The sequence below is a fragment of the Brenneria rubrifaciens genome (assembly GCF_005484945.1).
GTDB lineage: Bacteria > Pseudomonadota > Gammaproteobacteria > Enterobacterales > Enterobacteriaceae > Brenneria > Brenneria rubrifaciens.
The window spans coordinates 3,920,228-3,977,898 of sequence record NZ_CP034035.1 but is presented as its reverse complement, the minus strand read 5'-3'; the positions used below and the strand labels follow the sequence as shown (position 1 = coordinate 3,977,898).

The following is a 57,671-nucleotide window of genomic DNA, read 5'->3' as shown; positions in this document are numbered from 1 at the left end:
GATAATGACGGCGAGAATAATCAGCCCCAGCGTCATGCTGTGATGTCCCAGAATCGTCTTCAACCAGCGCCGCAGAGAGGTCGGTTCAGGCACCAGTCCCGATTCAATCACCGGCGCTTTCGCCGTCAGCGCTGAAGAAAGTGATGATGACGTTTTCATGGAAGCTCCTTATTGGGTACGTAAGCGCGGATCTAACGCCGCATTAAGGACATCCGCCAAAAATGTCAGCCCGATATAAAACACTGAAATAATCAAAACGATAGCCTGCACCACTGGGAAATCGTTACGCGAGATGGAATCCCATGCCAACTGTCCCAATCCCTGTAACGCGAAGATGGATTCAATCACCACCGAGCCGCCCAACATAAAGCCCAATTCAACTGTGGCAAGCGCCACGACGGGAATGATGGCATTACGCAGACCGTGCTTCACAATCACCTTGAAGGTGCTCAGCCCTTTTGCCCGGGCGGTACGGATATAATCCGAACCTAGCACGTCCAGCATGCCGGAGCGGGTCAGACGCATCAGCGACGGCATCGCGTAGTAACCCAGCGCCACCGCCGGTAATACAAAATTCTGCCAACTGCTGTTCCCTGCCACCGGCACCCATTTAAGCCCAACGGCAAAAATGAGAATCAGGATCAGGGCAAACCAGAAGTTGGGCATGGCCTGACCGATAACCGAGATGAAAATGGAGCATCTATCGATCCAGGTATCGCGGAACACCGCCGCCAGTACGCCAAGCGGAATCGCCACCACCAGCGCAAGCAGCAGGGAAACCACGCCGAGCTTGAGCGTGACCGGCATTCTCTGACCAATCAGCTCCATAACCGTATTTTCAAAATAAAAAGAGCGACCGAAATCGAGATGTAACGCTGCCCACATCCAGTGCATAAACTGCGTAGTCAACGGCTGATCCAGCCCGTATTGCACCCGGATACTTTCAACCACGTCGGCGGACGCATCCGGTCCTGCTATGGCCGCCGCCAGATCGCCAGAAAGGTTCAGGAGAGAGAAACTGACCACCGCGACGGTAAACAGCACCGCTATCGCAACCAGAAGCCGATGTAAAATGTAGATAATCATGAACGGTTCCTCGTTCTCACCAGATGCCTGTGGGAACCGGGAACCAATACGATGATTGATTCCCCGGCAACGTTTTACTTCCAGCTCGCCAATGCAAAGCGCGGCAATTCATCCGGCCAGCTATCAAAGTTCAGATCGGAGGTAAACGCATAATTGGTAGAATAGGAAAACATCGGCGCCAGATAAGCCTGAGATGAAATGCGGCCCAGCAAGTCAGCATATTGCGCGCTGCGCTGTTTCGGCTCGATGATTTGATCAGCTTTTTCCAACATGCCGGTTACTTCGGCATCTTTCCAGATATCGTCGCCCTTGCCGCCAAAGTAAGGCGTGACAAACGCGGAGGCATCGTTAATGGAATATGATCCCCAGGTACGAATGCCCATCGGCGCTTTACCGGAAATCAGATCGGCAGACATCACCGAGTATTGCACGTAATGCAGGCGCGCACGGATACCGACTTTACGTAAATCGCCGATGATCGCTTCAGCATAATCACGCTCACGGTAAGCCCAGATATCGGTATCAAAACCATCGGGATAGCCAGCCTCGGCCAACAGCCGTTTGGCTTTTTCCGGATTGTAATCGTACTTAATCACTTTGCTGGTGTTACAGGCGGTCTGAGCGTGAAAACAGGCGGAATATATCGGCTGGCTGCCGCCGCGCACCAGATTATCGACGATTCCCTTGCGGTTAATGGCGTAGTTAATCGCCTGACGGACTCGCAAATCTTTCAACGGCGCCCCTTCAGGGCCGCTGGCATTGGTGTTCAGCGCAAGAAAGCCCACCCGCATGGTTTCGCCGCTCTTCACCGTGACGTTTGGCATCACTTCCAGTGAAGACATTTGATCCGCCGACACCCGCCAGATCCAGTCAACTTGTCCGGTCATTAACTGCGCCAGCCGGGTTTCCGGATCGCGGATAACCACAAACTTCAGTTTGCCGATTTTAGGTTGTGCGATCGGACTGTCTTTAAAGTAGTCGGGGTTCTTTTCCATCGACACGCCCTGTGCCGGCGTCACGCTGGTGATTTTGTACGGCCCGGTGCCAATGGGCGCCTTACTGAAGCCCGCCAGTTTGACCTGTTGAAAATATTTGGCAGGAAGAATCGGTGTCGGGCCGGACAAATATTCCAGCGCCGCCGGGAACGGTTTTTTCAGATGCAGTTTTACCGTGTAATCATCCACCTTCTCAGTTTCTTTTATCCAGTTAACGCTTTGCGGCATCACTGAACCGGTATTATCACCGGCAATATGCGTAAACGTATAAACCACATCATCAGCAGTAAAATCATCACCATTATGAAATTTGATGCCTTTACGCAAGCGCAGCACTAATGTTTCCGGCGAATCCCATTCCCAGCCAGCCGCTAATTGCGGTTCATATTCCCCCGTTTTGGGATCGCGATATATCAGGCGATCCCATACCAGATTGGAAAGAATGACGCCTTCGCGCAAGGTATTGTGATAAGGGCTAACGTTCTCTACCTCGTTATCCGAGGCATAAACTAACGTGTCGTTCTGTTTTCCCGCATAGCTGTGTGATGCGAAACCCATCAGTAATGCAGATAAAGCATATTTCTTTATCATTCTTGCCAAGGCGCGAGTCATGCTATTCTCCATATCATCAATGAAAAAATTAAATAGCGATACCCCATAGATTTCAGGATGCAATAAAGCGACATACCTGCAATGTGAAAGATGAGGGGGACATACTGAATCTTCACGCTATATGCATTGCAAGAGTGAAGCCAATCGACGGTTTATATCCTTACTGATTTTCGGTGAGAGCTTTCTAAAAATAAGAAATCGCAGTCGTGGCGTGCTTTATTTGTGAATCCTGCGCGTCAATAAATTCAAACCCCGCTTTTTACTATAAGAAATTCTTTCAAATTACGGTACATTGATAGTGCATTCCATGCCGCTATTGCACTACGGAAAAGCAGAAAGGGCTACCACACTAAGAAATTACCGGATGAGCTAAATATAAAAATAAATTATATTCAGGTAAATAAAGCAGGTTTAATGCAGGCGGGAATATTGATGGGTAATATACTTGTCTTACAGTGAAAACATACTCTTAAAAATAGCCTTTATTGATCTTACATCAAATTATTTATCTAAACTAAAGCCATAAAGAAAGAAAAAACGCCCTGCAAGCAGCGCGTTTTCCAGAATAAACAACCAGTGAGTAGTGAGTATTACTACTCGGCGTCCTTCGCCTCTTTAGCGTCTCTTGCATCTTTTTCATCCTTCGCAATCAACAGCTTCTCCAGTGCGTCTCCGCCCAGATGACGGAAATCCTGACCTTTGACGAAATAGAAAATAAATTCGCAGATATTCTGGCAGCGGTCGCCAATACGTTCGATAGATCGGGCGCAAAATAACGCCGTCAGCACGCTGGGAATAGTACGGGAGTCTTCCATCATGTAAGTCATCAGTTGACGTACAATGCCTTCGTACTCCTTATCGACTTTTTTATCCTCATGATAGATACGCACCGCTTCGTCCAGATCCATACGGGCAAACGCATCCAGCACATCATGCAGCATCTGTACGGTGTGCCGTCCCAGCGACTCCAGACTGACCAGCAGCGGCTGGTGCTGATGGGAAAATTTCTCCAACGCGGTACGGCATATTTTATCCGCTACATCGCCCATGCGTTCCAACTCGGAAATCGTCTTGATGATCGCCATTACCAGACGCAGGTCGCTGGCGGTGGGTTGACGTTTGGCGATAATCCGCACGCAGGCTTCATCAATGGCCACTTCCATCATGTTGACCTTGGCGTCAGCTTCCACAACCCGCTGCGCCAGTTCCTCATCCTGATTATGCATCGCAGTGATGGCATCAGTCAGTTGCTGTTCAACCAACCCCCCCATGGTTAATACCTGGGTTCGGATATGTTCCAGTTCCGCATTAAACTGACCGGAAATATGTTTGTTCAGATTCAGGTTATCCATAATGCTTCCTAGTCAACCGTAACGGCCGGTGATGTAATCTTCAGTCTGTTTCTGCCGTGGTGCAGTAAACAGGGTATCAGTGTCGCTGAATTCAATCAGTTCACCCAGATACATAAACGCAGTATGGTCCGAGCAACGCGCTGCCTGCTGCATGTTGTGGGTAACAATAACCACGGTGTAATCCGCTTTCAGCTCAGAAATCAGCTCTTCGATCCTACCGGTGGAGATCGGATCAAGAGCGGAGCAGGGTTCATCCAGCAACAGGACGTCCGGGCGTATCGCTATGCCGCGCGCAATACACAAGCGCTGCTGCTGGCCACCAGACAAGCTATAACCGCTCTGGTGCAGTTTATCTTTAGTTTCATGCCACAATGCCGCTTTAGTCAACGCCCACTGGACACGCTCATCCATATCCGCACGGGAAAGCTTTTCAAACAGCCGTACGCCAAACGCAATATTGTCGTAAATCGACATCGGGAAAGGTGTTGGCTTCTGGAACACCATACCGACTTTTGCACGCAACAGCGCGATATCCTGCTTATCCGTCAGGATGTTATTGCCATCCAGCAGAATATCGCCTTCGGCGCGCTGCTCCGGGTAGAGCTGATACATTTTATTCAAGGTTCGCAACAGCGTGGACTTTCCACAGCCGGAAGGACCGATAAACGCCGTGACCTGATTTGTTGCAATGTCCAGCGTGATTTCTTTCAACGCGTGGAATTTCCCATAATAGAAATTCAGATTACGGACCTGGATTTTGCTGGTGGATGTCTTTGTCGTCATACTCATCAAGACTTCTCTCTTTTTATATACCGGCGCTGCTAGGCAACGCCTTGAATTTATTTAATCTTTCCTGGTAGAAAAAATAACGCGCGCCAAAATATTCAGCAGCAGAACACACAGCGTGATCAACAGCACGCCTGCCCAGGCCAGCTGTTGCCATTCCACAAACGGGCTCATGGCGAATTTAAAGATAGTAACCGGGAGATTGGCAATCGGGCGCATCAGATCCGTACTCCAGAACTGATTCGACAGCGAGGTGAACAACAGCGGCGCGGTTTCCCCCGCGATACGCGCTATCGCCAGCAAAATCCCCGTCATGATGCCCGATACCGAGGCTTTCAGCGTGATGGCTGAAATCATCTTCCACTTTGGCGTACCCAGTGCGTAAGCCGCTTCACGCAGGCTATCCGGTATCAGCTTAAGCATATTCTCGGTTGTACGGATCACAATCGGAACCTGCAACAGCGCCAGCGCAATCACCCCGGCCCAGCCGGAAAAGTGCTGCATTTTCGCCACCACCAGTGTATAGACGAAAAGCCCGACCACAATGGACGGCGCCGAGAGCAAAATGTCGTTAATAAATCGGATTACTTCCGCAATCCATGATTTACGACCATACTCCGCCAGATAGATGCCGGCCATAATGCCCAGCGGCGTTCCCAGCAGGGTAGACCACAGAATCAGCAGTCCGCTTCCGACGATGGCGTTTGCCAGCCCGCCGCCGGCGGTATTGGGCGGCGGCGTCATTTCGGTAAATAGCGCCAGCGACATCCCATCAACCCCTTTGGTGATGGTTGAAAACAGTATCCAGACCAGCCAAAACAGGCCAAAAACCATAGTGATCATTGATAAACACAGTGCGATACGGTTCTTGTTACGCCGCCAAGCCTGCATCTTGCGCCGCGAACGCACCAGCGCCGCTTCTTGTTCCATACCTAACGAAGCCATCAAGGTGCCCCCTCATTTCTTGTCAGACGCATAATCATCAGTTTTGAACACGCCAGAACAATAAAGGTAATCACAAATAGAATCAGCCCCAGCTCCATCAGCGCTGCGGTATGCAGGCCGGACTCGGCCTCGGCAAACTCATTGGCTAACGCCGACGTAATACTGTTGCCCGGCATATACAGCGACGCGCTATCCAACTGGTAGGTATTGCCGATAATGAAGGTCACAGCCATGGTTTCGCCCAGCGCACGCCCCAACCCCAGCATAATGCCGCCAATCACGCCATTTTTGGTATAAGGCAGGACAATGTGCCAAATCACTTCCCAGGTGGTGCAACCAATACCGTATGCGGACTCTTTCATCATCACCGGGGTTTGTTCAAACACGTCGCGCATAACGGCGGCGATGTAGGGAATAATCATGATGGCCAGAATCACGCCAGCCGCCAGAATACCGATTCCAAAGGCGGGTCCTGAGAAAAGCGCGCCCACAAACGGAATGCCCGATAGCACATTACCCACCGGCTGTTGGAAATATTCGGCAAACAGCGGGGCGAAAATGAACAAGCCCCACATGCCGTAAACAATACTCGGGATCGCAGCCAGCAATTCAATGGCAACGCCCAATGGACGCTTCAGCCAGTTGGGTGCCAGCTCGGTCAGAAACAGTGCGATCCCGAAACTGATAGGTATCGCGATAATCAGCGCAATCAATGAGGTAACAACCGTGCCGTAGATCGGTACCAAAGCCCCGAATTGCTCGGCAGGCGCATCCCATTCTTTCGTCCATAGAAAAGCAAAACCAAACTTTTCAATGCTGGGCCAGGACGCCACAATCAGGGAAACAATAATGCCCCCTAACAACATCAGCGTGATCAACGCAGCCAGTTTCACCAGCGCACCAAAAATGATATCGCCGTGTTTCCCCGGAGCCTTAATCGCCGGCTTGTACTCAGCCATGCATCTCTCTTCTCAATTCAACTGCATTTGACAACACACAAGTTGTTTAAGGCGGAAAGGTGATTGCCACCTTTCCGCCCCGATACAACCTTCAACCCTTTAGCGAATGTTCATGCCATCTGATTCTATGAACATTGCAGACAGATGTTTTAATATAACGCTTTACCGCTACTGTCTTTTATCTGAGTTTTCCATGCGGCACGAATTTGCTCAACCACTTCTTTAGGCAGCGTGGCGTAATCCAGCGCTGTAGCTTGCTCGCCGCCTTTGTTGTAAGCCCAGTCGAAGAACTTCAATACTTCAGTACCCTGCTCTGCTTTGGCCTGCTCTTTCTGTATAAGAATGAAGGTGGTAGAGCTAATAGGCCAGGCATCCGCGCCTTTCTGATTCGTCAGATCCTGAGCAAAAGTTCTGCTCCAGTCAGCGCCCTTCGCGGCATTACTAAAATTGGCGCCGGTCGGGCTGACAACGCCGCCATCCGCAGAAACCAGTTTGGTGTAAGCCAGATTGTTCTGCTTGGCGTAAGCATATTCGACATAGCCGATTGAACCAGGCAGACGCTGTACGAACGCCGCAATACCATCGTTTCCTTTACCGCCCAGACCGGTCGGCCAGTTAACGGTAGAGCCAGAACCGATTTTTTCTTTCCATTCCGCATTCACTTTAGCCAGATAGCTGGTGAAAACGAAAGACGTACCGGAACCATCCGCACGACGCACCACCGCAATATCCTGATCCGGCAGTTTAGCATTCGGATTCAGTTTGGTAATGGCGGGATCGTTCCATTTTTTGATTTTTCCCAGGTAGATATCACCCAGCGTTTTGCCATCCAGCGTCAAATCACCTGATTTAATACCCGGAATGTTTACCGCCAGCACCACGCCACCGATAACGGTCGGGAACTGGAATAAACCATCTTTTGCCAGTTTATCATCAGACAGCGGTGCGTCAGAAGCGCCGAAGTCGACGGTTTTAGCAATAATTTGTTTTACACCGCCTGAAGATCCAATCCCTTGATAGTTGACTTTATTGCCAGTTTCTTTTTGATAGGAGTCAGCCCATTTGGAATAAACTGGCGCGGGAAATGTCGCACCGGCGCCGGTGAGGTTGGCGGCAGCAAAAGCGGAAACCGCCGTCAGTGAAAAACTTGCTGCAACGATACTGGCAATAGTGGTACGCATCAGTTTCATAATCCCTCCTGTGGGATACTGGAAGTGTAGACCCAGAGTCGTTATTAATCAGAGTGTAGTTTGCAGGAGGAAAAATAGGACAATTCCGTGACAGTAAAATGTACTTAATGTGACAGTTTTATGACAAAAACAAATCTTATCCTGACCACCATCCCGCTTATGATTTTCAATTAGTTAACTCGGGACGCCGTTTCACGCTAAGAACCTTATTGATGAACTTGCGTACCGGGAGGATATCAGGGGGCCGACGGGCATCTCCCTCGATGACGGCGGCTAACGGTACACCACACTCTGCTGCGTATCCTCCTTTTGCAGCCCATTCCAGCCCTCCATGCGCAAGCATTCAAGAAACTCTGCCCAGCGCTGGGCAGCAGTGGTCCGGCGGTAAAACGGTTGACCTGCCGCCGCGCCGCAAACCGGTGATTCTTATTTCCATTTTGCTTATCTGGCCGATATATTCAGCGTCATTTTTCACAATGCGCCTATGTCACTCGCTCATCGCGCAGGATTTAATTTGCGTTAACCCCCAGTGTATTTCGCTTTTCCTACAGTTGATTGAACCCTTTCCCGGCTCCGTACGCGCTTCAGGTATGATCATTATTTTTGTCGCCGGCGTCAGTTTAGAGGATAACGGTTATTCGGCGCATCACCCGAATTAGATTTTAATGATGCAGGTAAGTCAGTAGGCGCTACATTATGGGTACGGCTGACCGAAGCCCACCTGAAATAAAAAAACAAAACCACCCGACATTGAATGCCGATGATGGCAGGGAGGTAAAATGAAATAATCTTACGCATCTGTAAATCGAAATATCACAAGCTTAAACCTAACGCCACATAGTTCCGTCGCATTAAATCGGTATTGGGCAAAAACAGGCGTGACGATGAGGTCATTTTCCCCAACAGTCGAGAGCATTCATACGGTTACTTCATGTTTGTCGGGTGGTTTTTATTTTGATTGTCATTTAGCGCTCTTATTTAACAAGTCACTCTCATGAAAAAGGCATCGTCAGCCTATTGATGAGCTGAATTGTAATCAGTGGCTCAGTAAACATAGCCCATGCGGAAATTACGTTGATTGAAAAAAACAGCATCAGTAATAACGTATCGTCGCCGTTCAGTCTGCAAGCAGGCGGAAGTACAGGGCACGCTGAAATATTTTAACAGCCCGGAACCACGTTATTTCAAAATGGTCATGATGGTGGTTCCTGCGTGCATTAAAAGCGAATTACGCCTTATCGGATGACATCCCCGAACATCGGTTATACGGAACGGGGTCTCAATCTCACCCATATTTGGGTTCCGGACGGACATTAACGTCAGCAAATTTCCGGTATGTCGCAATCGTGAAATAAAGTCGGCTGGTATGCGACCGGAAACGTCGACATAAAGGAAATGACCGCCGGCAACGTCGACTTCGGTGACTTCAGTTGCCGGTAGCCTTCTTTCCGACCTGCGGCGTCTAATCAGGAAACTTACCGCAAGTTGAATCAATGCCTTCGTTATTCCACCGTGACCGACTTCGCCAGATTACGCGGTTGATCGACGTCCGTACCTTTGATCAGCGCAACATGGTAAGACAGTAACTGTAGCGGAACGGTATAGAAAATCGGTGCGATCACCTCTTCAATATGCGGCAGAGGGATAATTTTCATATTCTCGCTACTGATGAAACCAGCATCTTCATCAGCGAACACATACAGCTCGCCGCCGCGTGCCCGGACTTCTTCAATATTGGATTTCAGTTTTTCCAGCAGCTCATTATTAGGCGCCACCACCACCACCGGCATATCCGCATCGATCAACGCCAGCGGCCCGTGCTTTAGTTCACCCGCCGCATAAGCTTCGGCATGGATATAGGAGATCTCTTTCAGTTTCAGCGCCCCTTCCATGGCAATCGGATACTGATCGCCGCGCCCCAGAAACAGTGCATGATGCTTATCAGAGAAACCTTCCGCCAGAGACTCAATGAGCTTATCCTGCGACAGCATCTGTTCGATTCGGGCCGGTAATGCCTGCAAACCGTGTACGATATCCTGTTCAACCTGCGCATCCATACCACGCAGATGACCAATACGGGCCACCAGCATCAGCAGAACCGTAAGCTGAGTGGTGAATGCCTTGGTAGAAGCCACGCCAATTTCCACACCGGCTTTGGTCATCAGCGACAAATCGGACTCACGCACCAGCGACGACCCCGCAACGTTACAAATGGCCAGTGAGCCCAGATATCCCAGTTCTTTGGACAAACGCAGCGCCGCCAGCGTATCCGCCGTTTCACCGGACTGAGACAAGGTAATCATCAGGCTATTCTGTCGTATCGCCGGTTTGCGATAGCGGAACTCGGAAGCGATTTCCACATCACAAGGAACTCCCGCCAACGCTTCAAACCAGTAGCGGGAAACCATACCGGAATTGTAGGAGGTGCCGCAGGCGATGATCTGAACATGCTGCACTTTCGCCAGCAGTTCATCCGCTTTCGGGCCTAATTCAGAAAGATTGATCTCACCGTGGCTAAAACGCCCTTCAAGGGTGTTCTTAATCGCCATCGGCTGTTCGTAAATCTCTTTCTGCATGTAATGACGGTAAGCGCCTTTGTCACCGGCATCATAATTCACCTTCGATTCAATTTCTTCGCGCACAGCAATCTGACCGGATTTATCAAATACGCGAATGTCGCGACGGGTGATTTCAGCCACGTCCCCTTCTTCCAGGAACATAAAGCGGCGAGTAACCGGCAACAGCGCCAGTTGGTCGGAAGCAATGAAGTTTTCCCCCATACCGCGCCCGATAACCAGCGGACTCCCTGAACGCGCGGCAACCAGCACGCCCGGATCACGGCTATCCAGCACCACCATACCGTAAGCCCCGCGCAGTTGAGGGATCACGCGCTTAACCACCTCCACCAGCGAACCGCCCTGCTTTTGTTCAAAATGAACCAGATGAGCAACCACTTCGGTATCCGTTTCCGACACAAAGCGGTAGCCGCGTTCAATCATCAGCTCACGTAGCGGTTCGTGGTTTTCAATAATCCCGTTGTGGACAATGATAATGTGTTCAGAAACATGCGGGTGTGCATTCTCCTCAGAGGGTTCACCGTGCGTTGCCCAGCGAGTATGAGCGATACCGGTGCCGCCAGCCAGCTCATGTTTCTCGGCGGCCTGAGCCAGCATCTGCACTTTACCCAAACGACGCAGGCGGGAAACCTGCCCTTCACTGTTAACCACAGCAAGACCCGCCGAGTCATAGCCTCGGTATTCAAGACGGCGTAAACCTTCTAACAGGATTTCTGCGATATCACGTTGCGCGACCGCGCCTACAATTCCACACATCGATTGTATTCCTATAAAAGTGACATATTGTGTCACCGGAGATGTCTTTGACCTGATTGTTCCGGTTTTTCCGGGGTTCCCCGAGCCTTGTAGAGTTGGGGATTATTATGTCTTGCTCTGCGCTTGAGGTTGAACGCAGAGCAAGACAGCCTCCACAGCTTGCGAAGGCCAGCCACAGTCAATAATTATTTTTTCTTCACAGGCCGCTGCCAGCCAGTAATGTGCTGCTGTCTCACCCGGCTGATAACCAACTCGTTTTCCGCCACGTCCTGCGTGACGGTTGTACCTGCACCAATCGTCACGCCATTGGCGATCTTAACCGGCGCCACCAGTTGAGTATCGGAACCGACAAACACATCATCACCAATGATTGTTTTATGTTTATTGGCGCCATCATAGTTACAGGTAATGGTTCCGGCACCAATATTAACACCAGCCCCGACCTCCGCATCACCCAGATAGCTAAGATGGCCAGCTTTTGATCCTTCGCCCAGCCGCGCTTTTTTCAGTTCTACAAAATTCCCGACGTGAGCGCCTTCAGCCAGCTCCGCGCCCGGACGCAAACGGGCAAAGGGTCCAACGGTACATTGCGCCGCCAACACCGCATCTTCCAGCACTGAGTATGGGCTGATTTCGCAATCATCACCAATAACACAATTTTTAATTACGCAACCTGCCCCGATTTTAACCCGGCTACCCAGCTTGACGTTACCTTCCAACACCACATTGACATCAATCATAACATCACGACCGTGAGTCAACGTTCCACGCAGATCAAAACGAAAAGGATCAAGCAACGTAACGCCAGCCAGCAACAGTTTATCCGCTTGCTCACGTTGATAAACACGTTCCAACGTCGAAAGTTGCAGGTGATTATTCACGCCTTCCACTTCACTCAGGCGATCGGGGTGAACGGTTTCGACGCGGTGACCTTCTGCCGCCGCCATTGCAATGATATCGGTAACGTAATATTCACCCTGAGCATTGTGATTTTTTAGCTGACTTAACCAGCGTTTCAAATCCTTGCCGTTCGCCACCAGAATGCCGGTATTGATTTCATTAATCTGGCGCTGTTCTTCGCTGGCATCTTTATGCTCGACGATCCCCACAACCACATCATTCTCACGCACGATACGGCCATAACCTGAGGGGTTGTCCAGCCTCACGGTCAGCAAGCCAATTCCCCCTTGCGGTTTCGCCTGTAACAACCGGTTCAGCGTTTGCGGGGAAATCAGCGGCACATCTCCGTACAACATCAGAATATCTTCATCATCGGCAAAAAATGGCGCGGCCTGCTGCATGGCATGACCCGTGCCCAGTTGTTCCGCCTGCAACACCCAGTTCAATGCCGGATCGGACAGTTCGCGCTTCAACAAATCGCCACCGTGCCCGTAAACCAAATGAACATGCTGTGCGCCTGTAGTTAGTGCGGTGTCAATGACATGCTGCACCATAGGTTTACCCGCTAATGGGTGCAAAACTTTGGGAAGTTCGGAATACATGCGGGTTCCTTTACCGGCAGCAAGGATAACCACACTCATAGCGCTGTTCGACATAAGCATCCTGACAAAAACAGATTGCAATTAAAATGGATGGATAAAAGTAAATCTGTTATGGAACAGAATTACTACTTATTTTATGGCTGGCCCCCCTGCGGGGCCGACCATATCAGGGTGGTTCATTATCAACATAACGATACTAAGAGTTTATCGAAACTTGCGCTGAACACAGACAGTTTTTTCTGAAAAGTTTATGCTGGAAGGAAGGGCAAACCTGATTCATCAAAATAAAAAAGCCAGACAACTTTCGCTGGCTGGCCTTTATTTATCAATCAATTATCTGTTACATCGCTTTTTTGGTTAGATCGATAACGCGCAGTTTGGCAATCGCCTTGCTCAGTTCTGCGGAAGCCTGGGCATAATCCACATCGCCATGGGAATTACGGATATGCTCTTCAGCTTTGCGTTTCGCTTCCAGCGCACGCGCTTCATCCAGATCTTGCCCGCGGATGGCGGTATCTGACAGTACGGTAACCGTGTTCGGCTGCACCTCAAGGATGCCGCCAGACAGGTAGATATACTCTTCTTCACCGTGCTGTTTAACAATACGAACCATGCCGGGTTTAATGGCAGTGAGCAGAGGGGCATGTCCCGGATAAATACCCAGTTCGCCTTCGCTCCCCGTCACCTGGATCTTCTGCACCAGACCGGAGAACATTTCCTGTTCCGCACTAACGACATCCAGATGGTAAGTCATAGCAGCCATATCACCCTCCTACAAGGCGTTACAGTTTCTTGGCTTTTTCCACTGCTTCTTCAATGGAACCAACCATAAAGAACGCCTGCTCTGGCAAGTGGTCGTATTCGCCTTCCATAATACCTTTAAAGCCACGAATGGTATCTTTCAGGGATACGTACTTACCCGGAGAACCGGTGAATACTTCCGCCACGAAGAACGGCTGCGACAAGAAGCGCTGGATCTTACGCGCACGGGATACGACCAGCTTGTCTTCTTCCGACAGTTCGTCCATACCCAGGATCGCGATGATGTCTTTCAGTTCCTGGTAACGTTGCAGAACGGACTGCACGCCACGGGCGACATCATAGTGTTCCTGACCGACAACCAGCGGATCCAACTGACGGCTGGTGGAATCCAGAGGGTCAACCGCCGGGTAGATGCCCAGAGAGGCGATCTGACGGCTCAGTACCACGGTTGCATCCAGGTGGGCAAAGGTGGTGGCGGGTGATGGGTCAGTCAAATCGTCCGCAGGTACATAAACCGCCTGAACAGAGGTAATAGACCCTGTTTTAGTGGAAGTGATACGTTCTTGCAGCACACCCATTTCTTCCGCCAGCGTCGGCTGGTAGCCTACCGCCGAAGGCATACGCCCCAATAGGGCGGATACTTCCGTACCGGCCAGAGTGTAACGATAAATATTATCGATAAACAGCAGTACGTCACGGCCTTCATCACGGAATTTTTCCGCCATGGTCAAACCGGTCAATGCCACGCGCAGACGGTTACCCGGCGGCTCGTTCATCTGACCATACACCAACGATACTTTATCGATAACGTTGGAATCGGTCATTTCGTGGTAGAAGTCGTTACCTTCACGGGTACGTTCGCCCACCCCTGCGAATACGGAGTAACCGGAGTGCTCGATCGCGATATTACGGATCAGCTCCATCATGTTTACCGTTTTACCTACGCCCGCACCACCGAACAGCCCCACTTTACCGCCCTTGGCAAACGGACACATCAGGTCGATAACCTTAATGCCGGTTTCCAACAGTTCCTGCGAGTTGGATAGCTCTTCGTAGCTTGGCGCCGAACGGTGAATCGGCCAACATTCTTCTTCGCCGATATCGCCTTTCATGTCGACCGGTTCACCCAGTACGTTCATGATACGACCCAGCGTCGCTTTACCAACCGGTACTTCGATCGCATGTCCCAGGTTCGATACGTTCAACCCGCGACGCAGGCCGTCGGAAGAACCCATTGAGATACAGCGAACAACGCCGCCGCCTAACTGCTGCTGCACTTCCAGCACCAGCCTTTCAGCACCGTTTTCTACCTCAAGCGCATCGTACACTTTTGGTACGGCATCTTGCGGGAACTCGACGTCCACCACGGCGCCGATTACCTGGATAATCTTTCCAGTAGCCATCTTGAATCCTCTACGTAATTCGACAATACGTAATTCATAAACCTGGTTTAAATCGCGGAGGCTCCCCCGACGATTTCGGTGAGTTCCTGGGTAATACTGGCCTGACGAGCCTTGTTGTAGACCAACTGAAGATCTTTTATCAGGCTGCCGCCGTTATCGGTCGCGGCTTTCATCGCTACCATTCGCGCGGCCTGTTCACTGGCTAGGTTCTCTACGACGCTCTGATAAACCTGAGACTCCACATAACGGCGCAACAGGGTATCCAGCAGCGACTTGGGATCGGGTTCATACAGGTAATCCCAGGATTTCTTTTTCAACTCACCATCGTCATCCGCTGGCGGCAACGGCAGCAGTTGAACAACAAGCGGATCCTGAGACATGGTATTGATGAACTTGTTACTCACAATATACAGCTTGTCCAGACGACCTTCGTCATAGGCTTGCAGCATAACCTTCACCGGACCGATCAACTCTGACACGGAAGGGTTATCCCCCATGCCGGTGACCTGAGCAACAATGTTGCTGCCTACTGAACCGAAAAAAGAAACCGCTTTGGAGCCAATCAGCGATAAATCGATTTCAACGCCTTTCTCACCCCAGGCTTTCATATCAGCCAGCAGCTTTTTAAACAGGTTGATATTCAAACCACCGCACAGGCCACGGTCGGTAGACACCACCAAATACCCAACGCGTTTAACGTCCCGCTCTTCCAGGTACGGGTGTTTATATTCCAGATTCCCCAACGCAAGGTGACCAATCACCTTGCGCATGGTTTTCGCATAAGGACGGCTGGCCGCCATACGATCCTGCGATTTACGCATTTTGGAAGCGGCGACCATTTCCATCGCTTTGGTGATCTTCTGCGTGTTTTGGACGCTTGCGATCTTACTACGTATCTCTTTTGCGCCGGCCATCTTTGCTTCTCCTCAAAGCCTTGCGGCCTGCTTTACAGCAGGCCACCGGGCGTTACCAGGACTGGGTTGCCTTAAAAGTATCGAGGATGTTCTTGAACTTGCCCTCGATCTCATCGTTATAAGCGCCAGTCTGGTCGATTTGTTGCAGAAGTTCGCCATGCTCGCGGTCGGCATAAGCCAGCAACGCCGCTTCAAAGCCACCGACTTTCGCCAGATCAACGTCTTCCAAATAACCACGTTCCGCCGCAAACAGAACCAGAGACTGTTGCGCAACCGACATCGGCGCATACTGTTTCTGCTTCAGCAACTCGGTCACTTTCTGACCGTGGCTTAACTGCTTACGGGTTGCATCGTCAAGATCGGATGCAAACTGAGAAAACGCCGCCAGTTCACGATACTGCGCCAGAGCGGTACGGATACCACCGGACAGTTTTTTCATGATCTTGGTCTGTGCCGCGCCACCCACACGGGATACGGAGATCCCTGGGTTAACCGCGGGACGAATACCGGCGTTGAACAGATTGGATTCCAGGAAGATCTGACCATCGGTAATCGAGATTACGTTGGTCGGAACGAACGCGGAAACGTCACCAGCCTGTGTTTCAATGATCGGCAGTGCCGTCAAAGAGCCGGTTTGACCTTTCACTTCACCCTTGGTGAATGCTTCTACGTAATCGACGTTTACACGCGCAGCACGTTCCAGCAAACGGGAATGAAGATAGAAAACGTCACCCGGATACGCTTCACGACCTGGCGGACGACGGAGCAACAGAGAAATCTGACGATAAGCAACGGCCTGTTTTGACAGGTCATCATAAATGATCAGTGCGTCTTCACCGCGGTCACGGAAATATTCACCCATTGCACAGCCCGCATACGGCGCCAGATATTGCAGAGCGGCAGATTCGGATGCCGTCGCCACCACAACAATGGTGTTTTCCAGTGCGCCGTGCTCCTCCAGTTTACGTACCACATTGGAAATCGTGGACGCTTTCTGACCGATAGCGACGTACACACATTTGATGCCGGATTCACGCTGGTTAATGATGGCGTCAATAGCCAGTGCGGTTTTACCCGTTTGACGGTCCCCGATAATCAATTCACGCTGACCGCGACCGATTGGGATCATGGCGTCAACGGATTTATAGCCCGTTTGCACCGGCTGATCAACGGACTGACGCTCGATAACGCCGGGCGCAATCGTTTCAACCGCAGAGAAACCGTCGTGATCCAACGGGCCTTTACCATCAATCGGCGCACCCAGCGTGTTCACTACGCGACCCAGCAGGCCACGGCCAACCGGTACTTCAAGAATACGGCCAGTGCATTTTACTTTCATTCCCTCGGCCAGGTCGGTATACGGACCCATCACGACCGCACCAACAGAGTCACGCTCCAGGTTGAGTGCAATCGCAAAACGGTTACCCGGCAGAGAAATCATCTCACCCTGCATCACATCGGCAAGACCGTGAACGCGGATGATCCCGTCACTAACGGAAACAATAGTACCTTCATTGTGAGCTTCGCTCACCACATTGAACTGAGCAATGCGCTGCTTGATCAGTTCGCTGATTTCGGTTGAATTCAGTTGCATGCTCCAGTCCCCTTAAGACTGCAAGACGTCTGCCAGACGTTCCAGACGACCACGAATGCTGCCATCTATCACCATATCGCCCGCGCGAATAACTACGCCGGCCATGACAGACTTATCAATTTTGCAATTCAGCTTCACTTTGCGTGACAGACGTTTTTCCATCGCAGCCGCTATCTTAGATAATTGCTGCTCACTCAACGCGCTGGCAGAAACAACTTCGACATCTACCGTCGATTCTTGTGCCGCCCGCAATTGAATAAATTGTGCTAGTACTTCAGGAAGCACCAGTAAACGTCCGTTCTCGGCCATCACCTTAATCAGGTTCTGACCGGCTTCATCAAGTTGATCACCACAAACGGCAATGAACGTTTTGGCCAGTTCAAACGGTGCTACCGCACTGGAAAGCAACTCGGCCATCTGATCGTTACGCGTTACTTCGGCCGTAAACGCCAGCATGTTCTGCCAGCGCTCGACGGCTTGATTCTCAACCGCAAAGTCAAAAGCTGCTTTGGCGTAGGGGCGAGCTACCGTGACAAATTCAGACATCAGCCCCTTCCTCCTTACAGTTCAGCGACCAATTTATCAACGATGTCGCTGTTAGCAGCTTCATCCACGGAACGTTCAATAATCTTCTCGGCACCGGCAATAGCCAACATGGCGACTTGCTTACGCAACTCTTCACGCGCGCGTTTACGTTCGGCTTCAATTTCAGCCTGCGCTTGCGCCACAATCTTGTTACGTTCAGCTTCAGCTTCCGCTTTGGCATCATCCAGCATCTGAGCGCGGAGTTTGTTCGCCTGCTCAATGATAACCTGCGCATCCGCTCTAGCTTTCTTCAGTTGGTCTGTCGCATTGGCCTGCGCCAGGTTCAAATCTTTTTTGGCACGTTCAGCAGAAGCCAGACCGTCAGCAATTTCTTTTTGACGCTTCTCAATAGCGGCCATAATTGGCGGCCATACGTACTTCATGCAGAACCAGACAAACAGAACGAACGCAATAGCCTGGCCGAGGATTGTCGCATTAATATTCACAGCACAATGCCTCTTTCAAAGTTAAATAAGTTGATGTTTCAACCCTGGCGGAAAACATTTCCGCTTAGGCCACCGCAAACATCACATACAGACCCAGACCAACAGCAATCATCGGGATGGCGTCAACCAAGCCCATAACGATAAAGAACTGTGTACGCAGCAGAGGAATCAGGTCAGGCTGACGTGCAGCGCCTTCCAAGAATTTACCACCCAGAATGCCGATACCGATCGCAGCACCGATTGCCGCCAAACCCATCATCAACGCGGCAGCCATGTACAGCAGATCCACACTCAGGTTTTCCATGACAGTCTCCAGTTTGTTTCAGTTAAAACGTTATTGTGTTGAAAGAAAATTAATGCTCTTCAGATGCCATCGAGAGATAAACAACCGTCAGAACCATAAAAATAAAAGCCTGAAGCGTAATGATCAAAATGTGGAAAATGGCCCAGGGCACATTCAACAACCATTGAGACCACCACGGCAACAAGCCGGCGATCAGGATGAAGATCAACTCACCCGCATACATGTTGCCAAACAGTCGCAAACCAAGAGAAACCGGTTTAGACAGCAGGCTGACACCTTCAAGAATCAGGTTGACAGGAATAAATACTGGATGATTGAACGGCTGCATGGTCAGTTCTTTAACAAAACCACCCACCCCTTTCATTTTGATGCTGTAGAACAGAATGAGGGCGAATACTCCTAGCGCCATGGACAGCGTAACGTTCACATCCGCTGACGGCACCACGCGCAGCGCAGGCAATCCCAGAACATGCTCGCCGATATAAGGCAATAAATCGATAGGCAGTAGATCCATCATGTTCATCAGGAATACCCAGACGAAAATGGTCAGCGCCAGAGGAGCGATCAGTTTGCTTTTGCCATGGAACATATCGCGCACGTTGCTATCGACAAAGCCGACAATCAGTTCTACAGCCGTTTGTAATTTCCCCGGCACGCCGCTGGTCGCATTCTTCGCAACCCGGCGGAAGATCGCCAGAAAGAGAACCCCAAGAGTGACAGAGAAAAACATCGAATCGATGTTGATCGACCAGAAACCCGTTCCCACCTGCAAATGCGTCAGGTGATGACCGATATACTCTTGCGGAGTAGAGATTTCTCCAGCAGCCATGATGTCTCTTACCCTTTAGTTGTTAATTACGGCAATGATTAATTACGGCCGGTGCCACTATCTGTATAACCAGCACCGATAAATAAGTCAGGCCAAGCGGAAAAAAAGCCGCTTTGAATATGCCTAACGCCACCACCAACAATGCAATGGTGATCAATACCTTGAGTGCCTCACCGATAGCAAATGACCAGGCGACGCGTCCGCCAGCAGGTCTAATTGACTGATGGCGCAAGGCAAACAGAACAAACAATACATTCGGCAACCAGGCCGCCAATCCCCCGCTCAATGCGGAAACACCTGCTTCAACACTGTTGGTGCTGAAAATGGCACTTAGCAGAACAAAAGTGGCTAACTGTAACAGCAGGAGCTTCAAGGACATTTTTCCGCTGTAAAGGGACACAGACATGACGTTTGCTCTCTTAGTACCTTCCAGAGGTATACTGAATGTCGTATAAGACTGCCTTTACAGCGTTGAGTCAAGCAGCAAAAAACGAGCAAATTATACGGGTCATCCTTGCGAATTCAATCGATAAGTAGCGAAAAGGTGAACAATCCATTAAATTTCCTTCATGAGCCTCATTTTCACTAACAATCGTTACCACGCCAATGCGATGTCATTAATTTCTAAAGGCACTCAATATGTGATATGACTCACATATTGAGATTCTAGACGTTTTATAGCCGATAACGCTTTTTTTTGTCTTTAGCAAAGAAAGCTATTTTTATCATTTAATTTCAAATAGTTATAAAAGAACACATTCAAAACATCCGATAAACACCATTTCAACCATCTATTGACATTATTAATATTATTTTTTTACTCGCTTAACAAAAAACCCGCATCTTTTGCCAGTATTGAGTGACGGTGCTGAGGTATTTTTTCTCGTGACTATTAAGCATGAAAGTAAACCAGCCGCAAGAAAAAACCGCCAATATGTTAAAATTTGAAGATCTCTGATGGCTGTCGCCCCATGCGCTTATCCCAAATATTAATAAGCGCAGAAGGTGAAATTAGTTATGATTTTTTTTATAAAAGACAAAATTAGTTTGGCTTAAGGATAACTAAATGGCGTTCGCCTTCCAATTCCGGTACCAATAAACGAATCGCCTGTTCCTGCACAACACCTTTTGGCAAGGCGGACAGTTCATCTACGGGAAGTCCCCCTTTCAGCGCATAAAAACGCCCGAAAGGTCTGACTGGCAGGTGATGACACCACTCGACCATATCCTGTAAAGAAGCAAATGCGCGACTGATTACACCATCAAAAGGTGGTTCAGCAACAAAATCTTCCACCCGGCTCTGGACTGGAATGACATTTTCAAGCTGCAATTCATGCTTTACCTGACGCAGAAAGCGGATGCGTTTCCCCAGGCTGTCCAGCAGCGTAAAATGTGATGTTGGTCGCATAATCGCCAGAGGAATACCTGGTAGTCCAGGACCCGTGCCCACATCGATAAAACGCTGTCCCCGCAAATAGGGTTCAACGACGATACTGTCCATGATATGCCGAACAAGCATTTGTCCGGGGTCGCGAACGGAGGTCAGATTGTAGGCCTTATTCCATTTATTCAGCATCTCAACATACTGTACCAGCAAGTTTTTTTTCTTATCTGAGATCGTAATCCCAGCACTGTTCAGCAGATTATCGAGAGTGTTGTGCACAATAAGATCCTGAGAATATTTATAGACACCACAGACAGCCGGTAATCCGACTGTCCAGAGGGTGATAAACAAAGTACGTTAAATCAGGCGCTACGACGCAGCAACCCTTGTTTTTTCAGCCATACCAACAGAATTGAGATCGCTGCGGGGGTAATGCCTGAAATGCGCGAAGCCTGACCAATTGAGGCGGGTTTGTGATCGTTCAGTTTGGCGATCACTTCATTAGACAGACCGCTTACCTGACGATAATCCAGTTCGACTGGCAGAATCGTATTTTCATTACGCAGCTGCTTTTCGATCTCGTCTTGCTGACGCGCGATATAGCCTTCGTACTTAACCTGGATCTCGACCTGTTCAGCGGCTTGTTTATCCGTCAGCGCGGGTGTAAACAGCGGCAAATTGGTCAACATAGCGTAATCCACTTCTGGACGGCGCAACAGCTCTTCTCCATTTGATTCACGCGACAAAGGCGTTTTTAACAGGGAATTGACCTGATCCAACTGTTCTGACTGAGGGTGAATCCGGATATCACGCAAACGTTGGCGTTCTTGCTCAATATTTTCAAGTTTTTCATTGAAACGAGCCCAACGATCATCATCCACCATACCCAGTTCACGACCAATTTCCGTCAGACGCAGATCCGCGTTATCTTCACGCAGCATCAGACGATATTCAGCGCGTGAGGTGAACATACGGTAGGGCTCTTTGGTCCCCAACGTACAGAGATCGTCGACAAGAACGCCCAGATAGGCTTGATCGCGACGTGGAGACCACCCTTCCTGATCAAATGCCAGACGTGCGGCGTTAAGCCCAGCCAGCATCCCCTGCGCCGCAGCTTCTTCGTAACCGGTAGTCCCGTTGATCTGACCTGCGAAGAACAGACCGCGGATAAATTTGTTTTCCAGCGTGGGTTTTAAATCACGCGGATCAAAGAAATCGTATTCAATGGCATAGCCAGGACGAACAATTCGCGCGTTTTCCATTCCCTTCATCGAGCGGACTATCTGCCATTGCACATCGAACGGCAAACTGGTTGAAATACCGTTTGGATAAATTTCGTTACTGGTCAGACCTTCTGGTTCCAGAAAGATCTGATGCGCATTGCGATCAGCAAAGCGCATCACTTTATCCTCGATCGAAGGACAATAACGTGGGCCGATCCCTTCGATGATCCCGGCATACATCGGACTGCGATCCAAATTATTACGGATCACCTCATGCGTTTTTTCGTTGGTGTGCGTGATATAGCAGGGCAGTTGCGCCGGATGCTGCCCGGCATTACCCAGGAAAGAAAAGACCGGCATGGGATTATCGCCATGCTGCTGAGCCAATACGCTGAAGTTAATCGTTCTGGCATCAATACGCGGCGGGGTCCCGGTCTTGAGGCGATTTACCCGTAAAGGCAATTCACGCAGGCGACGCGCTAAGGGAATGGATGGCGGATCACCTGCGCGTCCACCGCTGTAATTATCCAGACCGATATGAATTTTTCCGTCAAGAAAAGTCCCAACGGTTAAAACAACCGCGCCAGCACGGAATTTCAATCCCATCTGGGTGAGCGCGCCAACTACACGATCGTTTTCAACAATCAGATCGTCGACGGCCTGCTGGAAGATCATCAAATTGGGTTGGTTCTCCAGCGAGGTGCGAACAGCCTGGCGATACAACACGCGATCCGCCTGTGCTCGTGTCGCTCTGACCGCTGGGCCTTTACTGCTGTTTAGTATCCTAAACTGAATACCTGCCTGATCGACTGCACGGGCCATCAAGCCTCCCATGGCATCGATCTCTTTAACCAGATGGCCTTTCCCAATACCGCCAACCGCCGGGTTACAAGACATTTGTCCCAACGTATCAATGTTATGCGTAAGCAGGAGGGTTTTGCGTCCCATTCGGGCTGAAGCCATTGCTGCTTCGGTTCCCGCATGACCGCCACCAATTATGATGACGTCAAATGGATCTGGATAAAACATGGTACTGCTCCTCGCATGGTGCGAATGATTAGTTGCGAAAGATCGTTACTTGACCGGGGTGGGGAATTCTACTCAACTTTACTCAAACGACCAAGCAGTGTTGGATCGTCGTTAATTAAAGAAAGATCTTTTTATTTAAAGATCTCTTTATTAGATCTCTTATTAGGATCGACCCTTTCTGTGGGTAAGTGATTATTCTCTTTTAAAGTCAAGTTATTACTGGTGATCATTAGCTGTGAATGATCGGTGATCCCAGAACGTATAAGCTGGGATCATAATTGCTAGTTATACACAGGACAAAAAACGTTCATGGGTTGTTATTGGGATAACTACTGCTTTTACACCTGAATAAAGCATAGTTATCCACATTCGTTTGCTTATTATTTCGGCTTATTTGAGTAAATAAACCCACGATCTCAACCATGCTTCGGCCGGATCTTCCGGTATTTCGTGTTCGGTGACGTCGATCTTTAGCATCTCACCGATCCTTTTGGCTCCTGATTCGGTCAGCACACGATCCATCGTCAGGATCGCGCCGCAAAAGGTATCGTATTCTTTACTGCCGATACCGATAGCGCCGAACCGAACCTGTGAAAGATCGGGTTTTTGTTGTTCTAACTGTTCAAACAGGGGTTGCAGATTGTCAGGGAGCTCGCCGGCGCCGTGGGTCGATGTAACGACCAGCCAGAAACCACTATCCGGTAACTCATCCAGCTCAGGGCCATGCAGCATGTCAGTGGAGAAACCTTCCTTTTCCAGCTGTTCGGCCAGATGCTCCGCCACGTATTCTGCGCCACCTAACGTGCTGCCGCTGATTAATGTAATGTCCGCCATAATGATCCCACCTGATAAAAGACGGCACATTGTACGCTGTGATCCGTTTGGGATCTACCTGTGGATAATATGGGTATAGATAGAAAAGCTTTATGGCGCGATGGTGCGCATGATGGGGTTTTGCAGCGAGATCAGCGTTTCAGTAGACTGGATTTCATCAATGGTCTGGATCTTGTTGATAAGTACATGTTGCAGGGCATCAATTGATCGACACATGACTTTAATAAAGATGCTGTAATGGCCTGTGGTGTAATAGGCTTCGACCACTTCTTCCAGGTTGTTCAGTTTTTCCAGCGCGGAAGGATAATCTTTGGCGCTTTTCAGAATGATGCCGATAAAACAGCACACATCATAGCCCAATTGTTTTGGATTTACGTCCAGACGCGTGCCGACAATGATGCCAGCCTGTTTCATTTTTTCGACCCGGACATGGATGGTGCCCGGACTGACGGTAAATTGCTTTGCCAGTTCAGCATAGGGCGTCCGCGCATTTTCCATTAATGCCGAAAGGATACCGCGATCAAGATTATCGATGTGATGAATTTCCGCCACTTTCCGCCTCCTGACTCAACCCTACCATTTTATACCGCTATAAAATGAGGGATTAAATCCATAAAGGCAATTTATCTAAAAATTATTGAATGCTTGGATCACTTTTTTCGCTTGATACTTGGCTGATTCCCGGTTTCGGCTCAGCTTTAATCCGTCTGTCTGTGCTGCCAGCGACACATCAGGCGGCTTTTTAACCCGGTATCAAAACGCCAGATATGGTCGAAAATGCGCATGATGCCGGGTTTGCCGTGATCGGACATCGCTACGGCATGAAATCGGTGCTGAAGCTGTTTTTGACGATGGCGTACCTTGTTAACCAGCTCATCCGGTAAACGCTGGTCAATAAAATCCGAAATCACCACGGCATCGGCATCATACCAAAATGAATCATCCATTTTTTCAATCACTGCCGATAAGCAGGCGCTCAGGTCGGTGCCGCCGCGGAAAGATTGGCTGAGGAAGCGTATCGCCTGCTCGATGCCGTCGGACGACGTCAGCTCATATCTCACCATACCTGTTGAAAAAAGCATAATGTAGCAGCGTCGATTATCCGCCAGAGCGATACGTAACAGCGCCAGACAAAATGCTTTCGCACAGCGCTCGTTAAACCCGCCCATTGATCCCGACGTATCGACACAGACGATAAACGGGCCGCGTGGCTGTTGTTCATTCTGTTGATGGATAATCGGCCGCTCGATGGTCTTTTCGCGCCAGTTTTCGCCCTGTAAACGATAAGTCAGCAAACGGTGATCCAGCAGCCGGCGGTAAAATTCATATTCCAGTTCGTTAATGCTCATGGCCGCCAGCTCTACCGGCAGTAAACGAAGAATATCGTCACTCTGATGAATTCCGCTGACCTGTTCTGGTACGGTCGACGGCTCGCGCACCATTACTTTGAAAGCCTCTTCGGGCGCATCCTGACTGATGAAGGATTTAGTTTCACGACTGCGCCCCAGACGTTCCGCCAGGCATTGCAGTGCGGGCTGTCGTTGCAGGAACGCGCCGAAATCCAGCAGCGGCTGATAGTTCGTACGAATGTGTTGTCCGGCACTGAGATCCCATAGCCGTCCTGCCGCATTTTCATTTTCGGCCAGAATAGGTTCAAGCTTTCCACTCAGCGTAAGCCGCTGTTGCAGCTCATCCAGCAGAATTTCCCGCTCCTGTTCCATTATCTGATGATGCAGAGAAAGAGTTTGCAGCGTTAGGCTTAGCCGCCAGCGTTGTAAAAACAGCGAGTGTAATCCGCTGCTGATTTTTTGCCCCAGCGTCGGTTCCGGCGTATTGACCAGTTGCCCTGCCTGCGCAATGAAAGGAGAGTCAACCGCATTCAGCATGTTCATAATTCTGGGAAGACGGGCTTGAAATCCCAGATTGTTCACCGCTTGAGCGCGCTGGTAGCAATTAAATTCCGTTTCCAACGCCTGAGGCGCTTGCGTATCACGCAGGCGTTGTTTCAGGTTTTCTTTCCAGTCAGGCAGTTCATTTAGCAGAGCGGATTTAAGGTTTGGATATTTATCAAAGAAAATGGCCAATTGCGGCGTCGCCAATAGCGTGACGATCAGATCGTCCAACAGCTCGTTTTCGTCAATTGACAGCAGCATTTCCAGTGATTCGAGCGTTATCATCCCGGTTTAATCCTGTTCCGACTGTCGGAGCTGTTCAGCCACCCGTTGCAGGCTGGCTTCGATTTTGGCCTGCCACTCGCCCGGAACGAACAAACAGGGCTGATGCTGATTAAATAAGCGCCGTTGCTCTCGCAGTTGAGTATGCAGTTTTTCATATTCATCAATGAGTTCTGCCGGCAGTACGTAATCGCATTTTTCAGGCAGAGAAAGAATGGCGGATTGCAGGCTAATATCCCGAATGGTCAGGTGCAGGCGATCGTCTACCGCCAGATCCAACCGTTGGTTAAGGCCAATGCCATTGAGTTTCCCTCTAATTTCCCCACCTTTGTGCAACCAGTTTTGCAGGATATTGCGGTCGATAAGCAGGTGGCTGACTTCAATCTCATTCAGGATTAACGGCCGTTGCAGAACCAGACTTAGTGAATCCGCCGTTAGCGTTTCGGGCAGGGAATAGTGGTATTTTCGGCCGAGAAAAGTCCCGTTTTTTTCTACCGTTAATGCCTGCAATTCGCTCTGCTGCATCTGATATTGTTGACGTTTTATGTTTAGTTGTTGCAGGTGGAGCAACAAACTCTGCTGCTGGTAAGCCTGTTCGGTGATCAACTGTTCAATCTGATGTTCTATCAACACCCGCGTATCGCGATCATGCCACAGACAATCTTTCAGCAGAATGATGTCAATCGGCGTAATGCTTTCCCGTCCGCTGAAAAAGGCACAGGCCTGAAGCAGGCGCAGGGCTTTTTTCCAGCGTCTGTCGGAAACATAAGGCGCCTGTTGCTGAGTATCCAGCCGCTTGCGCAGTTGATAAATGAGCTCAAAACAATTTTCCGGTAGTGAAACCCGATCAATCTCGCCCTGCCATCGTTGGTATTCTTCATCGCTGATGCTAAGTGAATGGTTGACGGGGTTATCGAGTTCGTTGCCGTTATTGACCAGCAAAGCGCGGAAATTTTGTTTTTCCTGGACTTTGTCAAGCCACAGGCGAATGAGCATGCGATCGTAGAGTGCTTCCAGACTGCTGTCCGTTTCGGGTAATTCATTGGACGCGGTGACCAAAAGTCGCATTGGGATGCGATCTTCGCTGTTGCCGTTGCGAAAACGCCGCTCGTTAATAGCCGTGAGCAGCGTATTCAGAATGGCTGGACCGGCTTTCCAGATTTCGTCCAGAAAGACGATCTCGGCTTCCGGCAGATAGCCTTCTGTTAAGCGCTGGTAGCGGCCCTCGTCTTTCAGCGCTTGAATCGACAGCGGGCCGAAAACTTCTTCCGGCGTGGAGAAGCGGGTCATCAGATATTCGAACGCATTCGCGTGGCGGAAAGCGAATTTGAGGCGTCGGGCGATCATGCTTTTCGCAATGCCCGGCGGGCCCAGCAGAAAAACACTTTCTCCGCTCAATGCGGCCAGAAGGCACAAACGAATGGCATGTTGCCGCTCATACAGACCCTGCTCAAGCGCACGACTGAGACACGAAATTCTTTCAGCCAACGCTGCGGATTGAAGCATAATTAATCAATTATTCCCATGGTGTTGTTCGGAAAGTGAAACAGTTGTTTTCAGGAAAATCTGAATTTTATAAAGTCAATAGTAATAATAATCGGTAGATCACAGATTTTTATTAGCATGATTAAGGTTGATTAATCAATAAACCACCTTTTGCAGGATGTTTCGTACTTAATATAAAAATAGGTTTTTGCCTTTTTTTGTGCATAACATGGTTTTATGTACGCGATCGCTTTGTGCATACTGTGCGCTTTTGGGGAGCAGAAGTGCTTCCCTTCCCTTTGCTGACAGAATGGATAAAGAAGATAAGGTTTATGAGCTCAGAACATAAACGTTCGCTTCCGGCAGTAACGCTGGCGGCGATAGGCGTAGTCTATGGAGACATTGGAACCAGTCCGCTTTACACCCTCAGGGAGTGTTTATCTGGGCAATTTGGTTTTGGTGTCGAACCCGATTCAGTATTTGGTTTTCTCTCTCTAATCTTTTGGCTATTGATCATAGTGGTCTCGCTTAAATATCTGACCTATGTGATGAGAGCGGATAATGCAGGCGAAGGCGGAATACTCACCCTGATGTCGCTGGCCGGACGTAACTCGTCGGACCGAATGACGTCTGTACTGGTGATCATGGGGTTGATTGGCGGCAGTTTTTTCTATGGTGAGGTGGTCATTACGCCGGCGATATCAGTGATGTCCGCCATGGAAGGGTTGGAAATCGCCGCTCCTTCCCTGGACAACTATATCGTTCCACTGTCGATTCTTGTTCTGACGCTACTGTTTGTTATTCAAAAGCATGGTACGGGCAGCGTGGGAAAATTGTTTGCCCCGGTGATGCTGGTTTGGTTTCTTACGCTGGGAATACTTGGTGCGCGCAGCGTCATTGAAAACCCTGAAGTGTTGCGGGCATTGAATCCGATACGTGCGGTGCACTTTTTCACCGAATACAAAATGGTTTCTTTCTTTGCGCTGGGAGCCGTGGTGCTGGCCATCACCGGCGTGGAAGCGTTGTATGCGGATATGGGGCATTTTGGCAAATTCCCTATTCGCTTGGCCTGGTTTACCGTGGTGTTACCGTCGCTGGTGTTAAACTATTTTGGTCAGGGCGCACTGCTGCTGAAAAACCCGGAGGCCATTAAAAACCCCTTTTTCTTGCTGGCTCCCGACTGGGCGCTGATTCCGCTGATGATATTGGCTACGCTGGCGACGATCATTGCTTCGCAGGCCGTGATTTCAGGCGTGTTTTCCCTGACTCGTCAGGCGGTTCGTCTCGGTTATTTGCCCCCGATGCGTATTGTTCATACTTCTGATATGGAATCTGGGCAGATCTATATCCCGGCGATTAACTGGCTGTTATATATCGCTGTGGTGATCGTGATTGTCAGTTTTGAACACTCTAGCAATCTGGCGGCGGCTTACGGCATCGCGGTGACAGGTACGATGGTGATAACCAGCATTTTGTTCTGTACGGTGGCGATAAAAAACTGGCACTGGCATCGCTATCTGGTGTGGATATTACTCACCAGCCTGCTGTTCATTGATGTCCCTATGTTCCTGGCAAACGTAGTGAAGATTTTTTCAGGCGGTTGGCTGCCGTTGGCGTTGGGCATGGTGATGTTTGTCATTATGACCACCTGGAAAAGTGAACGTTTCCGGTTATTGCGCCGTCTGCATGAGCATGGCAATTCGCTGGATGCGATGATTTCGTCACTGGAAAAATCACCGCCGGTGCGTGTGCCGGGAACGGCCGTTTATCTGTCTCGCGCCACGCATGTCATTCCGTTCGCGCTTTTACATAACCTCAAGCATAACAAGATATTGCATGAGCGCGTGGTGCTGTTAACCATGCGAACCGAAGATGCGCCCTACGTGCTTAACGCTCGCCGGGTTACGGTAGAACAGCTTTCTCCGACGTTTTGGCGGGTCATTGCCAACTATGGTTGGCGTGAAAGGCCCAATGTGGAAGAGGTGTTTCATCGTTGCTGGCAGGATGGGTTAACCTGCCAGATGATAGAGACATCGTTCTTTATGTCCAACGAATCGCTGACAATGGGGAAACGCCCGTGGTATCTGCGATTACGCGGCAAACTTTTCATGATGCTCAGCCGTAATGCGCTACGCGCGGCCGATCAGTTTGAAATCCCCCCTAACAGGTTGATTGAACTGGGGATTCAGGTGGAAATTTAAATCATGTAAGGTCAGGGAAATCTGGCCTTTACCAATTTACCCTAACCTTCAACCCCCCTTCAGATCGATTGGCGAAAGTCACTCGCATGCCGTGCAGTTTGGCGATATTGTTTACGATGGAGATGCCTAAACCGCTGCCGGATTTTTTCTGTCCGGGGGGACGGAAAAAACGCTCTCCGATCCGGGTCAACGCATCGTCGCTTATGCCAGGGCCTTCATCGATAACCTGAAAACCCTGAGACGTGAGTTGCAGACGAATTGTGCCGCCAGCGTGACTATAGCGGATGGCATTATCCAATAGATTACGAATCAAAAGCGTCAGCAGCAGCGGATGCCCCTGACGGCTCACAGGATCGTTGGGTAAATCCAGCATCAATTCAATCCCAGCAGTTTTCGCCTGGTGATAATGGTCGATCACAACCTGCCGCATCAGTTCCTGTAGTTGAATGGTTTGCCTGCCGTTCTGTAGTGATTCGGAATCCAGGCGTGACAACGTTAATAGCTGATCCACCAGACGGGTTGCCCGGTCTATCCCTTTGTCCAGATTAGTCAGCGCATGGAGTCTGACGGCTTCATCGTCATGCGCCAATTGGACAACTTCCGTCTGTACCTTCAGCGCCGCCAGCGGACTGCGCAGTTCATGAGCCGCATCGGATGTGAATCGTCGTTCGCGTACCAGCATATCGCTAATTCGGGTAAACAGATGGTTCAGTTCGTTTACCAGCGGGCGGACTTCTTTTGGAACGTGCTGGATGTCCAGAGGGGTATCCGCTTCAGGGGGGCGTTGACGCAACTGCGAGGTAATGCGTTGCAGCGGCGACAGCTCGCGGGTAATTAGCCAGAACATCAAAAGCAGCATGACCGGGAGAGCGAACAGCCAGGGCATCAGGTTGGTTTTAACAATATCCAGCACCATTTCCTGACGGTATTCCCATTCCTGTCCCACGACGACGACATAACGATCGTCCGCCGTTGACAGCCACACCAGTCGCCATTGGTCGTCATCATCGCGTAACCTACCATCGCTAAAACCGTTTCGTGAGTTGTTGAAAATAAAATCTTTCCCGTTTTCACCGTCATTCAGCACCATCTCACCATCGCGGGTAAAAATGGCAAAGGCCAGCGCATCGTCCTCCTGTTGGCCTCGCTCCAGGTTTTTGGTTTTGGGCAATGACGGTGATCCCGCCTTGATTTCACCTGGATTCATCGTGGCTAAACGCTTGGCGAATAGCATCTGTTGCGTATCAAACAGTTCGTTAACGTTATGGCGGGTTTGATACCACGAAAGCAATCCGGCGATCCCCCAGCAGATCAACGTCAGCAGAATGAAACCCGCAATCAGACGCAAACGCAGGCTGAGATGCGTCATGCCGCATCTCCTAAGATATAGCCGACCCCGTGTACGGTGCGGATAAAATCGCTGCCCAGTTTTTTACGCAAATGGTGAATATGGACTTCTACGGCATTACTGGAAACATCTTCGTCCCAGCTATAAAGCTTTTCTTCCAACTGTGAGCGCGTCAGTACGCGGTTGGGGTTCATTAAAAACAGTTCCAGCAGCGCCAGCTCGCGGGATTTAAGCGTCAGCGGTTCATTGTTGAACGTCACTGCACGGGAAGCAGGTTCAAGTGACACGGCGCCATGCGTCAGGGTTGGTTGTAATTGACCATGCCGACGGCGGATTAACGCTTGCAGACGGGCAGCGACTTCCGCCAGTGCAAAAGGTTTACACAGATAATCATCCGCGCCCAGTTGTAAGCCTTCAACCCGCTGTTCCAGCGCATCCCGCGCGGTAAGGATTAATACGGGCTCATCGTGACCGGCCTGACGCCAGCGGCGCAAGATGTCCAGCCCGTCAATTTCCGGCAGACTGAGATCGAGAACAACCGCGTCATAAGGGGCGGCATCCATCGCCGCTAAGCCCTCTTTCCCCTGGATAAACCAGTCAACGCTGAAACCGAGCTTAATTAACCCGGCCTTGAGGCCATCTCCGATTAAACGGTCGTCCTCGATTAACAATATTCTCATCATCGTCCACCTTATTGCTTACAGGAATGTTATACGGTTTAACGCAAGATACTGACAACTGGAAAACCGCTAAATGCGGTGCGCTTCGCAGTATTCATACCTATAAGGAAACCTGAACTATCCTTAAGATTCTGTTAAGAACATTTTGTTCTACTTTCTACGTAAGACAGATATCGCGCAGTTTTACTGCACTACAAATAGAAAGAACCAAGGAAACCAACCAATGAAAAAAACAGCATCTGCATTCGCTATCATCGCATTGTGCACCGCGCCGGTTTTCGCCGCGCAAACCGGTGGATTTGTAGACCCGAAAGCATCGACCGCTAACGGTCAGACTGCCGCTGGCGGATTCGTCGGCGCTCAGGGGAGCGTAACGACTGTCGCGAAAGCGAAAGAGATGAAAGATGATAGCTGGGTTACCCTGCGTGGCACCATCGAACAGCGCATTGGAGATGAAGACTATTTGTTCCGTGACGAGTCCGGCACCATTACGGTCGAAATTGATGACAAATACTGGAACGGACAGACCGTAACGCCTCAGGACAAGGTTGAGTTGCAGGGAGAACTTGATAAAGGGTTCAATTCGTCCGAGTTGGATGTCAAGCATCTGAAAAAAATCTAAGCGTCATATCGCACCTGAAGGGCGGATAACACGCCGCCCGCTTTCCTGCCGCTGGTGACTTAGGCCGATTGTGACAAGAAAGACGCAATGAATTTCTTCATGCATTTCTCCCCGTCAGCATGTTATTTCTTTTGAACCTCCTCATCCATATGTCTGGTTTTTGCAGCAACGAAACGTTTCGATAGCGATCACAATTTTGCTGTATCTTCGTTGCCTTTCAACATTCTCTTTATACAATATTTTCAGCGAAACGTTTCGCGAGTGGGACATAGCGATGAAAAAGGCGGCTTTACTGAATTCTGAGGTTTCTTGCGTTATTTCCCGTTTGGGACATACCGATCGGGTGGTTATTTCCGATGCGGGTTTACCGATTCCCCACACCACCCCTCGAATCGATCTGGCGTTAACGCACAATGTACCCACCTTTTTGCAGGTGGTTAACGCGGTAACCAGTGAGATGCAGGTCGAGGCCGCTATCCTGGCGGAAGAAATTATTAAAAAAAATCCAATACTCCATGAGGCATTACTTGATCAATTAAGCCAACTTGAGCAGCGCCAGGGAAACTCAATTGCTTTGCATTATGTCCGCCACGAAGAGTTTAAGATCCAAAGCGGGAGAAGCAGAGCCATTATTCGCAGTGGGGAGTGTTCCCCGTATGCCAATATCATCCTTTGTGCTGGTGTAACGTTCTGAGGCATCAATGCAACCTTTACTGCAACTGCAAGGAATAACGAAATCTTTCCCCGGCGTTAAGGCGCTGTCTGGCGCGGCATTAAATGTTTATCCGGGAAAAGTGATGGCGCTGGTGGGCGAGAATGGCGCGGGTAAATCCACCATGATGAAAGTGCTGACCGGGATTTACAGCAAAGATGCCGGCAGTCTGTATTTCCTCGGTAATGAAGTGAGTTTCAGCGGTCCCAAAGCCTCTCAGGAAGCGGGGATCGGCATTATTCATCAGGAATTGAACCTGATACCTCAACTGACGATTGCAGAGAACATTTTTCTGGGGCGTGAATTTACCAACCGTTTTGGTCGCATTGACTGGAGCAAGATGTATGCGGAATCGGACAAACTGCTGAAGCGTCTGAATCTGCGTTATGACAGCCGCCGCCTGGTGGGTGAGTTGTCGATTGGCGATCAGCAGATGGTCGAAATCGCCAAGGTATTAAGTTTTGAATCAAAAGTCATCGTGATGGATGAACCTACCGATGCGCTGACGGATAGCGAAACGGCCTCGCTATTCAGCGTGATTAAAGAGTTCCGGTCTCAGGGGCGCGGCATTGTTTACATCTCTCATCGTCTGAAAGAAATTTTTGAAATATGCGATGACGTCACCGTATTGCGTGACGGCCGATTCATTGGTGAATGTCCGGTCGGCGAACTGCGGGAAGATACGCTGATTGAGATGATGGTGGGCCGTAAACTGGAAGAGCAGTTTCCGCGGCTGAATCAGGCGCCGGGAGGCGTACGTCTGAAGGTAGAGAATCTTTCCGGTCCGGGAGTTGAGAACGTCAGTTTCACCGTGCGCAAAGGCGAAATTCTTGGTGTCGCGGGACTGATGGGCGCAGGCCGGACCGAGTTGATGAAAATACTTTACGGCGCCTTATCGCGGACTGGCGGCTCTGTCGTGCTGGACGGTCGTGAAGTGATGACCCGTAACCCCCAGGATGGTCTGGCAAACGGCATCGTCTATATTTCTGAAGACCGTAAACGTGACGGGCTGGTTCTGGGCATGTCGGTGAAAGAGAACATGTCGCTCACGGCGTTACGGTATTTCAGCCGTCGAGGCGGTCAGATCAAGCACCCGGAAGAACAACTGGTTGTTGGTGATTTTATTCGCCTTTTCAATATCAAAACCCCGTCAATGGAACAGCCCATCGGGTTGCTATCGGGGGGGAATCAGCAAAAAGTCGCCATTGCTCGCGGCTTAATGACCCGTCCTAACGTGCTGATTCTTGATGAACCTACTCGCGGTGTTGATGTAGGAGCGAAGAAAGAGATTTACCAGCTAATCAATCAGTTCAAACAAGAAGGGCTGAGCATTATTTTGGTTTCATCCGAAATGCCCGAAGTGTTGGGAATGAGTGACCGCATTATCGTGATGCATGAAGGCCGCTTGAGTGGTGAATTTCCGATTGAGCAGGCCACCCAGGAAGCGCTAATGGCCGCGGCTGTTGGTAAGCAATACGGCGTAAAGCAGGAGATAAGTCAGATATGAGTTCTCAATCTATCACAGCAAAACGCTGGCCTGGTAAAGAGTGGCTATTAGAGCAGAAATCGCTGATTGCCCTGCTAATCCTTATTGCGATTGTTTCCGCATTGAGCCCTAACTTTTTTACCCTGAACAACCTGTTCAATATTCTTCAGCAAACTTCGGTTAATGCCATTATGGCGGTCGGCATGACACTGGTTATCCTCACGTCGGGTATCGATCTCTCCGTGGGTTCCCTGCTGGCGCTGACGGGCGCGGTCGCCGCCTCAATTGTCGGTTTCGAAGTCAACGCGCTGGCGGCTGCTTTTGGCGCGCTGGCATTGGGTGCCCTTATCGGTGCCGGTACGGGGGTTATCGTGTCCAAAGGCAAGGTTCAGGCCTTTATTGCTACGCTGGTCATGATGCTGCTGCTGCGGGGCGTTACGATGGTCTATACCAACGGCAGCCCGATTAATACCGGTTTTTCCGATGTGGCCGAAGCTTTCGGCTGGTTTGGTATTGGCCGTCCTTTAGGTGTACCAACCCCTATCTGGATCATGGCTATCGTCTTTGCCTTGGCCTGGTACATGCTGCATCACACGCGTCTGGGTCGTTATATCTATGCGTTGGGCGGTAATGAATCGGCTACCCGCCTTTCCGGTATCAGCGTTGATAAGATCAAGATTATTGTCTATTCCCTGTGCGGGTTGTTGTCGGCGCTGGCAGGGATCATTGAAGTGGCCCGTTTGTCCTCCGCGCAACCTACCGCGGGAACCGGCTATGAGCTGGATGCTATCGCGGCGGTGGTGCTTGGGGGCACGAGTCTGGCTGGCGGCAAAGGTCGTATTATCGGGACGCTAATCGGCGCGCTGATCCTCGGTTTCCTCAACAACGGACTCAATCTATTAGGTGTTTCTTCTTACTACCAGATGATCGTCAAAGCGGTCGTTATTTTACTGGCGGTTTTGGTAGATAACAAAAGCAGTAAATAACCTTTATTCACACAGGAATTGAGTTATGAATATGAAAAAACTGGCTACTCTGGTTCCCGCTGTTGCGCTGAGCGCGATGGTCAGTGCCAACGCATTAGCCAAAGATACGATTGCTCTGGTGGTATCAACACTAAATAACCCGTTCTTTGTTTCAATGAAAGATGGCGCGCAAAAAGAAGCCGATAAGCTGGGTTATAACCTGATCGTGCTGGATTCTCAGAACAACCCAGCTAAAGAGCTGGCCAACGTTCAGGATTTGACCGTACGTGGTACGAAAGTACTGCTGATTAATCCAACCGACTCCGATGCGGTCGGTAATGCCATTAAGTTGGCTAACCAGTCGAAGATACCGGTTATTACACTGGATCGTGTTGCCGGCAGCGGGGATGTCGTTAGTCATGTTGCTTCTGATAACGCTTTCGGTGGGAGTGTGGCTGGCGATTTTATCGCTAAAAAAAGCGGTGAAGGCACCAAAATTATCCAGTTGGAAGGTATCGCCGGTACGTCTGCCGCCCGTGAACGTGGTGCTGGCTTTATGAAATCTGCCGAGAAGAATAAGTTTGTGATTCTGGCCAGCCAACCTGCTGATTTCGATCGCACCAAGGGCCTGAACGTCATGCAAAACCTGCTGACGGCTCACCCGGATGTGCAGGCGGTGTTTGCCCAGAACGACGAAATGGCGCTGGGCGCGTTGCGAGCATTGCAGACCGCGGGTAAGAACGATGTGTTGATTGTCGGTTTCGATGGTACTCAGGATGGTATAAAAGCGGTTGAGTCCGGTAAACTGGCGGCAACCGTTGCTCAGCGTCCCGATCAAATTGGCGTCATTGGTATTGAAACGGCGGATAAGGTTCTGAAAGGCGAAAAAGTTAAGGCCATTATTCCGGTTGACCTAAAACTGGTAACAAAATAATCAAAGAAAACAGCAGGGCGGGCGCCACCCTTTTTGTGGTGGCGCACTACCAACATGTCGGGATTCAGCATAATGAAAACGGGTAAGCTGGTGGTACTGGGCAGTATTAATGCCGACCATATTCTTAATCTTGAGCAATTTCCCCACCCAGGTGAAACGGTGATCGGTAAGCAATATAACGTCGCTTTTGGAGGAAAGGGGGCTAATCAGGCTGTAGCGGCCAGTCGCAGCGGTGCGGACACCGCTTTTATCGCTTGCGTGGGGGATGATGATATTGGTGTCCGGTTACGCCAACAGTTATCTGATGACCGGATTGACGTCTCGGCCGTCGAAATCATCGAAAATGAAACAACGGGCGTTGCCCTCATTTTTGTTAATGGCGAAGCTGAAAACATGATTGGTATTCATGCCGGCGCGAATGCCGCCGTGACGCCAGACTACCTCGACCGCTATCAGCAACGCATTATTGATGCCTCCGCGTTGCTGATGCAACTCGAATGCCCGTTGGAAACGGTTATTGCCGCTGCCAAACTTGCCCATAGCAACCAAACCCAAGTCATACTAAACCCCGCTCCTGCCCGTGAATTGCCTGATGAGCTATTATCGCTGGTGGATATGATTACGCCGAATGAAACGGAAGCGCAGTTTCTGACCGGTGTAATGGTTCAAACGGAAGAGGATGTCACGCGGGCCGCTCAGGTTTTGCATGACAAAGGCATCGAAACCGTCCTCATTACGCTGGGCAGCCGTGGAGTATGGTTGAGCGTGAAGGGGGAAGGTCAGCGCATTCCCGGCTATCGGGTAAAAGCCGTGGATACGATCGCCGCTGGAGATACCTTTAACGGCGCGCTGGTTACGGCTTTGCTGGAGAATCAGCCGATGTCTTCCGCCGTCAAGTTCGCGCACGCGGCCGCCGCGATCGCGGTAACGCGCCGAGGAGCTCAGCCTTCTGTTCCGTGGCGTAACGAGATTGATGCGTTCTTGTTAGCTCAGGGGTGATTTTTGGCCACAATGAAAGATGTCGCGCGTCTGGCGGGTGTTTCAACTTCGACGGTTTCTCATGTCATCAATAACAATCGCTTTGTCAGTGACGTTATTCGTGAAAAAGTGTTGAAGGCAGTTGAAGCGCTTAATTATGCGCCTTCTGCATTGGCCAGAAGCCTGAAAATAAATCAGACGCGAACCATTGGCATGTTGCTGACCGCCAGTAACAACCCATTTTATGCCGAGGTGGTCCGTGGCGTTGAGCGTTGTTGTTATGAACGGGGTTACAGCCTGATTTTGTGCAATACCGAAGGCGATCGGGCCAGAATGAGCCGTAGCCTGGAAATCCTGTTGCAAAAGCGGGTGGATGGCGTGCTGTTGATGTGCACGGAAAGTCACCGTCCATCGCCTGAAATGGTGAGTCGCTATCCTTTTATACCGATGGTCATGATGGATTGGGCGCCATTCGAAGGTGTTATTGATGTTATTAAAGATAATTCGCTGTTGGGCGGTGAGATGGCAACCAACTACCTCATTTCTCGTGGTTATCGAAAAATTGCCTGTATTGCCGGTCCACATGATAAAACGACCGCGCACAACCGTCTTGAAGGATATCGACAAGCGATGAAACATGCCGGGCTATCCATTCCTGACGAGTATGAGATATTCGGTGATTTCGAATTTGAAACCGGCTATCGGGCAATGCAGCGCTTACTGATGTTGGAAGATAAGCCTGAAGCTGTGTTTGCCTGTAACGATGCCATGGCGGTTGGCGTTTATCGCGCGCTGTATCAGGCGGGGCTTTTGATACCGGAAGATGTGGCTGTTATCGGTTACGATGATATTGAACTGGCTCGTTACATGTCTCCTCCCCTTACGACAATCCATCAACCGAAAGATGCACTTGGTGAACTCGCGGTGGATACTTTGCTTTATCGTCTGGAACATCCTGATATGGAACCCAATGTCTTGGTGTTAACGCCAGAATTAATGGTTCGTGAATCGGTTCGGTAACTTGATTCGCACAGGCATTCGGGCAGTTAGCGGCCCCAAAAGCCCCATAACGCTGGCTTTTTCAGCCGGTTGATGAAAAAAAACGCACTCAATCATTTTTTTGCATTTAGCGCTTGTAAGCCGCCGTGAAGTCCCTATAATGCGCCTCCACTGACCCGGGAACAGCGGCAACGCGGTTATCGGGAAGATAGGAAGTCGGGCATCAATCGCTTGACTTTACAGCGGAACCGCGTAGATTATGCGGCCCGCGCCGCAGGATAATGCGGCACCGCTCTTTAACAATTTAATCAGACAATCTGTGTGGGCACTCACAAGACCGTATCTCAAAGATATACCAAGTCTTGAAGAGTGACTGACAGTAAATTCATTACGAATAAACAGTTATTGATTCTTTGAGCAAAGCTATTCACTTAGCGAATCAAACCATTCTTAAATTGAAGAGTTTGATCATGGCTCAGATTGAACGCTGGCGGCAGGCCTAACACATGCAAGTCGAGCGGCAGCGGGAAGTAGCTTGCTACTTTGCCGGCGAGCGGCGGACGGGTGAGTAATGTCTGGGGATCTGCCTGATGGAGGGGGATAACCACTGGAAACGGTGGCTAATACCGCATGACGTCGCAAGACCAAAGTGGGGGACCTTCGGGCCTCACGCCATCGGATGAACCCAGATGGGATTAGCTAGTAGGCGGGGTAATGGCCCACCTAGGCGACGATCCCTAGCTGGTCTGAGAGGATGACCAGCCACACTGGAACTGAGACACGGTCCAGACTCCTACGGGAGGCAGCAGTGGGGAATATTGCACAATGGGGGAAACCCTGATGCAGCCATGCCGCGTGTGTGAAGAAGGCCTTCGGGTTGTAAAGCACTTTCAGCGGGGAGGAAGGGGAAAGGTTTAAGAGACTTTTTCATTGACGTTACCCGCAGAAGAAGCACCGGCTAACTCCGTGCCAGCAGCCGCGGTAATACGGAGGGTGCAAGCGTTAATCGGAATGACTGGGCGTAAAGCGCACGCAGGCGGTCTGTTAAGTTGGATGTGAAATCCCCGGGCTTAACCCGGGAACTGCATTCAAAACTGACAGGCTGGAGTCTCGTAGAGGGGGGTAGAATTCCAGGTGTAGCGGTGAAATGCGTAGAGATCTGGAGGAATACCGGTGGCGAAGGCGGCCCCCTGGACGAAGACTGACGCTCAGGTGCGAAAGCGTGGGGAGCAAACAGGATTAGATACCCTGGTAGTCCACGCCGTAAACGATGTCGACTTGGAGGCTGTGGTCCAGAACCGTGGCTTCCGGAGCTAACGCGTTAAGTCGACCGCCTGGGGAGTACGGCCGCAAGGTTAAAACTCAAATGAATTGACGGGGGCCCGCACAAGCGGTGGAGCATGTGGTTTAATTCGATGCAACGCGAAGAACCTTACCTACTCTTGACATCCAGAGAAGACTTCAGAGATGAGGTTGTGCCTTAGGGAGCTCTGAGACAGGTGCTGCATGGCTGTCGTCAGCTCGTGTTGTGAAATGTTGGGTTAAGTCCCGCAACGAGCGCAACCCTTATCCTTTGTTGCCAGCGATTCGGTCGGGAACTCAAAGGAGACTGCCGGTGATAAACCGGAGGAAGGTGGGGATGACGTCAAGTCATCATGGCCCTTACGAGTAGGGCTACACACGTGCTACAATGGCGCATACAAAGAGAAGCGAGCCTGCGAGGGTGAGCGGACCTCATAAAGTGCGTCGTAGTCCGGATTGGAGTCTGCAACTCGACTCCATGAAGTCGGAATCGCTAGTAATCGTAGATCAGAATGCTACGGTGAATACGTTCCCGGGCCTTGTACACACCGCCCGTCACACCATGGGAGTGGGTTGCAAAAGAAGTAGGTAGCTTAACCTTCGGGGGGGCGCTTACCACTTTGTGATTCATGACTGGGGTGAAGTCGTAACAAGGTAACCGTAGGGGAACCTGCGGTTGGATCACCTCCTTACCAGCAGAGCGGATTGAGTGAAGTGCTCACACAGATTGTCTGATGAAAATAACGAGCAGAAATACCTTAATAGGCTTGTAGCTCAGGTGGTTAGAGCGCACCCCTGATAAGGGTGAGGTCGGTGGTTCAAGTCCACTCAGGCCTACCAACTCTACTTATCCTTGAAATCTTCGCTGCTGCGTTGCTCATGTGCGTTTGCGCACAGCAGGGCTACTCGCAACGAACCTTTCGTCGGCTAAGCGAGTGGAGAGAGGTATGACTGATTTGGGGCTATAGCTCAGCTGGGAGAGCGCCTGCTTTGCACGCAGGAGGTCTGCGGTTCGATCCCGCATAGCTCCACCATTAAAAAGACTTCAGAGCGTATTGGCGACAGTATGCTGCGAAGTATTTTGCTCTTTAACAATCTGGAACAAGCTGAAAATTGAAACGATGCGGCGGCATGAGTCTTTAGCGATAAAAAGGCGGTCGCATCAGAGTCTCTCAATAATCACGGCGCGAAGAGGCTTTGAAGAATCAAAGACACCTTCGGGTTGTGAGGTTAAGCGACTAAGCGTACACGGTGGATGCCTAGGCAGTCAGAGGCGATGAAGGGCGTGCTAATCTGCGATAAGCGTCGGCAAGGCGATATGAGCCGTAATACCCGACGATACCCGAATGGGGAAACCCGGTGCACTAGTGCATCATCGTTTGATGAATCCATAGTCAAACGAGGCGAACCGGGGGAACTGAAACATCTCAGTACCCCGAGGAAAAGAAATCAACCGAGATTCCCCCAGTAGCGGCGAGCGAACGGGGAGAAGCCCAGAACCTGAATCAGTTTGTGCCTTAGTGGAAGCGTCTGGAAAGTCGCGCAACAAAGGGTGACAGCCCCGTACACGAAAAGGCACAGACGGTGAGTTCGATGAGTAGGGCGGGACACGAGACATCCTGTCTGAAGATGGGGGGACCATCCTCCAAGGCTAAATACTCCTGACTGACCGATAGTGAACCAGTACCGTGAGGGAAAGGCGAAAAGAACCCCGGCGAGGGGAGTGAAACAGAACCTGAAACCGTGTACGTACAAGCAGTGGGAGCCTCTCTTAATGGGGGGTGACTGCGTACCTTTTGTATAATGGGTCAGCGACTTATATTCTGTAGCAAGGTTAACCGAATAGGGGAGCCGCAGGGAAACCGAGTCTTAACTGGGCGTTAAGTTGCAGGGTATAGACCCGAAACCCGGTGATCTAGCCATGGGCAGGTTGAAGGTTGGGTAACACTAACTGGAGGACCGAACCGACTAATGTTGAAAAATTAGCGGATGACTTGTGGCTGGGGGTGAAAGGCCAATCAAACCGGGAGATAGCTGGTTCTCCCCGAAAGCTATTTAGGTAGCGCCTCGTGAATTCATCTTCGGGGGTAGAGCACTGTTTCGGCTAGGGGGTCATCCCGACTTACCAACCCGATGCAAACTGCGAATACCGAAGAATGTTATCACGGGAGACACACGGCGGGTGCTAACGTCCGTCGTGAAGAGGGAAACAACCCAGACCGCCAGCTAAGGTCCCAAAGTCATGGTTAAGTGGGAAACGATGTGGGAAGGCCCAGACAGCCAGGATGTTGGCTTAGAAGCAGCCATCATTTAAAGAAAGCGTAATAGCTCACTGGTCGAGTCGGCCTGCGCGGAAGATGTAACGGGGCTAAACCATGCACCGAAGCTGCGGCAGCAATAGCGATATTGTTGGGTAGGGGAGCGTTCTGTAAGCCTGCGAAGGTGGCCTGCGAGGGCTGCTGGAGGTATCAGAAGTGCGAATGCTGACATAAGTAACGATAAAGCGGGTGAAAAACCCGCTCGCCGGAAGACCAAGGGTTCCTGTCCAACGTTAATCGGGGCAGGGTGAGTCGACCCCTAAGGCGAGGCTGAAAAGCGTAGTCGATGGGAAACAGGTTAATATTCCTGTACTGGGTGTTACTGCGAAGGGGGGACGGAGAAAGCTAGGTTGGCCGGGCGACGGTAGTCCCGGTTTAAGCGTGAAGGTGGATGACCCTGGAAAATCCGGGTCGTCATTAACACTGAGGCGTGACGACGAGCCACCAAGGTGGCGAAGTAACCGATGCTACGCTTCCAGGAAAAGCCTCTAAGCACCAGGTAACACGCAATCGTACCCCAAACCGACACAGGTGGTCAGGTAGAGAATACTCAGGCGCTTGAGAGAACTCGGGTGAAGGAACTAGGCAAAATGGTGCCGTAACTTCGGGAGAAGGCACGCTGGATTTGGTGAAGTCCCTCGCGGACGGAGCTGAGACCAGTCGCAGATACCAGCTGGCTGCAACTGTTTAATAAAAACACAGCACTGTGCAAACACGAAAGTGGACGTATACGGTGTGACGCCTGCCCGGTGCCGGAAGGTTAATTGATGGGGTCAGCCGCAAGGCGAAGCTCTTGATCGAAGCCCCGGTAAACGGCGGCCGTAACTATAACGGTCCTAAGGTAGCGAAATTCCTTGTCGGGTAAGTTCCGACCTGCACGAATGGCGTAATGATGGCCAGGCTGTCTCCACCCGAGACTCAGTGAAATTGAACTCGCTGTGAAGATGCAGTGTACCCGCGGCAAGACGGAAAGACCCCGTGAACCTTTACTATAGCTTGACACTGAACCTTGAGCCTTGATGTGTAGGATAGGTGGGAGGCTGCGAAATGCGGACGCCAGTCTGCGTGGAGCCGACCTTGAAATACCACCCTTTAATGTTTGATGTTCTAACGTGGGCCCCTGAGCGGGGTCGCGGACAGTGTCTGGTGGGTAGTTTGACTGGGGCGGTCTCCTCCCAAAGCGTAACGGAGGAGCACGAAGGTCAGCTAATCCTGGTCGGACATCAGGAGGTTAGTGCAAAGGCATAAGCTGGCTTGACTGCGAGAGTGACGGCTCGAGCAGGTGCGAAAGCAGGTCTTAGTGATCCGGTGGTTCTGAATGGAAGGGCCATCGCTCAACGGATAAAAGGTACTCCGGGGATAACAGGCTGATACCGCCCAAGAGTTCATATCGACGGCGGTGTTTGGCACCTCGATGTCGGCTCATCACATCCTGGGGCTGAAGTAGGTCCCAAGGGTATGGCTGTTCGCCATTTAAAGTGGTACGCGAGCTGGGTTTAGAACGTCGTGAGACAGTTCGGTCCCTATCTGCCGTGGGCGTTGGAAGACTGAGAGGGGTTGCTCCTAGTACGAGAGGACCGGAGTGAACGCACCGCTGGTGTACGGGTTGTGATGCCAATTGCATTGCCCGGTAGCTAAGTGCGGAAGAGATAACCGCTGAAAGCATCTAAGCGGGAAACTTGCCTCGAGATGAGTCTTCCCTGGGACTTTAGGTCCCCATAAGGGCCGTTGAAGACGACGACGTGGATAGGCTGGATGTGTAAGCGTAGCGATACGTTGAGCTGACCAGTACTAATGACCCGAGAGGCTTAACCTTACAACGCCGAAGGTGTTTTGAGAGAGAAGAGATAGTCAGCTTGTTCCGTGATAGGTTCTGGTGGTTGTGCGAGAGGAAAGGCGCATGACGGTCGGGACGGAAAAGAATTTGCCTGGCGGCGATAGCGCGGTGGTCCCACCTGACCCCATGCCGAACTCAGCAGTGAAACGCCGTAGCGCCGATGGTAGTGTGGGGTCTCCCCATGTGAGAGTAGGGAACTGCCAGGCATCAAATAAAACAGAAGGCCTCATGCGAAAGCATGGGGCTTTTTGCGTTGAGGCCGGTTATGAGAAGTGCTTCTGGAAGCGAACGTTGCCTTGTTTTGTCTGTAATAACCACTGTCTGATAAACAGGGCTACTTCCTCAGGTTGATTAAGGTCTAACTGTGGAAGCATGGATGTTTCTACTTTTGTGTCTGAAGCGATAGCAATCACATGTTCATCAATCAGATCAGTAAGTTCTCTGCCTAAAGATTGGCGAAACAAGACGATCTTAGTGATTTTTTCATGTTTGAATCCTTCAACCAAGACAAGATCGAGAACAGAAGCATCCATTTTTCTGGCTAACTCATATAAATCAGGTGCTTTCTGTTCCGGTGTTTCTGTCATCAACGCCCATCGTTGGTTACTTGCAACGATAGTCTGTTCTGCCCCAGCCTTGCGTAACTCGTAGCTGTCTTTGCCGGGAGTATCAATATCCATTTGATGGTGTGTATGCTTGATTAAGCCAACTCTGACGCCATTTTTTACCAAAAGGGGGATAACTTCTTTTAGTAGCGCTGTTTTTCCCGTACCGCTATAGGCTGCAATGGCGAGCAAAGGAGGAGGATTAACATCCATTATGGTGTCTCTGCCAGTTAGATAAGTCTTCCGGTGAGTTCAGGTTGAGGAGTGCGTTTGGTTGATCGGCGAATGAAACCGCTTTGGCGCCTATCTGTTCGATAAAAAGCATCAGCTTACGGTCTCCGCTGCGAAGATAGTTTTTTAACGGTTCTATAAAGCACCGGTTGATTAACAATAGCGTTGGATGATCTCGATGCCCGTCTGTAACATAGGCCGCATTTTTTCCCTCTTTGTCTTTCCATAGGCGATGGACAAGATCCAAAGGGAGTCCGGGGACATCACAGGGAACAAAGATGACCCACTCCGATGTTGCCATCTGCATTCCGGTGAGGATTCCGGCCAATGGGCCGGCAAAACCTTTCTCAATGTCACTGACGACCTTACATCCGCTTTGTTGATAAACAGGTTGATTGCGGTTGGCACTAATGATGATCTCGTCAACCTGATTTCTCAGACGTTCAAGAACGTGTTGGTATAGCGGTATACCATGAAGCTCCAACAGTCCTTTATCTCTGCCGCCCATCCGCGTTGACTGTCCGCCAGCCAGAATGACACCTGTGATCATTTTTTGCCCCTGTTACCTGAATCATACGTTATTTTCTGAAAAATTTTACTGAAGACCAAGTTCTTTCAACATACAACCAAGACTGTTATTTTTGTCGTAATGTTAACGTCCTGAGGATAAAAAAATGAAATGTCATCGCGTTGATGAGCTGGTCGAAATGTTACACCCGGCCTGGCAAAAAGAGCCCGATTTGAATCTTGTGCAATTTTTACAAAAACTTGCACAGGAGGCGGGGTTTGAGGGGCAGTTTAGTGAGCTGACAGATGATATCCTTATTTACCATCTAAAAATGCGTGACTCTGATAAAGAGCAGGTGATTCCTGGTTTGAAAAAAGACTATGAAGACGATTTCAAAACCGCATTACTTCGTGCGCGTGGCGTTATTAAAGATTAATGCGGTAAACGATAACGTACTTCAGATGCTGATAAATGCACATAATTGAACTTACATACTGATAGTGGTTGTTATGAACAGCTCAGTTTTTAATTTTCAGACGTTGTTCCCTGAATTGATCATGGATGCCTTGTTGGATACCGGATTGCGTGTCGATTCAGGTTTGACTGCCTTAAATAGCTATGAAAACCGGGTATACCAATTTACAGATGAGGAACGGAAGCGGTTCGTTGTGAAGTTTTACCGCCCGGAGCGATGGACTGAAGCGCAAATCCTTGAAGAGCATGCGTTTGCCCACGAACTCGCTGAAGATGAAGTGCCCGTTGTCGCCCCATTAACGCTAAATGGTCATACTCTGCATTTTTATAAAGGGTTTCATTTTGCCGTTTTTCCCAGCGTCGGTGGACGGCAATATGAAATGGATAATGAAGAGCAGTTGGAGTGGGTTGGCCGATTCTTAGGTAGAATTCATCAAACAGGCAGCAAATCTTCTTTTTCAGTGCGGCCAACAATCGGGTTGAAGGAGTATTTGCATGTGCCCTACCAGTTGTTGGAACGTTGTCCATTAATATCAAAAACACATCGACATGCTTTTTTACAGGCAACCAAAAAGCTGATTGATACAGTTGAAGTTTATTGGCGTACTGATTGGCATTCTTTACGTTTACATGGTGATTGCCATTCGGGCAATATTTTGTGGCGTGACGGTCCGCTATTTGTGGATTTGGATGACGCGCGTAATGGCCCGGCAATACAGGATTTATGGATGTTACTGCATGGAGAGCGGCATGAACAACGCGTACAACTGGATATTTTGTTAGAGGCCTACAGTGAGTTTGCTGAATTTCAGGATAGTCAGTTGGCATTAATCGAACCTTTGCGTGCAATGAGACAGGTTTATTATCTGGCCTGGGTTGCGCGCCGTTGGGAAGATCCCGCTTTTCCTCGAAATTTCCCCTGGATGACTGATGCTGATTTTTGGCTTAAGCAGACATCAATATTTACCGAACAGGTTAGGCTGTTACAGGAGCCCCCTTTGCAGCTAATGCCAATGTACTGAAATTAAATGGAGAGAGTGTATTTTATGAAAAAATTATGGTTTGCGCTGATTGGTGTTGTTCTGTCATTTAGCGCTTCGGCGGCTGAATTTTCCAATGGTAAGCAATTTGTCGAACTGGATAGACCTGCCACTCAGGAACCTCAAGTTCTTGAATTCTTCTCATTTTATTGCCCGCATTGTTATCAATTTGCGCAGGTTTACCGTATCCCGGAAGCAGTAAAAAAAGCACTGCCCGCTGGGACAAAAATGACTCGCTATCATGTTGACTTTTTAGGTCCGTTGGGTAAAAACCTGACTCAAGCCTGGGCGGTGGCCATGGCATTGGGCGTAGAAGATAAAGTTAGCCCACTAATGTTTGAGGCGGTTCAAAAAACACAGACCGTAAAAAGTCCTGACGATATTCGGAAAGTTTTTATCAGCGCCGGTGTCAGTGCGGAAGAATTTGATGGTGCGTTAAATAGCTTTGTTGTGAAATCTCTGGTTGCTCAACAGGAAAAAGCGGCGGCAGATTTACAATTACGCGGTGTTCCAGCCATGTTTGTTAATGGCAAATATATGATTAAGAATGACGGCCTGGATACCAGCTCTATGGATGCGTACGTAAAACAGTATGCTGATGTTGCGAAATTCCTTATCGACAAGAAATAAGTGGTAAATAAACCACGCTGATTTTATCGGCGTGGTTTTATTCATCGGGCCTCATCCTTTTTATCTTTCAAACTAATCCGCTTATTTCATTAATATTTTATCAATTAATTTATATCCACAAAATTGATTGTCGTTTATTGATACTTGATCTGAATCAAGATCTACATAACTACATGAATAATATGGATATAAATATTATCAAATTTCCTGTCAGGCCTATTGATAATTAGCTTCTCAATTCTATTCACAAACTTATCCACAGATGGATCTTGCGATGGCCCATGCAAAAATGATGAATACCTTACGTTAAGGATCGTCTCTTTCCTTCAGCTATGGCATGCTTAGCGTTATGACAGTTGACAAAGATTACAACAGGCTATGGCTCAGATTGCAGAACCCCCATTTATCCTGGTAGACGGCTCATCCTATTTGTACCGTGCTTATCATGCGTTCCCACCGTTAACAAATAGTGCAGGGGAGCCAACCGGTGCGATGTATGGCGTGTTAAACATGCTTCGCAGTTTGTTGCTGCAATACCGCCCCAGCCATGTTGCGGTGGTATTTGACGCGAAAGGCAAGACATTCCGTGATGAGTTATTCGAAAGCTACAAGGCGCATCGTCCCCCGATGCCGGATGATTTACGCGAACAGATTGAGCCTTTGCACCAGATGGTCAAGGCAATGGGGTTGCCATTGCTTGCTGTTTCCGGCGTGGAAGCGGACGACGTAATTGGTACGTTGGCTTTGCAGGCAGAGAAAGCCGGAACGCCCGTGCTGATTAGCACCGGTGATAAAGACATGGCGCAGTTGGTCACGCCGAACGTGACGCTTATCAACACCATGAACAACACTATCCTCGGCCCGCACGAAGTATGTGAAAAATACGGGGTTCCACCAGCGCTGATTATTGATTTCCTTGCGTTAATGGGAGACTCGTCCGATAACATTCCCGGCGTTCCCGGTATTGGTGAGAAGACGGCACAAGCGCTGCTACAGGGCATCGGTGGTCTGGATTCGTTATATGCCAATCTGGACAAGATCGCTAAGCTTTCATTTCGTGGTGCCAAAACGATAGCCCCTAAGCTCGAAAAAAATAAAGAGGTTGCGTACCTTTCCTATCAGCTTGCCACGATTAAAACGGATGTTGAGCTTGACCTGAAATGTGAGCAGTTGACGGTCAAAGAACCGGATATCGATGAACTGCACCGTTTATTTTCCCGTTATGAGTTCAAGCGTTGGCTGTCCGATATTGCATCTGGCACCTGGCTGCAAGACAAAAAAAGTCGTTCACCGGCACCGAAGGTTGTCAAAACAGCGGAAAAACATGTCGGCGAGACAGAAACGGTGTCGGTACTTTCTGCTGATGGCTATGTCACCATCATGGATGAAAAGACGCTGCTGGAATGGATTGAGCGGTTAAAAAATGCCGATGTTTTTGCCTTTGATACCGAAACAGATGGGTTGGATACACTGACCGCCAACCTCATTGGACTGTCGTTTTCGATAAAACCGGGTGAGGCCGCTTACCTGCCATTGGCCCATGATTATTTGGATGCGCCAGCACAACCGGATCGCGATCGGGTATTGGCGTTGCTTAAACCACTGTTGGAAGACGAAAAACGGTTGAAGGTCGGTCAGAACCTCAAATTTGATAAAGGTGTAATGAAACGCTATGACATCGAATTACGTGGCATCGCGTTTGATACCATGCTCGAGTCTTATGTCTTGGACAGCGTTGCCGGACGTCACGATATGGATAGCCTCGCTGAACGGTACTTGCATCATAAAACGATCACGTTTGAGGAGATTGCCGGCAAGGGCAAAAATCAGCTGACATTTAATCAGATCGCGCTGGAGCAAGCTGGCCCGTATGCAGCGGAAGATGCGGATGTCACATTGCATCTGCATCAGAAATTGTGGGGGAAATTACAACAGCAGGCTGAACTGCGCCAGGTATTTCAGACCATCGATATGCCATTGGTGCCCGTGTTGTCCAGAATGGAACGGGCTGGGGTGTTGATTGACCCCGTGATTCTGTCTGAGCACTCTAAAGAATTGACGGTTCGTCTGGTCGGGTTGGAAACGGAGGCCTACGAACTGGCTGGCGAAGAGTTCAATTTGTCATCGACAAAGCAACTTCAAGGCATTTTCTACGAAAAGCAGAAGTTGCCTATCCTGAAAAAAACGCCAAAAGGCGCGCCTTCCACCAATGAAGAAGTGTTGGCTGAATTGGCGTTGGACTATCCGCTGCCGAAGCTGATCCTTGAGTATCGCGGGCTGGCGAAGCTGAAGTCTACTTACACCGATAAACTGCCGTTGATGATTAATCCGGCAACCAAGCGAGTGCATACTTCATATCATCAGGCGGTGACGGCGACCGGTCGTCTGTCATCCAGCGATCCCAACCTGCAAAATATTCCGGTGCGTAACGAAGAAGGGCGCCGTATCCGCCAGGCTTTTATCGCCCCGAAGGGATACAGCATTGTTGCCGCGGACTATTCGCAGATTGAGCTGCGCATTATGGCGCATCTTTCCGGCGATAAAGGTTTACTGAGCGCGTTCTCTGATGGGCTGGATATTCACCGTGCCACGGCTTCGGAAGTCTTCGGCGTTGCGCTGGATAAGGTGACGTCGGAACAGCGTCGTAGCGCAAAAGCCATTAATTTCGGCCTGATATATGGAATGAGTGCATTTGGGCTGTCGCGCCAGTTGAACATTCCCCGCCATGAATCACAGAAATACATGAACTTGTATTTTGAACGCTACCCCGGTGTTCAGGAATACATGGATCGTACCCGCCAGCAGGCTGCGGAGCTGGGCTATGTTTCCACGCTGGATGGTCGCCGTCTCTATTTACCGGACATTCGTTCTCGTAACGCAATGGCTCGTAAGGCGGCGGAGCGCGCGGCTATCAACGCCCCGATGCAGGGGACGGCAGCCGACATTATCAAGAAAGCGATGATCGCGATTGATGACTGGTTACAACAGGATAAGCCGCTCGTGAATATGATCATGCAGGTTCACGATGAATTGGTTTTTGAGATTCAAGATTCGGTTCTGGAAGAATCTAAAAGTAAAATCAGAGAGTTGATGGAAGGGTGTATGCAACTCAATGTTCCGCTACGGGTCGATATTGGAACCGGCATGAACTGGGATGAAGCACATTAGGTTATTGTGGATCACATATTTCTGTAATTAAATGACAGAATTGTGTGACATAGTTTAACTTTGTGTAATTGGTCGCCAATTTTCATGAAATTAAACAACAAAAAAACTTTGTTCCGATGAAGAAATAGGGTAGAGTTAAAGACGTAGGGTACAGAGGTAAGATGTTCTATCTTTCAGACCTTTTACTTCACGTAATCGGATTTGGCTGAATTTAGCCGCCCTGGTCAGAAATGACCGGGGCGTTTTTTTTATTCGTCTTCATACCTGATGACTTTCCCTACCGGGCTGTCGCTAGGTAATCGCTCCTGACGATTTTTTTATCGGGCGCTTTCAGGATTAGCTGGTATATCGCGCAATGTGTGATATTTTTGTCAGAAGAATATAGGTTGTAGTGCGGAGGATATTTCACACTAATTATGTGTTTTTACTTGGTTTTATTCTTTTAATTCCTCTTCGCTATGCGGTAGTGTACTGAACCAGTTATCAAGTTTTTGGCGCAGTTTGTCGACGCCCAGTTTTTTCAGTGAAGAAAAAGCTTCTACCTGAATATCCCCCATGAATGGCAGTACGGCTTCACGCACCATGTTAAGTTGAGCTTTGCGCGCGCCCGATGCCAGTTTGTCAGCTTTGGTCAGTAGAACCAGTACCGGAAGCCGTGCATCGACCGCCCACAGTAGCATTTGTTGATCGAGGTCTTTCAACGGGTGGCGGATATCCATCAGTACGACCAGTCCTTTCAGACTATTACGTTTCTGAAGATACTCTCCCAGCGAGCGCTGCCACTTGAGCTTCATGGCTTCCGGCACGTCGGCATAACCGTAACCGGGTAAATCTACCAGACGAACGCCTTCTGTAACTTCAAACAGGTTGATGAGCTGCGTTCTTCCCGGTGTTTTACTGGTGCGCGCCAGATTTTTTTGATTGGTCAGCGTATTCAGTGCGCTGGATTTTCCGGCGTTAGAGCGCCCAGCAAAGGCAACTTCAATACCGCTATCTGTTGCCAGATGGCGAATATCCGGGGCGCTGATGATAAAATGCGTCATGTGGTAGTTATATTGCTGGGTCACAATGATGGTCTCTTTCTGGATCTCTGTCTGGTTGGGGATTATACCTGTAACTGACGATAAAGGCGGTTTTATCTGTCCCAACTACGTTTGACCTGAAATAACGAAAACCATTATCGGTCTATGTGAGCACTTTTTTATTGCCGGGCTTTCTGCTAGATTCCGCCGCAATTCCCATCAATTGTGTACCTGAGAGCAACATTATGAGTTATACCGTTAAAGGGTCCGCCAAACCCAAAATTAAAAGAAAATCCCGTGAAGAACTGGATCGGGAAGCACGCGACAGGAAGCGCCAGAAAAAACATCGTGGTCATGCTGCGGGTAGTCGCGCTCAGGAAAAAGGACAGTCAAACGGAACGGAAGGACAGCGCAGAGCCGCCGATCCTCGTATTGGCAGCAAAAAACCCATTCCATTGAGGGGGCAGGAAACCGTAGCGACAAAATCTAAATCTGTCGCAACAGTCAAAGAAACGCTCACCTCCCTCACGATGCCGCCCGAGGAAGAACTTGCTATGCTGGAGAGCGATCCCCGTCTGGACGCCTTGTTGGATCGTCTGGATAATGGCGAAACGTTGAGCGCTAAAGAGCAGTCATGGGTTGATGAAACGCTGGCTCGTATTGATATGTTGATGGAACAGTTGGGCATCGAACTGCGTGATGACGATGACGACGGAGAGCAACGGGAAGATATGCTGCAACTTCTAAAGCGCAATAACCCGAAAGATGCATTCTGATCGATGAAATGGTTTGTTCTGTTATTAATACTACTGGTTACGCTTTATCTGTTTTGTCTGTTAGTTAAATTATGGTTTCTGTCGAAACGAAAAAAACGATTACACCATACGATTCTGAATGGTCTGTCATCATCAGCGATGCGTTTGACCAGAAAAAAGCGTCGGCAGCGTTTTTAAACGCCATTTATGGCGGCCCTTTGAGGGCAAGTCTCAGGGATGGGAGCGGGTGGGTCTTCCAACAAACGGCGATCCGTAGGGGAGAGACAAGGATACGCCCGCCAATAAAAGACTGGAAGGAGTGAGCAGCATGTCCGTACACGCAGTTGATTGGGATTTAGCCCTGATTCAAAAATATGATTATTCCGGGCCTCGTTATACCTCTTATCCTACCGCGCTGGAGTTTAGTGAACGGTTCGACGAACCTGCTTTTCAGCAGGCTATCGCGCGTTATCCACAGCGAGCGCTCTCGCTGTATATCCATATCCCTTTTTGCCACCGTCTATGTTACTTCTGCGGCTGTAATAAGCTGGTCACGCGCCAGCGGCATAAAGCGGATGAATACCTCGATGTGCTGGAACTGGAAATTCGTCAGCGAGCGCCGCTGTTTGCTGGGCGAACGGTGATGCAAATGCATTGGGGCGGCGGTACGCCAACCTACCTGAATAAAGCGCAGATCGGTCGCCTTATGCGGCTGCTGCATGAACACTTTTCGTTTTCACATCGGGCTGAGCTGTCGCTGGAGATCGATCCTCGCGAAATTGAGCTGGATGTTCTCGATCACCTGCGAGCCGAAGGATTTAATCGCCTGAGCATGGGGGTGCAGGATTTTAACAAAGAAGTACAGAAATTAGTAAACCGTGAGCAGGATGAAAACTTCATTTTTGCGTTGATTGAGAGAGCGAAATCACTGGGTTTTACGTCAACCAATATTGATCTGATTTATGGTTTGCCAAAGCAGACGCCTGAAAGCTTTGCGTTGACGCTACAGCGCGTGGTTGAACTGAGTCCGCATCGCCTCAGTGTGTTTAACTATGCGCATTTACCCAGCATGTTTGCGGCCCAGCGGAAAATCAAGGAGGCCGATTTGCCGAATGCAGGACAGAAGCTGGAAATTTTGCAGCAGACTATCGGTACTCTGACGCAAGCCGGTTACCAATTTATCGGTATGGATCATTTCGCGCGCCCGGAAGATGAATTGGCGATGGCGCAGCGGGCAAGAATGCTGCACCGCAATTTCCAGGGGTATACGACTCAGGGAGACTGTGATTTGCTGGGAATGGGCGTATCGGCGATCAGTATGATCGGTGACAGTTATGCCCAAAACCAAAAGGAACTGAAACGCTACTACGCTCAAGTTAGAGACTCAGGAAATGCGCTATGGCGCGGGTTGCAGTTGACGCAGGACGATTGCATTCGCCGCGATGTCATTAAAATGCTGATTTGTAATTTCCGGCTAAACTACCAGGCGATTGAAGCGGATTATGATATCCATTTTCAGTCCTATTTCGCACAGGATTTGCAGCAGTTGGCGCCATTAGCGGTTGATGGGCTGGTGGACATACAGGAAGACGGGATTGTGGTTACGCCGAAGGGGCGTCTGCTAATCCGCAATATCTGCATGTCCTTCGATAGTTACCTTCGAGACAAGATACGGACGCAGCAGTTCTCACGGGTAATCTGATAAAAGACAGTCGCAATGATGCGACTGTCTTTTATGGTGAAACCTTTTTAGTAAGGACACCGATCGTTGATGTGGCGGCGTATTAACTAAAAAAGTTAATCAGAGCGGCACACAGGATAGCGGCGATCGCTGTTTGCGGTGTATGGCTCGCCGCTGAGCTCAATTCAGCGCTGTGTGTCACTACGGAAATTAATGAATCCAGCATGGTACTCCTCCCGAATCAGCGACACGATCATACTGCTGGCAAGCGGCAAGTAAAGAACAAATTCATGAAAATTTCGTGCGCCGGATTGTATTTTCACGCTAACATTTGCTGCTTGCCGCTATTCGCTTTCCGTGGGGTCGCAAGCGATTCAAAACGGCTTGCTTCTGGGGCGTATCTTGACGGTTTATCTTGATTCGATGCCGTCCGTTATGACCAATATTCCGCGCAAGGACTTGTGCACGTGAATGCACAAGTCCTATTACTCACTCCATCCCCAGTTCTTTCAGCTTACGCGTCAGGGTGTTTCTTCCCCATCCCAATAACCGAGCTGCTTCTTGCTTATGTCCTTGAGTGTGGCGCAATGCGGTGGTGAGCAAGGTTCTTTCCATCTCGGGTTGCGCTTCAGCCAGCAGATTTTGATGACCGGAGCGCAACGCTCTGTCCGCCCACTGCGCTAACAGGGTTGCCCAACTGTCCGGTAGCATCTGCACTGTGGAGTCAGGTGCGGTGGTTTCAAACAGCTCAGGTGGCAAATCCTGGATCAGCACTTCCTGTCCGGCAGCCATGACGGTTAACCAGCGGCAGGTATTTTCCAGCTGGCGAACGTTACCCGGCCACGGCAGTCGTGTAAGCGCCGTTTCCGTCTCTGGATGTAGATTTTTAGGTTCGACACCCAATTCCCTGGCCGTTGCCTGTAAAAAATAGCGAGCCAGGCGGGGAATGTCTTCCCGGCGTTCGCGCAGCGGCGGCAGGTGAACGCGAATCACATTCAGACGGTGAAAAAGATCTTCACGAAACTTACCTTCTTGTACCCGTAGTTCAAGGTTTTGGTGCGTAGCCGCGATGATTCGCACATCCACCTTAACGGCAGCGTAGCCGCCAACCCGATAAAACTGACCGTCAGCCAGCACGCGCAATAAGCGAGTTTGAACATCAAGCGGCATATCACCGATTTCGTCAAGAAACAACGTACCGCCATCGGCCTGCTCAAAGCGCCCCTGACGAATTTGATTGGCGCCGGTGAATGCGCCTTTTTCATGGCCAAACAATTCCGATTCGATTAAATCCTTTGGAATTGCCGCCATATTCAAGGCGATAAAAGGTGCCTTGGCGCGCGGGCTATGGCGGTGCAGGGCATGTGCCACAAGTTCTTTCCCTGTGCCGGATTCACCGTTAATCAGTACGCTAATAGAGGAACGCGACAGGCGGCCAATGATCCGAAACACATCCTGCATGGCGGGCGCTTCACCGATGATATCGGTTGTCGGGCCGCTAATCGGTTGACTACGAACGGGCTGCTGCTGTTCCAGATAATGACTAATAGCACGCTCGACCAACGCGACGGCTTCGTCGATATCAAAAGGTTTCGGCAAGTAGTCAAACGCACCTTGCTGATAGGCGCTGACCGCGGCATCCAAATCGGAATGCGCGGTCATAATGATGACTGGCAGCATAGGATGACGCTGCTTTATCTGTTGCAGTAACGCCAGTCCATCCATTCCCGGCATACGGATATCGGATAACAGTACGTCTGGCGTTTGCGTTGCCAACGCGTGCAGAGCCTGGTTTCCGTTATCAAATGTTGCACAGGTTAAGCCCGCACCAGTGAGTGCACGTTCGAGCACCCAACGGATGGAGCTATCGTCATCGACAATCCAGACTATCCCTCGTTGCATTGTGAACCTCACTGGCGAATGGGCAGATAAACCGAAAATTTGGTATGACCTGGCCAACTGTTGAATTCAATTTTACCGGAGTGTTGATCGATAAGACTTCGCGCAATGGACAACCCCAGACCAGTACCACCTTCCCGGCCGCTCACCATCGGGTAGAACAACGTGTCCTGTAACTGGGCCGGCACGCCGGGGCCGTCGTCTTCGACATCAATGCGCGCAGCAAGGCGATAACGCACGCCATGTAAGGTGAGCTGAAATGCGGTACGAGTGCGCAAAGTGATGGTACCGCCTTCTTCACCTAACGCCTGTAGCGCATTACGCGTGATGTTCAGTAAGACCTGCTCAATCTGGTCTGGATCGTGAGTGAGCTCTGGCAGACTGGGATCGTAATCTTTCACCAGCGTCACGTTGTCCGGCTTTTCCAGAGAAACGAGTTGACATACCCGTTCCGCCACCTGATGAATACTTTGGGTGACATGCAGGCCGGGCTGCTGAGGACCAAGCAGGCGGTCAACCAGATTACGCAGGCGGTCCGCCTGCTCAATGATCACTTTGGTGTATTCGGTCAGCGCCGGATCGGGAAGTGCTTTAGAGAGCAATTGCGCAGCGCCTCGTAATCCACCCAGTGGATTTTTTATTTCGTGTGCCAATCCTCTTACCAGATCGCGGGCGGCCTGTTGCTGAGCATGCTGGAGCTGTTCCTGGCTGAGACGGCGTTGGTTATCCATCGGTGCCATCTCCAGCAAAATGAAGTTATTCTGCACCCGTTGCGCGGTGAGCGACATAATATGCGCTTTGCCGTCCACGACGATGGTCACTTCGTTATCCGTAAAACCTTGCCCTGAATCCAGACTCTCACGCATCAAATCTATATTCAGAGAAAAATATCCCAGCAATTCAGGCAAAGGCGTACCTGATAATTTACGAGAACTCTGTGCCAGTAATTGTTGTGCCGCTGGGTTGGAATAGTGAATCGCCAGATCGCTATCCAGCAGTAATATGCTGTTAATTAAAGAAGTTAGGATCTGCCCAGCATCGGGCAGCGTGCCTGTTGCCATAACGCAGACTCCCGCACCCTATCAGTGCATAGTAGTGTATATGATGTTGTAATTTCAGAGCTCGTGGAGAAAAAAGCCCATCTTTAGATGGGCTGAAAAATTTCCACGGCAACAAAAAATTTTCAGGAAAAATTTTTTAATAATGCAAAGCGTTAGTCTGTAGGGCGAACCCCATGGATGGGGTGACGAGCAATAGCTCGTCACTAAAAACAGACTGAACATTGATTTTGTCAGTAGCCCAAACGTCAGCACGATCGCGCTACTGTGTCATTGTACGGCTAATCACGGTTTTTGATTACACGCTATAGTACAGTTCAAACTCAACCGGGTGCGGCGTCATGCGAACACGATCATTCTCTGCTTTACGTAGTTCGATGTAGGCATCAATCGTGTCATCAGTGAATACGCCACCGCGGGTCAGGAACTCGCGGTCCGCATCCAGTGCGTTCAACGCTTCTTCCAAAGAGCCTGCAACGGTTGGGATTTCACT

Annotated in this window: 49 protein-coding genes, 2 tRNA genes and 3 rRNA genes (2 of these 54 running past the window's edge); 20 read left to right on the top strand and 34 right to left on the bottom strand. The window is 49.9% G+C overall.

The window, feature by feature from the left end; all coding sequences use genetic code 11:
* From EH207_RS17825 to ravA, 25 genes are all read right to left on the bottom strand, one after another.
* Positions 1–159: the start of an ABC transporter permease gene (locus EH207_RS17825; protein WP_137715173.1), read on the bottom strand. Its footprint begins 774 nt before the window's first position; only the first 159 of its 933 coding nucleotides appear in the window; its start codon is at positions 157–159; its stop codon lies off the left edge, out of view.
* Between the two features lie 9 nt (positions 160–168).
* A complete protein-coding gene (locus tag EH207_RS17820) occupies positions 169–1,086 on the bottom strand; it encodes an ABC transporter permease (protein WP_137715172.1) in 918 nt (305 codons plus the stop codon).
* 74 nt (positions 1,087–1,160) lie between these two features.
* Entirely contained in the window at positions 1,161–2,693 is a 1,533-nt protein-coding gene (locus EH207_RS17815; RefSeq protein WP_246048908.1) for an ABC transporter substrate-binding protein, read from the bottom strand.
* A gap of 593 nt (positions 2,694–3,286) precedes the next feature.
* Entirely contained in the window at positions 3,287–4,045 is a 759-nt protein-coding gene (gene phoU, locus EH207_RS17810) for a phosphate signaling complex protein PhoU (protein ID WP_137715170.1), read from the bottom strand.
* A 12-nt stretch (positions 4,046–4,057) separates the two neighbouring features.
* Entirely contained in the window at positions 4,058–4,834 is a 777-nt protein-coding gene (pstB, locus tag EH207_RS17805; RefSeq protein ID WP_137715169.1) for a phosphate ABC transporter ATP-binding protein PstB, read from the bottom strand.
* A gap of 54 nt (positions 4,835–4,888) precedes the next feature.
* Positions 4,889–5,776, bottom strand: coding sequence for a phosphate ABC transporter permease PstA (gene pstA / locus EH207_RS17800; protein WP_137715168.1), 888 nt, complete (start codon positions 5,774–5,776; stop codon positions 4,889–4,891).
* Positions 5,776–6,735, bottom strand: a complete 960-nt coding sequence (gene pstC, locus EH207_RS17795; protein ID WP_137715167.1) for a phosphate ABC transporter permease PstC — start codon at positions 6,733–6,735, stop codon at positions 5,776–5,778. The genes pstA and pstC overlap by 1 nt, the downstream gene beginning before the upstream one ends.
* A 149-nt stretch (positions 6,736–6,884) precedes the next feature.
* Positions 6,885–7,925 carry a phosphate ABC transporter substrate-binding protein PstS gene (gene pstS / locus EH207_RS17790; protein ID WP_137715166.1) on the bottom strand — a complete coding sequence of 347 codons (1,041 nt, stop codon included), beginning with the start codon at positions 7,923–7,925 and terminating at the stop codon, positions 6,885–6,887.
* 1,502 nt (positions 7,926–9,427) lie between these two features.
* On the bottom strand, positions 9,428–11,257 hold the full coding sequence (gene glmS / locus EH207_RS17785) for a glutamine--fructose-6-phosphate transaminase (isomerizing) (protein ID WP_137715165.1): 1,830 nt from the start codon (positions 11,255–11,257) through the stop codon (positions 9,428–9,430).
* 185 nt (positions 11,258–11,442) lie between these two features.
* Complete coding sequence (glmU, locus tag EH207_RS17780; RefSeq protein WP_137715164.1) at positions 11,443–12,813, bottom strand: bifunctional UDP-N-acetylglucosamine diphosphorylase/glucosamine-1-phosphate N-acetyltransferase GlmU; 1,371 nt, start codon at positions 12,811–12,813, stop codon at positions 11,443–11,445.
* 286 nt (positions 12,814–13,099) lie between these two features.
* Positions 13,100–13,513 (bottom strand): F0F1 ATP synthase subunit epsilon, encoded by a 414-nt coding sequence (locus EH207_RS17775; protein WP_175413739.1) that lies wholly within the window; start codon positions 13,511–13,513, stop codon positions 13,100–13,102.
* Between the two features lie 28 nt (positions 13,514–13,541).
* Positions 13,542–14,924: a F0F1 ATP synthase subunit beta gene (gene atpD, locus EH207_RS17770; protein ID WP_137715162.1), complete on the bottom strand. Its 1,383-nt coding sequence runs from the start codon at positions 14,922–14,924 to the stop codon at positions 13,542–13,544.
* A gap of 47 nt (positions 14,925–14,971) precedes the next feature.
* Positions 14,972–15,838 carry a F0F1 ATP synthase subunit gamma gene (atpG, locus tag EH207_RS17765; RefSeq protein WP_137715161.1) on the bottom strand — a complete coding sequence of 289 codons (867 nt, stop codon included), beginning with the start codon at positions 15,836–15,838 and terminating at the stop codon, positions 14,972–14,974.
* 52 nt (positions 15,839–15,890) lie between these two features.
* Positions 15,891–17,432: a F0F1 ATP synthase subunit alpha gene (gene atpA / locus EH207_RS17760; protein WP_137715160.1), complete on the bottom strand. Its 1,542-nt coding sequence runs from the start codon at positions 17,430–17,432 to the stop codon at positions 15,891–15,893.
* Between the two features lie 12 nt (positions 17,433–17,444).
* Positions 17,445–17,978 carry a F0F1 ATP synthase subunit delta gene (gene atpH, locus EH207_RS17755; protein ID WP_137715159.1) on the bottom strand — a complete coding sequence of 178 codons (534 nt, stop codon included), beginning with the start codon at positions 17,976–17,978 and terminating at the stop codon, positions 17,445–17,447.
* 14 nt (positions 17,979–17,992) lie between these two features.
* Positions 17,993–18,463 carry a F0F1 ATP synthase subunit B gene (gene atpF, locus EH207_RS17750; protein ID WP_137715158.1) on the bottom strand — a complete coding sequence of 157 codons (471 nt, stop codon included), beginning with the start codon at positions 18,461–18,463 and terminating at the stop codon, positions 17,993–17,995.
* Positions 18,464–18,527: 64 nt separating this feature from the next.
* Positions 18,528–18,767 carry a F0F1 ATP synthase subunit C gene (gene atpE / locus EH207_RS17745; protein ID WP_005976545.1) on the bottom strand — a complete coding sequence of 80 codons (240 nt, stop codon included), beginning with the start codon at positions 18,765–18,767 and terminating at the stop codon, positions 18,528–18,530.
* A 49-nt stretch (positions 18,768–18,816) separates the two neighbouring features.
* Positions 18,817–19,596, bottom strand: coding sequence for a F0F1 ATP synthase subunit A (atpB, locus tag EH207_RS17740; protein WP_137715157.1), 780 nt, complete (start codon positions 19,594–19,596; stop codon positions 18,817–18,819).
* 22 nt (positions 19,597–19,618) lie between these two features.
* Positions 19,619–20,002, bottom strand: coding sequence for a F0F1 ATP synthase subunit I (gene atpI / locus EH207_RS17735; protein ID WP_137715156.1), 384 nt, complete (start codon positions 20,000–20,002; stop codon positions 19,619–19,621).
* Positions 20,003–20,638: 636 nt separating this feature from the next.
* Positions 20,639–21,259 carry a 16S rRNA (guanine(527)-N(7))-methyltransferase RsmG gene (rsmG, locus tag EH207_RS17730; protein ID WP_137715414.1) on the bottom strand — a complete coding sequence of 207 codons (621 nt, stop codon included), beginning with the start codon at positions 21,257–21,259 and terminating at the stop codon, positions 20,639–20,641.
* 83 nt (positions 21,260–21,342) lie between these two features.
* Complete coding sequence (mnmG, locus tag EH207_RS17725; protein WP_137715155.1) at positions 21,343–23,232, bottom strand: tRNA uridine-5-carboxymethylaminomethyl(34) synthesis enzyme MnmG; 1,890 nt, start codon at positions 23,230–23,232, stop codon at positions 21,343–21,345.
* Positions 23,233–23,622: 390 nt separating this feature from the next.
* Positions 23,623–24,066 (bottom strand): FMN-binding protein MioC, encoded by a 444-nt coding sequence (mioC, locus tag EH207_RS17720; RefSeq protein WP_137715154.1) that lies wholly within the window; start codon positions 24,064–24,066, stop codon positions 23,623–23,625.
* Between the two features lie 90 nt (positions 24,067–24,156).
* The gene (gene asnC / locus EH207_RS17715; protein WP_137715153.1) at positions 24,157–24,618 is read right to left on the bottom strand and encodes a transcriptional regulator AsnC; all 462 of its coding nucleotides are present in this window, start codon (positions 24,616–24,618) and stop codon (positions 24,157–24,159) included.
* A gap of 146 nt (positions 24,619–24,764) precedes the next feature.
* Positions 24,765–26,243, bottom strand: a complete 1,479-nt coding sequence (viaA, locus tag EH207_RS17710; protein WP_137715152.1) for an ATPase RavA stimulator ViaA — start codon at positions 26,241–26,243, stop codon at positions 24,765–24,767.
* A 6-nt stretch (positions 26,244–26,249) separates the two neighbouring features.
* On the bottom strand, positions 26,250–27,746 hold the full coding sequence (gene ravA, locus EH207_RS17705; RefSeq protein ID WP_137715151.1) for an ATPase RavA: 1,497 nt from the start codon (positions 27,744–27,746) through the stop codon (positions 26,250–26,252).
* Between the two features lie 311 nt (positions 27,747–28,057).
* Here ravA and kup point away from each other — a divergent pair, with 311 nt between their 5' ends.
* The gene (gene kup, locus EH207_RS17700; protein ID WP_137715150.1) at positions 28,058–29,926 is read left to right on the top strand and encodes a low affinity potassium transporter Kup; all 1,869 of its coding nucleotides are present in this window, start codon (positions 28,058–28,060) and stop codon (positions 29,924–29,926) included.
* A gap of 28 nt (positions 29,927–29,954) precedes the next feature.
* Here the strand turns inward: kup and qseC are convergent, their stop codons facing one another.
* Positions 29,955–31,295, bottom strand: coding sequence for a quorum sensing histidine kinase QseC (gene qseC, locus EH207_RS17695; RefSeq protein WP_137715149.1), 1,341 nt, complete (start codon positions 31,293–31,295; stop codon positions 29,955–29,957).
* Entirely contained in the window at positions 31,292–31,954 is a 663-nt protein-coding gene (gene qseB / locus EH207_RS17690; protein WP_137715413.1) for a quorum sensing response regulator transcription factor QseB, read from the bottom strand. Before qseB ends, qseC begins: the two co-directional genes overlap by 4 nt.
* 223 nt (positions 31,955–32,177) lie before the next feature.
* On the opposite strand from qseB, the gene EH207_RS17685 reads away from it, so the two are divergent.
* The 12 genes from EH207_RS17685 (at position 32,178) to rrf (ending at position 44,313) form a co-directional block, all read left to right on the top strand.
* The gene (locus EH207_RS17685; RefSeq protein ID WP_137715148.1) at positions 32,178–32,576 is read left to right on the top strand and encodes a YgiW/YdeI family stress tolerance OB fold protein; all 399 of its coding nucleotides are present in this window, start codon (positions 32,178–32,180) and stop codon (positions 32,574–32,576) included.
* Between the two features lie 274 nt (positions 32,577–32,850).
* Positions 32,851–33,270, top strand: a complete 420-nt coding sequence (gene rbsD, locus EH207_RS17680; protein ID WP_137715147.1) for a D-ribose pyranase — start codon at positions 32,851–32,853, stop codon at positions 33,268–33,270.
* 7 nt (positions 33,271–33,277) lie between these two features.
* A complete protein-coding gene (gene rbsA, locus EH207_RS17675) occupies positions 33,278–34,795 on the top strand; it encodes a ribose ABC transporter ATP-binding protein RbsA (RefSeq protein WP_137715146.1) in 1,518 nt (505 codons plus the stop codon).
* A complete protein-coding gene (rbsC, locus tag EH207_RS17670) occupies positions 34,792–35,760 on the top strand; it encodes a ribose ABC transporter permease (protein ID WP_137715145.1) in 969 nt (322 codons plus the stop codon). The genes rbsA and rbsC overlap by 4 nt, the downstream gene beginning before the upstream one ends.
* Before the next feature lie 25 nt (positions 35,761–35,785).
* Positions 35,786–36,673 (top strand): ribose ABC transporter substrate-binding protein RbsB, encoded by an 888-nt coding sequence (gene rbsB, locus EH207_RS17665; protein ID WP_137715144.1) that lies wholly within the window; start codon positions 35,786–35,788, stop codon positions 36,671–36,673.
* 72 nt (positions 36,674–36,745) lie between these two features.
* On the top strand, positions 36,746–37,672 hold the full coding sequence (gene rbsK / locus EH207_RS17660; RefSeq protein ID WP_137715143.1) for a ribokinase: 927 nt from the start codon (positions 36,746–36,748) through the stop codon (positions 37,670–37,672).
* A 3-nt stretch (positions 37,673–37,675) separates the two neighbouring features.
* Complete coding sequence (rbsR, locus tag EH207_RS17655; protein WP_175413713.1) at positions 37,676–38,671, top strand: ribose operon transcriptional repressor RbsR; 996 nt, start codon at positions 37,676–37,678, stop codon at positions 38,669–38,671.
* 431 nt (positions 38,672–39,102) lie between these two features.
* Positions 39,103–40,644 (top strand): 16S ribosomal RNA (locus EH207_RS17650).
* A 71-nt stretch (positions 40,645–40,715) separates the two neighbouring features.
* Positions 40,716–40,792 (top strand) — tRNA-Ile (locus EH207_RS17645).
* A 118-nt stretch (positions 40,793–40,910) separates the two neighbouring features.
* Positions 40,911–40,986 (top strand) — tRNA-Ala (locus EH207_RS17640).
* A gap of 194 nt (positions 40,987–41,180) precedes the next feature.
* Positions 41,181–44,086: ribosomal RNA gene (locus tag EH207_RS17635) — 23S ribosomal RNA — on the top strand.
* Positions 44,087–44,197: 111 nt separating this feature from the next.
* A 5S ribosomal RNA gene (rrf, locus tag EH207_RS17630) occupies positions 44,198–44,313 on the top strand.
* Together the 16S, 23S and 5S rRNA genes with 2 tRNA genes alongside form the textbook arrangement of a ribosomal RNA operon.
* Before the next feature lie 57 nt (positions 44,314–44,370).
* On the opposite strand, the gene mobB is transcribed toward rrf, so the two are convergent.
* Positions 44,371–44,925 carry a molybdopterin-guanine dinucleotide biosynthesis protein MobB gene (mobB, locus tag EH207_RS17625; protein ID WP_137715142.1) on the bottom strand — a complete coding sequence of 185 codons (555 nt, stop codon included), beginning with the start codon at positions 44,923–44,925 and terminating at the stop codon, positions 44,371–44,373.
* The gene (mobA, locus tag EH207_RS17620) at positions 44,915–45,493 is read right to left on the bottom strand and encodes a molybdenum cofactor guanylyltransferase MobA (RefSeq protein ID WP_137715141.1); all 579 of its coding nucleotides are present in this window, start codon (positions 45,491–45,493) and stop codon (positions 44,915–44,917) included. Before mobA ends, mobB begins: the two co-directional genes overlap by 11 nt.
* A gap of 124 nt (positions 45,494–45,617) precedes the next feature.
* Here mobA and EH207_RS17615 point away from each other — a divergent pair, with 124 nt between their 5' ends.
* The 5 genes from EH207_RS17615 to spfP all read left to right on the top strand — a co-directional run bounded on the left by EH207_RS17615 (position 45,618) and on the right by spfP (position 50,972).
* On the top strand, positions 45,618–45,887 hold the full coding sequence (locus tag EH207_RS17615) for a YihD family protein (protein ID WP_137715140.1): 270 nt from the start codon (positions 45,618–45,620) through the stop codon (positions 45,885–45,887).
* A gap of 73 nt (positions 45,888–45,960) precedes the next feature.
* Positions 45,961–46,947: a serine/threonine protein kinase gene (locus EH207_RS17610; protein ID WP_137715139.1), complete on the top strand. Its 987-nt coding sequence runs from the start codon at positions 45,961–45,963 to the stop codon at positions 46,945–46,947.
* Positions 46,948–46,971: 24 nt separating this feature from the next.
* Entirely contained in the window at positions 46,972–47,595 is a 624-nt protein-coding gene (dsbA, locus tag EH207_RS17605) for a thiol:disulfide interchange protein DsbA (protein WP_137715138.1), read from the top strand.
* Between the two features lie 378 nt (positions 47,596–47,973).
* Positions 47,974–50,763, top strand: a complete 2,790-nt coding sequence (gene polA / locus EH207_RS17600) for a DNA polymerase I (protein WP_137715137.1) — start codon at positions 47,974–47,976, stop codon at positions 50,761–50,763.
* Positions 50,764–50,924: 161 nt separating this feature from the next.
* The gene (gene spfP / locus EH207_RS18690; RefSeq protein ID WP_071892919.1) at positions 50,925–50,972 is read left to right on the top strand and encodes a small protein SpfP; all 48 of its coding nucleotides are present in this window, start codon (positions 50,925–50,927) and stop codon (positions 50,970–50,972) included.
* 225 nt (positions 50,973–51,197) lie between these two features.
* Here spfP and yihA read toward each other — a convergent pair whose 3' ends face one another.
* Positions 51,198–51,830 (bottom strand): ribosome biogenesis GTP-binding protein YihA/YsxC, encoded by a 633-nt coding sequence (gene yihA / locus EH207_RS17595; protein ID WP_137715136.1) that lies wholly within the window; start codon positions 51,828–51,830, stop codon positions 51,198–51,200.
* A 200-nt stretch (positions 51,831–52,030) separates the two neighbouring features.
* Between yihA and yihI the strand changes: the two genes are divergently transcribed.
* Entirely contained in the window at positions 52,031–52,561 is a 531-nt protein-coding gene (gene yihI / locus EH207_RS17590; protein ID WP_137715411.1) for a Der GTPase-activating protein YihI, read from the top strand.
* 307 nt (positions 52,562–52,868) lie between these two features.
* A complete protein-coding gene (gene hemN, locus EH207_RS17585) occupies positions 52,869–54,242 on the top strand; it encodes an oxygen-independent coproporphyrinogen III oxidase (RefSeq protein WP_137715135.1) in 1,374 nt (457 codons plus the stop codon).
* A gap of 82 nt (positions 54,243–54,324) precedes the next feature.
* Here hemN and EH207_RS17580 read toward each other — a convergent pair whose 3' ends face one another.
* The 4 genes from EH207_RS17580 to glnA form a co-directional block, all read right to left on the bottom strand.
* Positions 54,325–54,447 (bottom strand): YshB family small membrane protein, encoded by a 123-nt coding sequence (locus EH207_RS17580; protein WP_137715134.1) that lies wholly within the window; start codon positions 54,445–54,447, stop codon positions 54,325–54,327.
* Positions 54,448–54,710: 263 nt separating this feature from the next.
* Positions 54,711–56,123: a nitrogen regulation protein NR(I) gene (gene glnG / locus EH207_RS17575; protein WP_137715133.1), complete on the bottom strand. Its 1,413-nt coding sequence runs from the start codon at positions 56,121–56,123 to the stop codon at positions 54,711–54,713.
* 8 nt (positions 56,124–56,131) lie between these two features.
* On the bottom strand, positions 56,132–57,181 hold the full coding sequence (glnL, locus tag EH207_RS17570; RefSeq protein ID WP_137715132.1) for a nitrogen regulation protein NR(II): 1,050 nt from the start codon (positions 57,179–57,181) through the stop codon (positions 56,132–56,134).
* Between the two features lie 295 nt (positions 57,182–57,476).
* Positions 57,477–57,671: the 3' end of a glutamate--ammonia ligase gene (gene glnA / locus EH207_RS17565; protein WP_137715131.1), read on the bottom strand. Its footprint extends 1,215 nt past the window's final position; 195 of the gene's 1,410 nt are visible here — the last part of the coding sequence; the start codon falls outside the window, past its right edge — the gene reads right to left on this strand; it ends in the stop codon at positions 57,477–57,479.

What these genes read in the sequence shown, in the direction of transcription:
- EH207_RS17820 (WP_137715172.1), bottom strand. Translation starts at nt 1,086, where the DNA reads ATGATTATCTACATTTTACATCGGCTTCTGGTTGCGATAGCGGTGCTG.
- EH207_RS17815 (WP_246048908.1), bottom strand. Translation starts at nt 2,693, where the DNA reads ATGACTCGCGCCTTGGCAAGAATGATAAAGAAATATGCTTTATCTGCA.
- phoU (WP_137715170.1), bottom strand. Translation starts at nt 4,045, where the DNA reads ATGGATAACCTGAATCTGAACAAACATATTTCCGGTCAGTTTAATGCG.
- pstB (WP_137715169.1), bottom strand. Translation starts at nt 4,834, where the DNA reads ATGAGTATGACGACAAAGACATCCACCAGCAAAATCCAGGTCCGTAAT.
- pstA (WP_137715168.1), bottom strand. Translation starts at nt 5,776, where the DNA reads ATGGCTTCGTTAGGTATGGAACAAGAAGCGGCGCTGGTGCGTTCGCGG.
- pstC (WP_137715167.1), bottom strand. Translation starts at nt 6,735, where the DNA reads ATGGCTGAGTACAAGCCGGCGATTAAGGCTCCGGGGAAACACGGCGAT.
- pstS (WP_137715166.1), bottom strand. Translation starts at nt 7,925, where the DNA reads ATGAAACTGATGCGTACCACTATTGCCAGTATCGTTGCAGCAAGTTTT.
- glmS (WP_137715165.1), bottom strand. Translation starts at nt 11,257, where the DNA reads ATGTGTGGAATTGTAGGCGCGGTCGCGCAACGTGATATCGCAGAAATC.
- glmU (WP_137715164.1), bottom strand. Translation starts at nt 12,813, where the DNA reads ATGTCGAACAGCGCTATGAGTGTGGTTATCCTTGCTGCCGGTAAAGGA.
- EH207_RS17775 (WP_175413739.1), bottom strand. Translation starts at nt 13,513, where the DNA reads ATGACTTACCATCTGGATGTCGTTAGTGCGGAACAGGAAATGTTCTCC.
- atpD (WP_137715162.1), bottom strand. Translation starts at nt 14,924, where the DNA reads ATGGCTACTGGAAAGATTATCCAGGTAATCGGCGCCGTGGTGGACGTC.
- atpG (WP_137715161.1), bottom strand. Translation starts at nt 15,838, where the DNA reads ATGGCCGGCGCAAAAGAGATACGTAGTAAGATCGCAAGCGTCCAAAAC.
- atpA (WP_137715160.1), bottom strand. Translation starts at nt 17,432, where the DNA reads ATGCAACTGAATTCAACCGAAATCAGCGAACTGATCAAGCAGCGCATT.
- atpH (WP_137715159.1), bottom strand. Translation starts at nt 17,978, where the DNA reads ATGTCTGAATTTGTCACGGTAGCTCGCCCCTACGCCAAAGCAGCTTTT.
- atpE (WP_005976545.1), bottom strand. Translation starts at nt 18,767, where the DNA reads ATGGAAAACCTGAGTGTGGATCTGCTGTACATGGCTGCCGCGTTGATG.
- atpB (WP_137715157.1), bottom strand. Translation starts at nt 19,596, where the DNA reads ATGGCTGCTGGAGAAATCTCTACTCCGCAAGAGTATATCGGTCATCAC.
- atpI (WP_137715156.1), bottom strand. Translation starts at nt 20,002, where the DNA reads ATGTCTGTGTCCCTTTACAGCGGAAAAATGTCCTTGAAGCTCCTGCTG.
- mnmG (WP_137715155.1), bottom strand. Translation starts at nt 23,232, where the DNA reads ATGTTTTATCCAGATCCATTTGACGTCATCATAATTGGTGGCGGTCAT.
- mioC (WP_137715154.1), bottom strand. Translation starts at nt 24,066, where the DNA reads ATGGCGGACATTACATTAATCAGCGGCAGCACGTTAGGTGGCGCAGAA.
- viaA (WP_137715152.1), bottom strand. Translation starts at nt 26,243, where the DNA reads ATGATAACGCTCGAATCACTGGAAATGCTGCTGTCAATTGACGAAAAC.
- ravA (WP_137715151.1), bottom strand. Translation starts at nt 27,746, where the DNA reads ATGCTTCAATCCGCAGCGTTGGCTGAAAGAATTTCGTGTCTCAGTCGT.
- kup (WP_137715150.1), top strand. Translation starts at nt 28,058, where the DNA reads ATGAGCTCAGAACATAAACGTTCGCTTCCGGCAGTAACGCTGGCGGCG.
- qseC (WP_137715149.1), bottom strand. Translation starts at nt 31,295, where the DNA reads ATGACGCATCTCAGCCTGCGTTTGCGTCTGATTGCGGGTTTCATTCTG.
- qseB (WP_137715413.1), bottom strand. Translation starts at nt 31,954, where the DNA reads ATGAGAATATTGTTAATCGAGGACGACCGTTTAATCGGAGATGGCCTC.
- EH207_RS17685 (WP_137715148.1), top strand. Translation starts at nt 32,178, where the DNA reads ATGAAAAAAACAGCATCTGCATTCGCTATCATCGCATTGTGCACCGCG.
- rbsD (WP_137715147.1), top strand. Translation starts at nt 32,851, where the DNA reads ATGAAAAAGGCGGCTTTACTGAATTCTGAGGTTTCTTGCGTTATTTCC.
- rbsA (WP_137715146.1), top strand. Translation starts at nt 33,278, where the DNA reads ATGCAACCTTTACTGCAACTGCAAGGAATAACGAAATCTTTCCCCGGC.
- rbsC (WP_137715145.1), top strand. Translation starts at nt 34,792, where the DNA reads ATGAGTTCTCAATCTATCACAGCAAAACGCTGGCCTGGTAAAGAGTGG.
- rbsB (WP_137715144.1), top strand. Translation starts at nt 35,786, where the DNA reads ATGAATATGAAAAAACTGGCTACTCTGGTTCCCGCTGTTGCGCTGAGC.
- rbsK (WP_137715143.1), top strand. Translation starts at nt 36,746, where the DNA reads ATGAAAACGGGTAAGCTGGTGGTACTGGGCAGTATTAATGCCGACCAT.
- mobB (WP_137715142.1), bottom strand. Translation starts at nt 44,925, where the DNA reads ATGGATGTTAATCCTCCTCCTTTGCTCGCCATTGCAGCCTATAGCGGT.
- mobA (WP_137715141.1), bottom strand. Translation starts at nt 45,493, where the DNA reads ATGATCACAGGTGTCATTCTGGCTGGCGGACAGTCAACGCGGATGGGC.
- EH207_RS17615 (WP_137715140.1), top strand. Translation starts at nt 45,618, where the DNA reads ATGAAATGTCATCGCGTTGATGAGCTGGTCGAAATGTTACACCCGGCC.
- EH207_RS17610 (WP_137715139.1), top strand. Translation starts at nt 45,961, where the DNA reads ATGAACAGCTCAGTTTTTAATTTTCAGACGTTGTTCCCTGAATTGATC.
- dsbA (WP_137715138.1), top strand. Translation starts at nt 46,972, where the DNA reads ATGAAAAAATTATGGTTTGCGCTGATTGGTGTTGTTCTGTCATTTAGC.
- polA (WP_137715137.1), top strand. Translation starts at nt 47,974, where the DNA reads ATGGCTCAGATTGCAGAACCCCCATTTATCCTGGTAGACGGCTCATCC.
- yihI (WP_137715411.1), top strand. Translation starts at nt 52,031, where the DNA reads ATGAGTTATACCGTTAAAGGGTCCGCCAAACCCAAAATTAAAAGAAAA.
- hemN (WP_137715135.1), top strand. Translation starts at nt 52,869, where the DNA reads ATGTCCGTACACGCAGTTGATTGGGATTTAGCCCTGATTCAAAAATAT.
- EH207_RS17580 (WP_137715134.1), bottom strand. Translation starts at nt 54,447, where the DNA reads ATGCTGGATTCATTAATTTCCGTAGTGACACACAGCGCTGAATTGAGC.
- glnG (WP_137715133.1), bottom strand. Translation starts at nt 56,123, where the DNA reads ATGCAACGAGGGATAGTCTGGATTGTCGATGACGATAGCTCCATCCGT.
- glnL (WP_137715132.1), bottom strand. Translation starts at nt 57,181, where the DNA reads ATGGCAACAGGCACGCTGCCCGATGCTGGGCAGATCCTAACTTCTTTA.